This window comes from Longibaculum muris (assembly GCF_004343035.1).
GTDB lineage: Bacteria > Bacillota_I > Bacilli_A > Erysipelotrichales > Coprobacillaceae > Longibaculum > Longibaculum muris.
The window spans coordinates 115,343-173,013 of record NZ_SMCQ01000002.1 but is presented as its reverse complement, the minus strand read 5'-3'; the positions used below and the strand labels follow the sequence as shown (position 1 = coordinate 173,013).

Annotated in this window: 61 protein-coding genes and 2 pseudogenes (2 of these 63 running past the window's edge); 54 read left to right on the top strand and 9 right to left on the bottom strand. The window is 30.0% G+C overall.

The annotated features are described in order from the left end of the window. From EDD60_RS03020 to EDD60_RS03005, 4 genes are all read left to right on the top strand, one after another. Nucleotides 1-92, top strand: partial view of a class C sortase gene (locus EDD60_RS03020; protein WP_243646619.1) — the 3' portion only. Its footprint begins 727 nt before the window's first position; the window shows 92 of its 819 coding nt (coding positions 728-819); its start codon lies beyond the left edge, outside the window; its stop codon occupies nucleotides 90-92. A 10-nt stretch (nucleotides 93-102) separates the two neighbouring features. Further along, nucleotides 103-768, top strand: coding sequence for a hypothetical protein (locus tag EDD60_RS03015; RefSeq protein ID WP_066446522.1), 666 nt, complete (start codon nucleotides 103-105; stop codon nucleotides 766-768). Between the two features lie 8 nt (nucleotides 769-776). Next, nucleotides 777-1,661: a MurR/RpiR family transcriptional regulator gene (locus EDD60_RS03010; RefSeq protein WP_066446518.1), complete on the top strand. Its 885-nt coding sequence runs from the start codon at nucleotides 777-779 to the stop codon at nucleotides 1,659-1,661. Between the two features lie 126 nt (nucleotides 1,662-1,787). Then, nucleotides 1,788-3,242, top strand: a complete 1,455-nt coding sequence (locus EDD60_RS03005; protein WP_132226205.1) for a glycoside hydrolase family 1 protein — start codon at nucleotides 1,788-1,790, stop codon at nucleotides 3,240-3,242. A gap of 21 nt (nucleotides 3,243-3,263) precedes the next feature. Here EDD60_RS03005 and EDD60_RS03000 read toward each other — a convergent pair whose 3' ends face one another. After that, nucleotides 3,264-3,539: a hypothetical protein gene (locus EDD60_RS03000; protein WP_243646618.1), complete on the bottom strand. Its 276-nt coding sequence runs from the start codon at nucleotides 3,537-3,539 to the stop codon at nucleotides 3,264-3,266. 172 nt (nucleotides 3,540-3,711) lie between these two features. On the opposite strand from EDD60_RS03000, the gene EDD60_RS02995 reads away from it, so the two are divergent. After that, nucleotides 3,712-4,455, top strand: a complete 744-nt coding sequence (locus EDD60_RS02995) for an alpha/beta hydrolase (protein ID WP_066446514.1) — start codon at nucleotides 3,712-3,714, stop codon at nucleotides 4,453-4,455. Nucleotides 4,456-4,470: 15 nt separating this feature from the next. Here EDD60_RS02995 and EDD60_RS02990 read toward each other — a convergent pair whose 3' ends face one another. Together EDD60_RS02990 and EDD60_RS02985 are read right to left on the bottom strand one after the other, a co-directional pair. Then, nucleotides 4,471-4,881 carry a pyridoxamine 5'-phosphate oxidase family protein gene (locus EDD60_RS02990; RefSeq protein ID WP_449560093.1) on the bottom strand — a complete coding sequence of 137 codons (411 nt, stop codon included), beginning with the start codon at nucleotides 4,879-4,881 and terminating at the stop codon, nucleotides 4,471-4,473. Nucleotides 4,882-4,924: 43 nt separating this feature from the next. Continuing rightward, a complete protein-coding gene (locus EDD60_RS02985; RefSeq protein WP_066446507.1) occupies nucleotides 4,925-5,587 on the bottom strand; it encodes a DUF5680 domain-containing protein in 663 nt (220 codons plus the stop codon). A 175-nt stretch (nucleotides 5,588-5,762) separates the two neighbouring features. On the opposite strand from EDD60_RS02985, the gene EDD60_RS02980 reads away from it, so the two are divergent. The 10 genes and pseudogenes from EDD60_RS02980 to EDD60_RS02945 all read left to right on the top strand — a co-directional run bounded on the left by EDD60_RS02980 (nucleotide 5,763) and on the right by EDD60_RS02945 (nucleotide 16,505). Continuing rightward, a complete protein-coding gene (locus EDD60_RS02980) occupies nucleotides 5,763-7,376 on the top strand; it encodes a glycoside hydrolase family 13 protein (protein WP_318026096.1) in 1,614 nt (537 codons plus the stop codon). Nucleotides 7,377-7,782: 406 nt separating this feature from the next. Then, nucleotides 7,783-10,767, top strand: coding sequence for a glycoside hydrolase family 3 protein (locus EDD60_RS02975; protein WP_243646616.1), 2,985 nt, complete (start codon nucleotides 7,783-7,785; stop codon nucleotides 10,765-10,767). 15 nt (nucleotides 10,768-10,782) lie between these two features. Next, nucleotides 10,783-10,893, top strand: a pseudogene (locus EDD60_RS16540) (hypothetical protein); the annotation flags it as partial. Further along, a complete protein-coding gene (locus EDD60_RS16300; RefSeq protein WP_243646615.1) occupies nucleotides 10,894-11,031 on the top strand; it encodes an LPXTG cell wall anchor domain-containing protein in 138 nt (45 codons plus the stop codon). A 97-nt stretch (nucleotides 11,032-11,128) separates the two neighbouring features. Next, nucleotides 11,129-11,953 (top strand): hypothetical protein, encoded by an 825-nt coding sequence (locus EDD60_RS02970; RefSeq protein WP_066446501.1) that lies wholly within the window; start codon nucleotides 11,129-11,131, stop codon nucleotides 11,951-11,953. 382 nt (nucleotides 11,954-12,335) lie between these two features. Next, nucleotides 12,336-13,214 carry a MurR/RpiR family transcriptional regulator gene (locus EDD60_RS02965; RefSeq protein ID WP_066446498.1) on the top strand — a complete coding sequence of 293 codons (879 nt, stop codon included), beginning with the start codon at nucleotides 12,336-12,338 and terminating at the stop codon, nucleotides 13,212-13,214. Between the two features lie 122 nt (nucleotides 13,215-13,336). Next, the gene (locus EDD60_RS02960) at nucleotides 13,337-14,743 is read left to right on the top strand and encodes a family 1 glycosylhydrolase (protein WP_066446495.1); all 1,407 of its coding nucleotides are present in this window, start codon (nucleotides 13,337-13,339) and stop codon (nucleotides 14,741-14,743) included. 16 nt (nucleotides 14,744-14,759) lie between these two features. Beyond that, the gene (locus EDD60_RS02955; protein WP_066446491.1) at nucleotides 14,760-15,434 is read left to right on the top strand and encodes a hypothetical protein; all 675 of its coding nucleotides are present in this window, start codon (nucleotides 14,760-14,762) and stop codon (nucleotides 15,432-15,434) included. 157 nt (nucleotides 15,435-15,591) lie between these two features. Beyond that, on the top strand, nucleotides 15,592-16,080 hold the full coding sequence (locus tag EDD60_RS02950) for a cyclophilin-like fold protein (RefSeq protein ID WP_207905283.1): 489 nt from the start codon (nucleotides 15,592-15,594) through the stop codon (nucleotides 16,078-16,080). 26 nt (nucleotides 16,081-16,106) lie between these two features. Continuing rightward, nucleotides 16,107-16,505 carry an aldo/keto reductase gene (locus EDD60_RS02945; protein WP_066446489.1) on the top strand — a complete coding sequence of 133 codons (399 nt, stop codon included), beginning with the start codon at nucleotides 16,107-16,109 and terminating at the stop codon, nucleotides 16,503-16,505. Between the two features lie 86 nt (nucleotides 16,506-16,591). Here the strand turns inward: EDD60_RS02945 and EDD60_RS02940 are convergent, their stop codons facing one another. Then, the gene (locus EDD60_RS02940) at nucleotides 16,592-17,467 is read right to left on the bottom strand and encodes a LysR family transcriptional regulator (protein WP_082787370.1); all 876 of its coding nucleotides are present in this window, start codon (nucleotides 17,465-17,467) and stop codon (nucleotides 16,592-16,594) included. A gap of 136 nt (nucleotides 17,468-17,603) precedes the next feature. Between EDD60_RS02940 and EDD60_RS02935 the strand changes: the two genes are divergently transcribed. The 18 genes from EDD60_RS02935 to EDD60_RS02855 all read left to right on the top strand — a co-directional run bounded on the left by EDD60_RS02935 (nucleotide 17,604) and on the right by EDD60_RS02855 (nucleotide 32,987). Further along, entirely contained in the window at nucleotides 17,604-17,834 is a 231-nt protein-coding gene (locus EDD60_RS02935; protein WP_066446487.1) for a hypothetical protein, read from the top strand. After that, nucleotides 17,831-18,301, top strand: a complete 471-nt coding sequence (locus EDD60_RS02930) for a cyclophilin-like fold protein (RefSeq protein ID WP_066446485.1) — start codon at nucleotides 17,831-17,833, stop codon at nucleotides 18,299-18,301. Before EDD60_RS02935 ends, EDD60_RS02930 begins: the two co-directional genes overlap by 4 nt. A 14-nt stretch (nucleotides 18,302-18,315) precedes the next feature. Beyond that, nucleotides 18,316-19,158, top strand: coding sequence for an aldo/keto reductase (locus EDD60_RS02925; RefSeq protein ID WP_066446483.1), 843 nt, complete (start codon nucleotides 18,316-18,318; stop codon nucleotides 19,156-19,158). A 13-nt stretch (nucleotides 19,159-19,171) separates the two neighbouring features. After that, complete coding sequence (locus tag EDD60_RS02920; protein WP_066446481.1) at nucleotides 19,172-20,113, top strand: alpha/beta hydrolase; 942 nt, start codon at nucleotides 19,172-19,174, stop codon at nucleotides 20,111-20,113. A gap of 207 nt (nucleotides 20,114-20,320) precedes the next feature. After that, nucleotides 20,321-21,424 (top strand): linear amide C-N hydrolase, encoded by a 1,104-nt coding sequence (locus tag EDD60_RS02915; protein ID WP_066446479.1) that lies wholly within the window; start codon nucleotides 20,321-20,323, stop codon nucleotides 21,422-21,424. Nucleotides 21,425-21,438: 14 nt separating this feature from the next. After that, nucleotides 21,439-22,794, top strand: a complete 1,356-nt coding sequence (locus EDD60_RS02910; RefSeq protein WP_066446476.1) for a phenylacetate--CoA ligase family protein — start codon at nucleotides 21,439-21,441, stop codon at nucleotides 22,792-22,794. Next, nucleotides 22,787-23,557 carry an ABC transporter ATP-binding protein gene (locus EDD60_RS02905; RefSeq protein ID WP_243646614.1) on the top strand — a complete coding sequence of 257 codons (771 nt, stop codon included), beginning with the start codon at nucleotides 22,787-22,789 and terminating at the stop codon, nucleotides 23,555-23,557. Before EDD60_RS02910 ends, EDD60_RS02905 begins: the two co-directional genes overlap by 8 nt. A 9-nt stretch (nucleotides 23,558-23,566) precedes the next feature. Further along, entirely contained in the window at nucleotides 23,567-24,031 is a 465-nt protein-coding gene (locus tag EDD60_RS02900; RefSeq protein ID WP_132226203.1) for a hypothetical protein, read from the top strand. A gap of 6 nt (nucleotides 24,032-24,037) precedes the next feature. Then, entirely contained in the window at nucleotides 24,038-25,921 is a 1,884-nt protein-coding gene (locus EDD60_RS02895) for an ABC transporter permease (protein ID WP_132226202.1), read from the top strand. 4 nt (nucleotides 25,922-25,925) lie between these two features. Then, nucleotides 25,926-26,495: a cyclophilin-like fold protein gene (locus EDD60_RS02890; RefSeq protein WP_102135700.1), complete on the top strand. Its 570-nt coding sequence runs from the start codon at nucleotides 25,926-25,928 to the stop codon at nucleotides 26,493-26,495. A 17-nt stretch (nucleotides 26,496-26,512) separates the two neighbouring features. Continuing rightward, on the top strand, nucleotides 26,513-27,616 hold the full coding sequence (locus EDD60_RS02885; RefSeq protein WP_066446468.1) for an MBL fold metallo-hydrolase: 1,104 nt from the start codon (nucleotides 26,513-26,515) through the stop codon (nucleotides 27,614-27,616). Nucleotides 27,617-27,713: 97 nt separating this feature from the next. Continuing rightward, nucleotides 27,714-28,880, top strand: a complete 1,167-nt coding sequence (locus EDD60_RS02880) for an iron-containing alcohol dehydrogenase (RefSeq protein ID WP_066446466.1) — start codon at nucleotides 27,714-27,716, stop codon at nucleotides 28,878-28,880. A 59-nt stretch (nucleotides 28,881-28,939) separates the two neighbouring features. Next, on the top strand, nucleotides 28,940-29,545 hold the full coding sequence (locus EDD60_RS02875) for a LysE family translocator (RefSeq protein ID WP_066446458.1): 606 nt from the start codon (nucleotides 28,940-28,942) through the stop codon (nucleotides 29,543-29,545). Nucleotides 29,546-29,621: 76 nt separating this feature from the next. Further along, nucleotides 29,622-30,167 (top strand): flavodoxin family protein, encoded by a 546-nt coding sequence (locus tag EDD60_RS02870; RefSeq protein ID WP_066446456.1) that lies wholly within the window; start codon nucleotides 29,622-29,624, stop codon nucleotides 30,165-30,167. 109 nt (nucleotides 30,168-30,276) lie between these two features. Beyond that, complete coding sequence (locus EDD60_RS02865; RefSeq protein WP_066446454.1) at nucleotides 30,277-31,206, top strand: AEC family transporter; 930 nt, start codon at nucleotides 30,277-30,279, stop codon at nucleotides 31,204-31,206. 801 nt (nucleotides 31,207-32,007) lie between these two features. Beyond that, nucleotides 32,008-32,193 (top strand): hypothetical protein, encoded by a 186-nt coding sequence (locus EDD60_RS16170; RefSeq protein ID WP_066446452.1) that lies wholly within the window; start codon nucleotides 32,008-32,010, stop codon nucleotides 32,191-32,193. Then, nucleotides 32,194-32,343, top strand: coding sequence for a RhuM family protein (gene rhuM, locus EDD60_RS16165; protein WP_207905282.1), 150 nt, complete (start codon nucleotides 32,194-32,196; stop codon nucleotides 32,341-32,343). 65 nt (nucleotides 32,344-32,408) lie between these two features. After that, nucleotides 32,409-32,987 (top strand): Fic family protein, encoded by a 579-nt coding sequence (locus EDD60_RS02855; RefSeq protein WP_082787367.1) that lies wholly within the window; start codon nucleotides 32,409-32,411, stop codon nucleotides 32,985-32,987. Between the two features lie 127 nt (nucleotides 32,988-33,114). Here EDD60_RS02855 and EDD60_RS02850 read toward each other — a convergent pair whose 3' ends face one another. Together EDD60_RS02850 and EDD60_RS02845 are read right to left on the bottom strand one after the other, a co-directional pair. After that, nucleotides 33,115-34,113, bottom strand: coding sequence for a GGGtGRT protein (locus tag EDD60_RS02850; protein ID WP_066446445.1), 999 nt, complete (start codon nucleotides 34,111-34,113; stop codon nucleotides 33,115-33,117). Nucleotides 34,114-34,127: 14 nt separating this feature from the next. Then, entirely contained in the window at nucleotides 34,128-34,820 is a 693-nt protein-coding gene (locus tag EDD60_RS02845; RefSeq protein WP_066446442.1) for an iron-sulfur cluster assembly scaffold protein, read from the bottom strand. Nucleotides 34,821-35,089: 269 nt separating this feature from the next. Here EDD60_RS02845 and EDD60_RS02840 point away from each other — a divergent pair, with 269 nt between their 5' ends. Together EDD60_RS02840 and EDD60_RS02835 are read left to right on the top strand one after the other, a co-directional pair. Then, nucleotides 35,090-35,521, top strand: coding sequence for a MarR family transcriptional regulator (locus EDD60_RS02840; protein WP_066446439.1), 432 nt, complete (start codon nucleotides 35,090-35,092; stop codon nucleotides 35,519-35,521). Next, nucleotides 35,521-36,288, top strand: coding sequence for a sulfite exporter TauE/SafE family protein (locus EDD60_RS02835; RefSeq protein WP_066446432.1), 768 nt, complete (start codon nucleotides 35,521-35,523; stop codon nucleotides 36,286-36,288). The genes EDD60_RS02840 and EDD60_RS02835 overlap by 1 nt, the downstream gene beginning before the upstream one ends. An 80-nt stretch (nucleotides 36,289-36,368) precedes the next feature. Here the strand turns inward: EDD60_RS02835 and EDD60_RS02830 are convergent, their stop codons facing one another. Beyond that, nucleotides 36,369-36,719, bottom strand: a complete 351-nt coding sequence (locus tag EDD60_RS02830; RefSeq protein ID WP_066446429.1) for a helix-turn-helix domain-containing protein — start codon at nucleotides 36,717-36,719, stop codon at nucleotides 36,369-36,371. A gap of 148 nt (nucleotides 36,720-36,867) precedes the next feature. Here EDD60_RS02830 and EDD60_RS02825 point away from each other — a divergent pair, with 148 nt between their 5' ends. From EDD60_RS02825 to EDD60_RS02815, 3 genes are all read left to right on the top strand, one after another. Then, nucleotides 36,868-37,608, top strand: a complete 741-nt coding sequence (locus tag EDD60_RS02825; protein ID WP_066446426.1) for a hypothetical protein — start codon at nucleotides 36,868-36,870, stop codon at nucleotides 37,606-37,608. Nucleotides 37,609-37,705: 97 nt separating this feature from the next. Then, the gene (locus EDD60_RS02820; RefSeq protein ID WP_165973122.1) at nucleotides 37,706-38,230 is read left to right on the top strand and encodes an RNA polymerase sigma factor; all 525 of its coding nucleotides are present in this window, start codon (nucleotides 37,706-37,708) and stop codon (nucleotides 38,228-38,230) included. Then, a complete protein-coding gene (locus tag EDD60_RS02815) occupies nucleotides 38,214-39,575 on the top strand; it encodes a PepSY domain-containing protein (RefSeq protein ID WP_066446422.1) in 1,362 nt (453 codons plus the stop codon). The genes EDD60_RS02820 and EDD60_RS02815 overlap by 17 nt, the downstream gene beginning before the upstream one ends. Nucleotides 39,576-39,611: 36 nt before the next feature. Here the strand turns inward: EDD60_RS02815 and EDD60_RS02810 are convergent, their stop codons facing one another. Further along, nucleotides 39,612-40,019, bottom strand: a complete 408-nt coding sequence (locus EDD60_RS02810) for an Hsp20/alpha crystallin family protein (RefSeq protein WP_066446419.1) — start codon at nucleotides 40,017-40,019, stop codon at nucleotides 39,612-39,614. A gap of 212 nt (nucleotides 40,020-40,231) precedes the next feature. Here EDD60_RS02810 and EDD60_RS02805 point away from each other — a divergent pair, with 212 nt between their 5' ends. From EDD60_RS02805 to EDD60_RS02750, 13 genes and pseudogenes are all read left to right on the top strand, one after another. Continuing rightward, nucleotides 40,232-41,095 carry a Cof-type HAD-IIB family hydrolase gene (locus tag EDD60_RS02805; RefSeq protein WP_066446414.1) on the top strand — a complete coding sequence of 288 codons (864 nt, stop codon included), beginning with the start codon at nucleotides 40,232-40,234 and terminating at the stop codon, nucleotides 41,093-41,095. 183 nt (nucleotides 41,096-41,278) lie between these two features. Beyond that, nucleotides 41,279-41,959, top strand: a complete 681-nt coding sequence (vanR, locus tag EDD60_RS02800) for a VanR-ABDEGLN family response regulator transcription factor (RefSeq protein ID WP_132226201.1) — start codon at nucleotides 41,279-41,281, stop codon at nucleotides 41,957-41,959. Further along, on the top strand, nucleotides 41,952-43,049 hold the full coding sequence (locus EDD60_RS02795; RefSeq protein WP_066446401.1) for a sensor histidine kinase: 1,098 nt from the start codon (nucleotides 41,952-41,954) through the stop codon (nucleotides 43,047-43,049). The genes vanR and EDD60_RS02795 overlap by 8 nt, the downstream gene beginning before the upstream one ends. Nucleotides 43,050-43,122: 73 nt before the next feature. Beyond that, nucleotides 43,123-43,887 (top strand): C39 family peptidase, encoded by a 765-nt coding sequence (locus EDD60_RS02790; protein WP_066446400.1) that lies wholly within the window; start codon nucleotides 43,123-43,125, stop codon nucleotides 43,885-43,887. Nucleotides 43,888-43,927: 40 nt separating this feature from the next. Next, entirely contained in the window at nucleotides 43,928-44,596 is a 669-nt protein-coding gene (locus EDD60_RS02785) for a response regulator transcription factor (protein ID WP_243646613.1), read from the top strand. Continuing rightward, nucleotides 44,581-45,609: a sensor histidine kinase gene (locus EDD60_RS02780; RefSeq protein WP_066446399.1), complete on the top strand. Its 1,029-nt coding sequence runs from the start codon at nucleotides 44,581-44,583 to the stop codon at nucleotides 45,607-45,609. Before EDD60_RS02785 ends, EDD60_RS02780 begins: the two co-directional genes overlap by 16 nt. Before the next feature lie 39 nt (nucleotides 45,610-45,648). Beyond that, nucleotides 45,649-46,329, top strand: a complete 681-nt coding sequence (locus tag EDD60_RS02775; protein ID WP_066446398.1) for an ABC transporter ATP-binding protein — start codon at nucleotides 45,649-45,651, stop codon at nucleotides 46,327-46,329. After that, entirely contained in the window at nucleotides 46,319-48,556 is a 2,238-nt protein-coding gene (locus EDD60_RS02770) for an ABC transporter permease (RefSeq protein ID WP_165973121.1), read from the top strand. The genes EDD60_RS02775 and EDD60_RS02770 overlap by 11 nt, the downstream gene beginning before the upstream one ends. Nucleotides 48,557-48,624: 68 nt before the next feature. Further along, nucleotides 48,625-49,529, top strand: a pseudogene (metF, locus tag EDD60_RS16705) (methylenetetrahydrofolate reductase [NAD(P)H]). Continuing rightward, the gene (locus EDD60_RS02760) at nucleotides 49,522-50,151 is read left to right on the top strand and encodes an ABC transporter substrate-binding protein (protein ID WP_066446387.1); all 630 of its coding nucleotides are present in this window, start codon (nucleotides 49,522-49,524) and stop codon (nucleotides 50,149-50,151) included. Before metF ends, EDD60_RS02760 begins: the two are co-directional and overlap by 8 nt. Beyond that, nucleotides 50,133-52,490, top strand: coding sequence for a homocysteine S-methyltransferase family protein (locus EDD60_RS02755; protein ID WP_132226199.1), 2,358 nt, complete (start codon nucleotides 50,133-50,135; stop codon nucleotides 52,488-52,490). Before EDD60_RS02760 ends, EDD60_RS02755 begins: the two co-directional genes overlap by 19 nt. Nucleotides 52,491-52,493: 3 nt before the next feature. Further along, the gene (locus EDD60_RS16040; RefSeq protein ID WP_165973120.1) at nucleotides 52,494-52,658 is read left to right on the top strand and encodes a hypothetical protein; all 165 of its coding nucleotides are present in this window, start codon (nucleotides 52,494-52,496) and stop codon (nucleotides 52,656-52,658) included. Continuing rightward, on the top strand, nucleotides 52,642-53,205 hold the full coding sequence (locus EDD60_RS02750) for a GNAT family N-acetyltransferase (RefSeq protein ID WP_066446381.1): 564 nt from the start codon (nucleotides 52,642-52,644) through the stop codon (nucleotides 53,203-53,205). Before EDD60_RS16040 ends, EDD60_RS02750 begins: the two co-directional genes overlap by 17 nt. Here EDD60_RS02750 and EDD60_RS02745 read toward each other — a convergent pair. Further along, nucleotides 53,202-54,953 (bottom strand): ABC-F family ATP-binding cassette domain-containing protein, encoded by a 1,752-nt coding sequence (locus tag EDD60_RS02745; protein WP_066446378.1) that lies wholly within the window; start codon nucleotides 54,951-54,953, stop codon nucleotides 53,202-53,204. The genes EDD60_RS02750 and EDD60_RS02745 overlap by 4 nt on opposite strands. Nucleotides 54,954-55,060: 107 nt before the next feature. Here EDD60_RS02745 and EDD60_RS02740 point away from each other — a divergent pair, with 107 nt between their 5' ends. The 3 genes from EDD60_RS02740 to EDD60_RS02730 all read left to right on the top strand — a co-directional run. Then, entirely contained in the window at nucleotides 55,061-55,762 is a 702-nt protein-coding gene (locus tag EDD60_RS02740) for a TIM44-like domain-containing protein (RefSeq protein WP_066446376.1), read from the top strand. Nucleotides 55,763-55,774: 12 nt separating this feature from the next. Then, a complete protein-coding gene (locus tag EDD60_RS02735; RefSeq protein WP_066446374.1) occupies nucleotides 55,775-56,494 on the top strand; it encodes a restriction endonuclease in 720 nt (239 codons plus the stop codon). Nucleotides 56,495-56,624: 130 nt separating this feature from the next. Beyond that, on the top strand, nucleotides 56,625-57,671 hold the beginning of the coding sequence (locus EDD60_RS02730; protein WP_082787365.1) for a family 16 glycosylhydrolase. It continues 1,317 nt past the right edge of the window; the window shows 1,047 of its 2,364 coding nt (coding positions 1-1,047); its start codon is at nucleotides 56,625-56,627; the stop codon falls past the right edge of the window.

The following is a 57,671-nucleotide window of genomic DNA, read 5'->3' as shown; positions in this document are numbered from 1 at the left end:
GTTATCAAATTCCTTTTGAATATATTATTGTTTGTGGGATTGTTATTGGGATGTGTGGAATTATTTTTATGATAAGAAGAATAAAAAGATAGGAGTGTAAGCATGAAAAGACTATTGAAGATAGAAATGATTGTTATATTAGGATTTATGTTAATGTTAGTCTCTTTTCATGCTGAAGATAGAAAAGGGTCTATTGATTTGTATTTCCATGGAAATAATAAAAATGATGAAACATTGATTTTAGATAATGTTCCTTTTATGATATATAAGATAGCTTGTTATGATGGTCAAAGATATATTGTTGATGATATGTATAAGGATTTACATTTGTCTTTTGATGATGTTTTTAGTTCTTCACAGACACAAATGGCAATGAAATTAGATAATTATATTCAAAAGAATCATATTCAAGGTCATGTTTATTATACAAATCATGCTGGACATATTTATTTTAATGATTTAGAGTTAGGTATATACTTTATTGTTCAAAAAGATAATTATTCTTATCAAGATGGTATCTTTATTTCTTCACCATTTTTAGTAAAAATACCAATGTCTGATCATCAACAAACAATTTATCATTTATCTATAGAACCAAAGAGTGAATGGATTATTAATCAACCTATAACTGATCATGAAACATCAACAAATTCTCAACAAAATATTCAAACAAGTGATGATGAATCATTGATTCAATATACTCTTTTAGCTGGTCTTTCATTCTTTGTATTTATTTTAGAATATCGTGTATTAAAGAAGGAATCATAGGAGGTTATATGTTAGTTAGTGAATCAATGAAAAATATAAAAGATTTATCAGTATCACAAAAAGCAGTCATTGATTTTATGTTAGTAGAAAAAGAGAATTTGAAAGACATGACAATTCAAGATATTGCAATGAAAACTTATACTTCACCATCTACACTTATACGTGTTGCTAAAAAGTTAGGTTACAATGGTTTTGTTGAATTAAAAGAAGCTTATTTAAAAGAAATAGAATATCTTCATTGTCATATTAATCAAATTGATGCTAATATTCCTTTTCAAAGTCAGGATAATATTATGGATATTTCTTATAAAATAGCAACATTACAGAAAGAAACAATTGATGATACTTTGTCTCTTATTGATCATGATACATTACGTCGTGCTTTAAATCTTATAAAGACAACAGATATGATTCATTTTTGTGGAGTTAGTTTTTCTCATTTGTTAGGTGAAAATTTTGCTTTAAAGATGTCTAGAATTGGTAAGAAGGTTTTTATCTCTCATTTAGAACAGGAGTATTTATATTCTACATCATTGGTTTCAAAGAATGATATGGCACTTATTGTTTCTTATAGTGGAGCTTTACCAATTATTAAGAATATGGTTGATATGTATAAAGCTAAGAATATTCCTATTTTAGCAATAACTTCATATGGTCAATCTTATTTAAGAAGTCAAGCTGATGTGACTTTAACAATTACGACAAAAGAAAAGATGTATAGTAAGATAGCTGGTTATAGTAATGAAACATCGATTAAATTATTATTAGATATTTTATATTCTTGTTTCTTTGCTTTAGATTATGATAAATATCTTAAAGAAAAAACAGAGCTTTCTAAGATTGTTGAAGCTAATAAAATTGCACCAACTGAAATATTAAGAGAAGATGATTAACAAAATCATTTTTCGTGATTTGAATAAAAAATAAAGAAAATATCGAAAAGTCATTTCTATTGTATTCTATATTCTTTTTTATAAAATGAATACGTTTTATAATAAGAATATAGGAGGAATAATAAAATGACTTTTTCTAATGATTTTTTATGGGGTGGAGCAATTGCTGCTAATCAATGTGAAGGTGCTTGGAATGTAGATGGAAAAGGACCTAGTATTGCTGATACGGCTCCTTATTTTAAAAATAAACAAGATTATGAGGATTATGTTTGTTTTCATATGATGAGTAAAGATGATGTTTTTGATTGTTTAAATGATCAAGAGGGATGTTATCCAAAGCGAACAGGAATTGATTTTTATCATCATTATCAAGAAGATATTCGTTTGTTTGCTGGTATGGGATTTAAGGTGTTACGTATGTCGATTGCTTGGTCACGTATCTTTCCTCATGGGGATGAAGAAGAACCTAATGAATTAGGTTTACAGTTTTATGATAAGGTTTTTGATGAATGTTTAAAATATGGGATTCAACCTTTAGTTACATTATCTCATTATGAAACACCATTAGGGTTAGCTCTTGATTATGGTGGATGGTTAAATAGAAAAACGATTTCTTTTTATGAGAAATATGTTAAAACAGTCTTTGAAAGATATAAAGATAAAGTTAAATATTGGATTACTTTTAATGAGATTAATGTGATTTTACATAGTTTATATGTTGGAGGGGCTATTTTAAAAGAATATACATCTAATAATTTAGATCAAGATTGTTTTCAAGCCATTCATCATTTATTCTTAGCCAGTTCTTTAGCTGTCAAATGGGGTCATGAGATTATTCAAGATTCTCATATTGGTTGTATGATAGCAAGACGTGAAGCTTATCCAGCAACATGTCATCCTGAAGATGTTTTACAATGTTTAGATGAAGATCAAATGAATTTATTCTTTACTGATGTTCAATTAAGAGGATATTATCCTCGTTATATGAATCGTTATTTTAAAGAACATCAAATAGTTATTCATAAAGAAGCTGGTGATGATGAATTATTACGTCAATATACTTGTGATTTCTTATCTATTAGTTATTATATGAGTGTTTTATCTAAGAAACATATTGATGAAAATACAGAAATAGCAGTAGGGAATCTTGTTAATGGGGTAAAAAATCCATATTTAGAATCATCTACCTGGGGTTGGCAAAAGGATCCTATTGGTTTAACGATTGCTTTAAGAGAATTGTATGATCGTTATCAGATCCCTTTATTTATTGCTGAACTTGGGTTAGGTGAAAAAGATGTTTTAACTAAAGATCATAAAGTTCATGATGATTATCGTATTGATTTTTTAAGAGATTATATCCAAGGAGCTAAAGATGCTGTGGAAGCTGGGGTTGATTTATTCGGTTTAACTGTATGGGGTTGTATTGATATTGTTAGTATGTCAACTTCTGAGATGTCAAAAAGATATGGTTTTATTTATGTAGATGTGGATGATTTAGGTAAAGGAAGTTATCAAAGATATAAGAAGGATTCTTATGATTGGTATAAGAAAGTTATTGAAAGTAATGGTGAAGAATTATAAAAAGTTAGCTTAAAGCTAACTTTATTTTTCATAGATTTTATATTTAGCTTGTAGATGATTTTTAACTAATGATTGGCCTTGATAGATATAACCAGTATATTCATAAAGTTTCTTAGGTGAAATGTAATAAGAAAATTCTTGCGTATCATTCATTTGATAGGCAATACCGATTGGTAACCATTTTTCTTGTAAACCAAGCTTGATGAATTGCTGATCTTTTTTCATAATTTTGGCTACTTCATCAATAGGTACATTTGCGCCTGAAAATGATAATAATGATTCTTTCATACTGTTCATAATTTTTTCCTCCATATATTTCTTTTTTAATCTACTATATGTTGGAATCATTTCTTTTATGACACGTTTCTAAACAAAATTTAAGATATATGTTTAAAAATTATTATAAATAGGTATTAGACATAAGATATGAGATATTATATAATTTTGTTGTTGAAAAGGAGACATAATGATGATAGAAAAATTTGATGTTGATACACCATTTGGTAAAAAGAGAAGATTACATATTTATTTACCAAATGATTATTATGAAAGTAATGAAGAATATCCTGTGATGTATATGTATGATGGTCATAATCTTTATGATGATAGAGATGCTACATATGGGAAATCATGGGGATTGGCTGATTTTCTTAATAATTATGACAAAAAATTTATTGTTGTAGGGATTGAATGTAGTCATGATGGATATGAAAGATTGGATGAGTATTGTCCTTATACATTAAAAAATACTTTTTTAGGTCCTAGAAATGGGTATGGCAATAAATATATGGAATGGGTCGTATATCAGTTAAAACCAATGATTGATCAAAAGTATAGAACTATTCCTTTTAGAGAATGTACAGGCATAGCTGGGAGTTCTATGGGTGGATTAATGGCCTATTATACAATTATGAAATTTAATCAATATTTCTCAAAGGCTGCATGTTTATCTCCATCTCTTGCATTATGTCATAATGAATTGTTCAATGATTTTCAAAATATCAAAATCAGTCCTGATACAAGAGTTTATTTTAGTTTTGGTACAAAAGAAACAAAATCAGTGGATTCAATAATAAAAAATCTTCAAGAATTTCATGAAGATTTACTGAAAAGACAAGCAAGTAGTTATATCAATATTGTTTTAGATGGAGAACATAATGAAGCAACTTGGGAAAAACAAAATCAAATCTATTTTGATTATTTATGGAAATAGCCAGTATTTAGCTGGCTATTTTAAATATTGTTTTTCATAATATTTTTCTTCATTTATATATAATTGTTCAATAATGGGTCTTTCATCAATATAATTCCATCTTTGAATGAAGGTTGGCTTAATAACAAACAGTCTTTCATTTTTTAAATGTGAATAGTTTTCATAAGATGATAAGAAGTGTGTTTTAAAATCACGGCAAAAATCTTGGTGATCAAGAGGATGACCAATTTCTTTACAGATTCCTTCAATTTGAATATTATCTATGCATAAAGCAACATTTTTATTTGCTTGTATATCTTGACATTTATGAAAGGTTATATCTGTTTGAAAATAAAAAAGACCTTCTTTTATAATAAAACTCATTTTTCTTGCAGAAACTCTATCATTATGAGAAGTTGCTAAAACAATTTTGGCATGATCTCCTATTTGTTGAAATATTTCATTATACTTGATTCATAGTTATTTTTCATTATTGAATTATTCCCCCATGATATACGCCTTCATAGATTTTATGATTTTGATAGTATATTTCTTCACTACCTTGAAAACTATCAATATGACCAGTGACTTTAGAAATATATGTATATTCACCTCGACTATATATTTCAGGTCCACGAAAAGGTCTTTGTTCATCTACCAACATTAAAGCTTCTTTTAAAAAGTCTCCATTAAAATCAGAACTTAAGACTTTTCCATAATAATTCATGCTCCAACAAACTTGGTCATTTTGATAAACAATCTCTTGACCAGAAAAGTATGAACGCCCATAAAAAGTATCATAGTATTGATATTCATTATCTTGATAGTGATACTCATGAGCATCTTTTTTTACTGATTGAACTTTATTCTTTTTCGCTGCATATGTCATTTTTTTAGCTTTTATTAGAAAAGTTATAAGCGTATTTGTATTCATTGTTTGAGCATCTTCACTTATACAATCATCATCTTTAATCAAAAAATCAATCGTCACATTAAAGATTTGAGAAAGATCAATTAAATATTCTAAGCTGGGCGAAATTAATCCATTTTCCCATTTTGTAATAGTTTGTCTTGATACACAAAGTTTTTCAGCTAATTCTTCTTGCGTCAGCATATTCTTTTTTCTAAAGTATGTTATTTTTTCATTAAGCATCTTTTTGTCCTCCTTGAATCTATCTTATCATGATAAATAAGCATACACCAGCAATCATTGTTTACAATTTTGCTACTTTATGATTTTATTTTTCATGTATTGATGTCTTTTTTATGAGCCAAGTGTATAATAAAACAAAGAGGTGATTTTAGTGGAAGATTGGTGAAAGAAGGAAATTGCTTATCAAATTTATCCTAAGAGTTTTTATGATAGTAATCATGATGGAATTGGAGATATAAGAGGAATTGTTGAAAAATTAGATTATTTACAAGATTTAGGGGTTACTTTGTTATGGATTTGTCCTTTATATAAGTCCCCAATGGATGATAATGGATATGATATATCTGATTATTATGATGTGAATCCTGAGTTTGGAACAATGGCTGATTTAGATGAATTGATTATCAAGGCTAAGGAAAAAGGTATCAAGATTATTATGGATTTAGTCATTAATCATACTTCTAGTGAACATCCATGGTTTCAAGAAGCAATCAACCATCCTGATAGTCCTTATCATGATTATTATATTTTTAAACAAGGTAGTCAGGAACCGAATAATTGGCGCAGTGTTTTTGGTGGTTCTGTATGGGAAAAAGTAGCGGGTAGAGATGAATATTATTTTCATTCTTTTTCTAAGAAACAACCTGATTTAAATTGGGAAAATCCCCAAGTTAGAAAAGAATTATATCAGATGATTAATTGGTGGTTAGATAAAGGAATTGCTGGTTTTAGAGTTGATGCGATTAATTTTATTAAGAAAGATCAAAGTTATCAAAATGGTATCGTTGATGGGAAAGATGGATTGTCTGCTTGTTTTGCTTATACAAGAAATCAACCTGGCATTGAAGTCTTTTTTGAAGAACTCAAAAAAGAAACATTTGATAAATATTCGTGTATGACAGTTGCTGAAGCAGTTGGTGTACAGTATCCTGATTTAGGTATTTTTATTGGCGAAAAAGGTTGTTTTTCTATGATGTTTGATTTTAATTATTCAAACTTTGATATTAATCAAGATGAAGAATGGTTTAGACGTCAAGATTGGCAAGTTAAAGATTTTAAAGAATTATTATTTAAGAGTCAAAGAGAAGTTCAAAAGCTAGGTTGGATAGCAAGCTTCTTAGAAAATCATGATCAGCCTCGTTCTATTGATAAACTAATCAAAGATAAAAAATATCATCATTATTATTCAAAAACAATGATTGCTGGAATGTATTTCTTTTTAAGAGGGACTCCATTTATCTATCAAGGACAAGAAATAGGTATGTGTAATTTCACTAGAGAAAGTATTAATGATTTTGATGATATTGGAAGTATCAATCAGTATAAACGAGCGATTGAAGAAGGATTTACTCAAGATGAAGCTTTACACTTTTTAAATTTAAGAAGCCGTGATAATGCACGAACACCAATGCAATGGAATCAAAATCAATATGCTGGCTTTAGTGATGTAAAACCTTGGATAAAGATGGGGGATCATCAAGAAATTAATGTTGAAAATCAAATCCATGATATTCATTCTGTTTATCATTTTTATCAAAAGATGATAAATATAAGAAAACATGAAGATATTTTAATTTATGGAGATTTTGTGGAGTTAAAAACAAATGATAATGTGATTGGATATCAAAGAGTTTATCATGATCAAGTGATTTGTTGTTTATGTAATTTTAGTGAATTAAAACAGAGTATAGATCATATTGAAGGTGATGTTTTATTAAATAATTATGATGATTATATCATAGGTGTGTTAAAACCTTTTCAATTTGTGATGATTAAGTTAAAATTCTGACAGGGATAACCTGTCTTTTTTTATTTAATGAGTTATTTGAAGTCATTCTATAGATGAAAGAATATATTCAAAAAAGTAAATATTTTATATGTTTTATGAATGGACTATCCATTCTTTTTTGGCTTTATTGATATGGATAATAGAGTAGATATAATAAATTTAGGTATATTTGATAAATAAAACTTTCTAATAATGAGATATCATAAATATGTTTGATGACAATATAAAAATAGAATAATTCTTAAGTGATAATAGATAATATTAAGTATTTTTCATAGGATGATTAAAATCAGGTTAAAACAAAATAAGGGAAAAGGAGGTTAGAAAGGGAAATTGGATATTGTTTATACTTGAGTTTAATTGATAGGCAAATCGTTTATTAGAATTAAAGATAAAGGAGAATAAAATGAAAAGATCAAGGATAAAGAAATTTTTTGCACTGATAATGGTTTTATCATTAGCAAGCGCAACTGTATTTGGTGCAAATGTTTCTCATGTTAGTGCATTATCCAATGGAGAAAAAGCCAAAGAGCTTGTTAGCAAGATGACATTGGAAGAAAAAATTGGTCAAAAACTTATGTTGTCATTTCGTAGTGGTTGGACAATGAAAGATGGTAAAAAAATTGCTTCTGTTCAAAATATTAATGATGAGATTTATCAATTGATTGGACAGTATGATATTGGTAGTGTGATTTTGTTTGCCGTGAACTTTGATACAGATGCAACAGTTAATGTTGAATTGACAAATGGTTTACAACAAGCTGCAATGGACAAAAGTTTAGGTAAAAATAATATTCCACTTCTTATAGGAACAGATCAAGAAGGAGGAATTGTCTATCGTTTAACAGGGGGAACAGCTTTGCCAGGAAATATGGCTTTAGGGGCAACAAATAATTTAGATGATGCTAAAAAAGCTGGAACAATTATTGGTAGTGAATTACATGCAGTAGGAATTAATACAAACTTTGCTCCTGTTGCAGATGTGAATAATAATGCCAATAATCCAGTTATTGGTTTACGTTCTTTTAGTAGTAATCCTCAATTAGCTGCCAAGTTTACAACTGCTTATATTGATGGTGTTCATAGTCAAAAAGTTGCAACTACAGCAAAGCATTTCCCAGGACATGGAAATGTCTCAACGGATTCTCACACAGGATTACCATCAGTTCCTGCAACTAAGGAAGAATTGTATAAAACAGAATTGGTACCATTTCAAGCTGCTATAAAAGATGGTACTGATTTAATTATGACAGCACATATACAATTTCCTAATTTTGTTAAGGAAAAGATTTATTCTGAAAAAAAACAAGAAAGTATAACCCCTCCAGCAACATTATCAAGAGAAATTTTAACTGATTTGTTAAGAGGAGAATTGAATTTTAATGGTGTTGTTGTTACGGATTCTATGACAATGGGTGGTATTGCTAATTATTTTGATGTTAATGAAAGAAATTTATTAGCTATTAAAGCTGGTGTAGATATATTGGATATTCCATTTACTGATATTTCTTCTTGGAAAGATATGGAAGAAAAATTAGTTCCATTAATCAATGCTTTTGTTGATGCTTATACTAAAGAAGATGGTTACAATGGCATTAAATTATCTATGGATGAATTAGATAAATCTGTTGAAAGGATTTTAACTTTAAAATATAACAGAGGAATCATGGATTTAGCAAATGATAAGACAACTTTAGCCCAAAAGAAAGCTATTGCTTCAAAAGTTGTTGGTTCTGTTGAAAATCGTGAAACAGAAAGATTAATTTCTGCTCATGCAGTGACAGTTGTTAAGAATGAAAATGATCTCTTACCTCTTAAATTAACAAAAGATTCAAGAGTCTTATTTGCGCATACTTATTCAAGAAATAATAACAGAGTTGTGATGGCATGGAATCGTGCTAAAGCAGCTGGTATTATTCCAGAAGGAGCAGATTATAAAATTTTACAGCATTATAATTGGACAGGTTTGAATGATAATGTGAATAGTGCATTAAATTCAGATGGTACAAGTTTTGAAGGAACAAATAAAGATTTATTAGATTGGTGTAATATTTTAATTCATGCTTCTGAGGTATCTAGTTCTACGCAAATGGAATATGATAGTTATTTGACTGCATGTCCAAAATTATTTACTGATTATTGTAAAGAAAATGGGAAACAGACTGTTATTATTTCATTAAATCAACCATATGATACACAATTATATCCAAGTGCTGATGCTATTTTAGCAGTCTTTGGAACAAATGGATTAGGATTAGATATTACTGAATCATATGGTGGCGGAACAGTCTCTGCAACTGCTGCTTTTAGCCCTAATTTAACAGCTGGAGTAGAAGTCGCTTTAGGTACATTTGGTGCTTCTGGGAAATTACCTGTTGATATTCCTAAGTTTATTAATTGGCAGGATGGAAAACATGTTAATACATATTCAACAACTGAAAATGTTTATAAACTAGGTTATGGTATAACATATGATTCAATTGTAAAAGATCCAAATAAGAATGCTTTAAAAGATACAATTGAACTAGTTAAGAATTTAAATACTGCTGTATTTACAAATGAATCAGTAACAGCCGCTGCAAAGCCATTGAAAGAATTACAGACTTTACTGAAAAGTGCAGAAAATACATATATAACTCATAAATTAGCACAATCTGTTGTTGATAAAAGTGAAACAGATTTACGTAATAAATATAATGAAGTACTAGCATTATTAATTTATAATACGAATAAATCTGCATTAACAGATTTAGTAGAAAAAGTTGAAAAATTAGATCAAGAATATTATACAACACAATCATGGGAGGTATTAGTAAAAGCATTAGATAATGCTAAGACTATTCTTAAAGCTAATGTAAAACAAGAAGATATTGATAAGGCTTATAAACAATTAGAAGAAGCTCAAAGTCAACTTGTTGAAAAAGTTAATAGACAAGAATTAGGGATTGCTATTGATACAGCACATAAAATCACTCAGGAACAATTAGATAAAGTTATTCCTGCAGTTGTAACTGAATTTAAAACTACTTTAGATAATGCTCAAAAAGTATATGATAATAAGAAAGCAACACAAGTTGAAGTTAATGATGCTTTTGATAAATTATCTCATGCAATGAGTCAATTAGATTTTTATAAAGGAAACAAAACAGCATTAAAAGAATTAGTCAATAAAATTGATAAACTTAATAGAGATGATTATTTTGCTGTAATGTGGAAAGTATTAGATCCAACTCTAACAAAAGCAAAAACAGTTTTAGCTAATGAAAATGCATTAGAAAAAGATGTCAATGATGCTTATGATGGATTAGTCAAAGCATTCTTACAATTACAGATGAAACCAAGTAAAGATTTATTGAATAAATATATTGCTAAAGCTGAAAAATTAGATTAAAAAGCTTATACAAATGCTTCATGGAAAACTTTTGAAGCTGCTTTAACACAAGCAAAAGCAGTTGTTGCTAATAGTGAAGCAACCCAAAAAGAAGTCACTGAAGCACAAACCAACTTATCAACAGCAATGAATCATCTAGTAAGTGTTGCTCATACTTCATCAACACAAACTGAGGATACGAATCAAATTGCATTCTTTGTATTTATTGGTTTAGTTGCGGTAGCTGGTGGGATTGTATTAAAAAAGAAAAAATTCTTTAAATAATAAATTTAAAAATGAGTCGTTATCAAGGAAAAGATGACGACTCTTTTCATATCTTTTACACATGATTGTGATATGGTGTAGATAAGAGGTGAGATAGATGAAAAAACATAAAGTTATAGTTACAGTTGTTTTATTGGTAAGCATTATTGTCGGTTCAAGTTTGGTATTTGATTCTATGAAAAAGAATAGTTTTCCATACAAATATCAAGATATTTTAACAAGTTATTTAGGCGATTATACGATTGAAAAGAAAGCTAAAAATAAAGCTGATAAAACTGAACGTTCAATGTCTGATAGTTGGTATATGAATTATGGAAAACAATTGAAGGATAATATGCTTATTTATGATGAAAAAAGCTTCTTTACCCAGCTACAAGATACATATGTGAGTCATCATTTTTTACAGCTATCAGAAAAAATAAATGCTAAAGATTCTATCTTATATTTAAGAAATGCTTTTATGGCTATTCCTTATGCATATACTTCAGATAATTGTGAAAAACTAGATGATCAAATTGCTAAAAACTATTCTCAGTATTATCCTCAATCATTTTGTATTAATGAAGGTTATAATATTGATCATTTGTTTACCGAGAAAAAATCACCATTGTTTTTCGTTTTTGTATGTAATAACAAGGAAACAGCAAATAGATTCATTTCGGAAATAAAAAATGTTAATGCTATTATAATCATAACTTCAGATGTAATGAATGAAGATAGTCTTACAATTGAAGCTAATAAAATTGAAAATGATTCAGATAAGTACATGTTTGTTTACCATGGAAAAATCATTGAAGATGGTCAAAAGATTATGGGATTAAATAAGGACTATGGTGATAATGAAAATGGTTATGAACAAGGAACAATTATTTATAATTTTAATCATTTTATAAAAGATATGTATAATCAAAATGAATATTAAAGATAATTCTTTCTTTATAGCAATGAGATATAGTTGTTAATAAATAAATTCATTATATAGCTGATAACAGGTGCAGAAATATTTCATCAATACAACGATTCTATCAAAGATATATATTTATTCTCATGGTTAAATGAAGATACAGGTAATACAAGTGAAGCTAATATTATTATTGATAAAGTTAAATATAATATTTTAGCATTTAACAGCAATATATTATGTTTTATGGTGAGAATATAGACAGGAAGGTCTTTAATAGTAATATGATGGGTTAATTATAAGGATGAAAGTTTAATAAATGGATGATTTCTTTTTATTGATATTGATTAAGGATTGATGTTTTGAAACATAAAATATGATATGATTGTTAAGAGGTGATCCTATGTTGATTGAACAAATTGTGGAATCAGTAAAACTATCTGATGCACAACAAAGTGTTATTGATTATATATTAAAAGAAAGAGGAAATATAAAAAATCAAACAATCAAAGAAATTGCTAAGGTGACTTATACATCTACAGGGACAATTATACGTTTGGCAAAGAAATTAGGATATCATGGATTTGAAGATTTTAAAGAAGATTTTCTTAAAGAAGTTCATTATATGGATACACATTTTCAAAATATTGATCCAAATTATCCTTTTACAAGTCAAGATAATATGCAAAAGATATCTAGTAAAGTGACAGCTTTGGCTCAAGAAACTTTATCTGATACACTTTCTTTAATTGAACATGATAGTCTCCAAAAGGCTATTCGCTTATTAAGAAATGCCAAGCATATTCATTTGGCGGCTATTTCTTATAGTTTGTTGTTAGGGCAAATGTTTCAACTTGATATGATGAGAATAGGGGTACCTGTTCATATTTGTTCTATACAAGGAGAAGAATTATTTGTACTAGCTATTATTGGCAAGGATGATTGTATGATTTTTATTTCTTATTCTGGAGAAATTGATCAGTTATGTGAACTTGCGAAAATAGTGAAGAATAAAGGAACATCAATTATTGTAATAAGTAGTTTAGGAGATAATCGTTTAAAGAAATATGCAGATGTTGTCTTACATATTTCAACAAGAGAAAAGTTATATTCTAAAATTGGTGGGTTTTCTAATGAATATAGTATAAAATTGATTCTTGATATTTTGTATTCACAATATTTTGCTTTAGATTATGAAACGCATTTAAAGAAAAGAATTGATATTTCTCAAAAAGCCGAAGTGACAAGAGTGTCATCAATAGATATATTAAAAGAAAAGTGATAATGGGTTACGCTATTTGAAGGTTTTTTTCAAAAAAAGCGTAACTCGTTTTCTTTTTCTCTGTTGTATCTTTATCTTTTTTTGTTGTTTTGTATAATCAGTATCAAAAGGAGGAAACAATCATGAATAAGAATTTTTTATGGGGTGGAGCAAGTGCAGCGAATCAATATGAAGGTGGTTATCATGAAGGAGGTAGAGGTTTAAGCATTAATGATGTTGAAATGGGAGCAAGTCATGGAAAGAAAAGAGAAATCCATGAATATGTTCATGAGGATATTTATTATCCAAGTCATAAAGCAGTGGATTTTTATCACCATTATCAAGAAGATATTGCTTTGATGGCAGAAATGGGATTTCGTTGTTATAGAATGTCTATTGCATGGTCTAGAATTTATCCGCATGGAGATGATGAATATCCTAATGAAGAAGGATTAAAGTTTTATGATAAAGTCTTTGATGAGTTATTGAAATATAACATTGAACCTATAGTGACATTACATCATTTTGAAATGCCATTAGCATTGGTTCAAAAATATGGTGGTTGGAGAAATCGTCAATTGATTGATTTATCTGTGAGATATGCCAAAACGGTTATGCAAAGATATAAAAATAAGGTGAAATATTGGATAACATTTAATGAAATTAATTCTTTGTTTATTGCCGGTACACCATGGCATCAAGCAGGAATTATATATAAGGAAGATGAAAATAAAGTTGATGTTATGTTTCAAGCAGCTCATTATCAGTTAGTTGCTAGTGCACTGACAGTTATAGAAGGAAAAAAGATTAATCCTGATTTTCAATTTGGGAATATGATTTTATATAATTGTTGTTATGCAATGAGTTGTCGCCCAGAGGATCAAATCTTGGTTCATGATAAATTATTGCCTATCTATTATTTTTCTGATGTACAAGTAAGAGGACGTTATACCAATACATGTTTAGCTTATCAAAAGAAGATGAATGCTCATTTTGACAAAGAACCGGGTGATGAAGATATTTTAAAACAAGGAACTGTTGATTTTTATAGTTTTAGTTATTATGCTTCTTTAGTTGAAGGAATTGGCGTTGAACATTCGGCTAATGGAAATTTATTGGATGGTGGTAAAAATCCTTATTTAGAATCAACGTCATGGGGTTGGCAAATTGATCCATTAGGTTTAAGAATATCTTTAAATCGTATTTATGATCGTTATCAAATACCTTTATTCATTTCTGAAAATGGAATAGGTGCTATAGACCAACAAGAGACAGATGGATCTATTATTGATGATTATCGAATTGATTATTTAAAAAATCATATCAAAGCATTAAAAGATGCAATTGAGATCGATTATGTAGATTGCTTTGGTTATGCTATGTGGGGTCCTATTGATATGATAAGTGCTGGAACAGGAGAAATGAAGAAACGTTATGGTTTTGTCTATGTTGATTTAAATGATCGAGGAGAAGGAACTTTTCAAAGAAAGAAAAAGAAATCATTTTATTGGTATCAAAATCTTATCAAAACAAATGCAAATGAATTATAAAAAAAGAAGGGAATGAATGAACATGTTACATTATTTACCAGGATGTGATGTTAAGAAGAATCATCCACAAGCACTATTAGCTATTCAAAAATATATGCAAGAAAAAGGAGCTATTATTGATCAATGTTGCCGTAACAAAGATAAATTTTTAGAAGATCATGATATTATTATTCATAATTGTACTTTATGTCATCTTGTTTTAGAAGAAACATATCCTCATACACAAATCATGAGTTTATATGAATATATTTTAAAAGATGAACATTTTCCATGGGTTGACCATCATGGCGAATCCATAACAATCCAAGATTGTTGGCGAACAAGAAAAAACATTGCTTTACAAACGGCTATAAGACAATGTTTAAAGAAAATGAATTATACAATTGTTGAAATGGAAGACAATTATGACAAGACAAAATATTGTGGTGTCTGGTTAAATAACCCACCAGCTAAAGATTGTATTGAAATTGCTCCAAAGACTTTTCATGATATTATTGAAAACCATCTTCATTTGTTATCTCAAGAAGAACAAGTTCAACAAATGCAGCAATGGTGTCAACACTATACAACGCAACAGATTGCTGTTTATTGTAATGGTTGTGAAAAAGGCATAAAACTTGGTGGGAAACAACCTTTGCATATGGTTGAACTTTTAGCGGAAGGATTGAAACCCTATATCCATTCTTTCTAGGAACAGAATTATAATGATTATATTTTAATAGCCCTTAAAAAGGCTATTTTTATTATCGAAGCATATGCTTATTAAGCATAATAAAGCATCCAATATAGGTATTTGATATCGATATAAGATTGTCATAAAATAAAAATGAAGAGAGGAGAATCGAATAATGAAAAAGATGTGTTTAGGATTATGTCTACTCATGATCATATCTGGTTGTCAAAAACAATCACAAAATGATTTATCAGATACATACCAAGAAGATTATTCTCATGAAACAACAAACAAACAAAATAAAGGAGACAATGATATGCAACAATTAACACTTACAATTCACCATCAAGATTTTTCAGTAACACTTGAAGATAATGCAACAGTCACAGAATTTATGAAATATTTACCTATGACAATAACAATGGACGAGTTACATGGAAATGAAAAATATTATTATATGAATCAAAAACTACCAACAAATGCTCAATCTGTTGATTTTATTGAGGCAGGTGATCTGATGTTATTTGGAGATAATTGCCTTGTTTTATTTTACAAGAGTTTTCAAACATCATATACATATACACGTTTAGGACATGTTGATGATGTCAATGGATTCATCAAACAAATAGATAGTAACAGCCTGCAAGTCAATATCTATCAATAAATAAAATATAAGAAAGAGATGATATTATGAACTTATTCAATCAAAAAGAGTCAATTTATCAAAAAATCATCCATCACCAAAAGATAAACAGCTTTATCATTCATAAAAATCACCATTACTATGATGTGATTCATGAGTGTGAAGAAAAACTCCAATCTCTCCAACATGATTATTTTGATATGATTTTGCTTCACTTTGATCAAAAGAATATAATCAAACAATGGTATGCTTTAGAACAATTATGGATTGGTGGTTATACAAAATCATTAGGTGTGATTGATATTTCATCACAATCCTTATTAAAGATTGTTGATGAAAGTTATTTAAAACCAATGTTTTATTATAAGAAGAAAAACCATAACGATTTAAATTTAATCAAACAAATATGTTATCAATATGGAATTATATTTGTCAATCAATCATAACAGCAGACTTAAAGTCAATTCACAATAAAATTGCTGGAGATTTGATGGTTATATCATAGATTATTGATAAAACAAACTGTAGATAATCATTGAATTTTCAGTTTTTCATAAAATAAACGAGCAGCAGCTGAAAATGTCTGATATTTTTTGGTAACTATATAGGGATGTACAGAGATAATAGGTTCTATGCATCGAAATGTAAGATTTCTGCTTCCTTCAGTATCAACAAGATGATTAAGACAAAAAGCATAGCCCATTCCTCTTTCTACCATAAAAGTCGCATTGTAAACAAGATTATAAGTCGCAACAATATGAAAATCATCAAAAGAAGAATGAAACCAACTCAAATGTTGTTGTCCATTCAATGTCTGTTGTGGGAAAATGAGTGGTAATTCTTTCAAATCCGACAGTGACAAAATGTCTTTATTTGCAAGTTCACTGTCTTTTGGCATGAGCAGTCCAAACTGATCATCCTGATTGATAGACAGATAATTGTATTTCTCCTGTTCTATGGGTCCCAGTAGTAATCCCATATCCAATAATCCCTTATCCAATCTATCTAACACATCTTGAGCATCAGCACTGTAGATATGAAACTTTATATCTGGATAATCTAACTGTATTTCTTTTAAAATATCAGTTATGTATCCCATCACATGTGTTTCTCCACAGCCTATGTGTATATCACCACTGATATAATTTTGTTCACTTTGAAAAGCAGATTCAGTTTTATTCATCAGTTCCATCATTTCTTGTGCTCTTGCACGTAGAAACATACCATCTTCTGTTAAAGTCACTTTTCTTTTTCCACGAATAAAAAGTTGTTTGCCAAGTTGTTCTTCCAAATCCATCATTTGTTTAGAAAGTGTTGGCTGTGATATATGCAGTGTATCAGCAGCTTTTGTGATATTTTGTTCTCTTGCAATCGCAAGGAAATAATACAATAATCTTGTTTCAATCATTTTCTTCTCTCCTCAATTCTATTTCATTATGAATATATCTCTATTTATCATAACTGTCAACTATGATTAATCATTTATAATAAGTATTTCCTATTTAAATATTTGAGGTGTATGATATCTTCGAGGTGGGACTATGATGGATGACAATGATGAGATAAAAATGATATCTTGCTTAGAAGATTGTGGATGTCCTGAAAAATCAATTGAACAATTTTTGTTATATAGGAAAGAAAATGAAATAAAAAAACAAATGAGTCTATTACATAGACATCGTTATGATCTTTTAGATATACTTCATGATGATCAAAGAAAGATAGATTGTCTGGAGTATATTATCTATAGAATTGAAAAAGGTGAGAAAATATGAAAAAGATAATTATTTTATTATGTTTGGTTTTACTCATGACAGGTTGCACCAAGACATCTGATGAACCTACTAATGAATCAAATGAGAACGCAACAGAAAATATCAATACGGAGGATAAGAAAATGCAAATTGAAGTGAAAGGAAATGGAAAGATGATTGTCTATGAATTAAATGATTCACAGGCTGCTAAGGACTTATATGCTCAACTTCCATTATCAATGGAGGTAGAAAATTTTAGTACCAATGAAAAAGTATTTTATCCACCTCAAAAGCTAAATACTCAAAATACACCACTTGCAAATGCTGACATAGGAACATTAGCTTATTATTCACCATGGGGTGATGTTGTTATGTTTTATGATTATTTTGGCAAGGGTGGTCAATTATATGAACTAGGTCTTGCTATTTCAGGTCAGGAGTCTATTGAATTACTTTCAGGAACAATTGTAATAACAATAAAAGAATAGGAAGGATGGGAAAAATGGAAAAATTAAAATTGAATAATGGGATAGAAATGCCACAATTAGGATTTGGTGTATTTCAGATAACGGATTATGACTTATGTAAACAAAGTGTGAAAAATGCTTTCAAAATAGGCTATCGTCTCATTGATACTGCTGCTTGTTATGGTAATGAAAAAGCAGTAGGAGATGCGATTAGGGAAAGCCAACTGACTAGAGAAGAACTCTTTATCTCATCTAAGGTTTGGATTCAAAAAGATGGGTATGAAGGCACAAAACAGACTTTTATGAAATCTTTAGATAATTTACAAACAGATTATATTGATTTGTATCTCATTCATATGCCTTATGGAGATTATCATGGCAGTTGGAGAGCTTTAGAAGAATTATACAAAGAAGGAAAAATCAAGGCTATTGGTGTATGTAATTTCTTAGCAGATCGTCTTGTTGACTTGATTTTAACCCATGATATTGTGCCAGCTATCAATCAAATGGAATTGCATCCCTTTTATCAGCAGAAAGAATTAAAACAAGTCATGCTAAAATATGATATCCAAATGATGGCATGGGCACCTTTTGCTGAGGGAAATCGAGGAATCTTTACTGATGAACAATTACAGAGAATTGGTTCTCTATATCAAAAGACACCAGCTCAGGTTATTTTAAGATGGCTAAGACAAAACCATATTATTGCAATTCCAAAGTCAATACATGAGGATCGTATGATTCAAAATTATAGTATTGATGATTTTGAATTATCTCAAGAGGACATGTTGATCATTGAAAAAATGGATGAGAATAAACCTCTTATATTAGAAATAACAGCATTAAATGAAGTTTATAGACTTCATGGGATTCAATAGAAGGAGAAAAAAGATGAGTGAAATTTATACATTTGAATTAAATGAAAATGTTAAAAGAGAACATGTATTCTATAACAATCGTTATGGAATTCAACTTGCAGCAGATTTATATACAGCAAAAGATTTAGATAAAAATAAGAAACATCCAGCCATAGTGGTTGGCCCTCCCTATGCGGGAACAAAAGAACAGGGACCAGGAGTTTATGCCAATGAGTTAGCACAACGTGGATTTGTTGTGATTGCCTTTGATCCTTGTTTTATGGGGGAAAGCGGTGGAGCACCTCGCCATGTTTCATCACCAGATATTTTTAGTGAAAACTTTAGTGCAGGAGTAGATTTTTTAGGAATGCTTCCCTATGTAGATAGAGAAAGAATTGGAACAATAGGAATCTGTGGTAGTGGAGGATTTTCATTATCAGCTGCTCAAGTTGATACCCGAATTAAAGCTGCAGTAACTTGTAGTCTTGTTGATATGAGTGCGGCCAGTAAAATGGCATCTCCAACAGAACTTTTAGCAGAAAAGAAAAGATTAAATGAACAGCGATGGGTAGATTTTGAGAATGGGTATCCAGAATATATTCCCGCTTTCCCAAAAGTTCCCGCTGATTCTATTCCAGAAGAATTAGAAGGGGCAAAAGCAGAATATTTTAGCTATTATGGAATGAAGCGTGGACACCACCCTCATGCTTTAGGAAACTTCACAACAACTTCTAAGCTAAGTTTAATAAATTATGATTTATTAGCTCATATTGATGAAATATCACCTCGTCCTATCTTATTAATAGCAGGAGAAAATGCCCATTCTATGGCCTTTAGTGAAACAGTCTATGCCAATGCTAAAGAACCAAAAGAATTATATATTGTTCCAGATGCAATTCATATTGATTTATATGATGATGTTCATAAAATTCCATTTGATAAAATTGAGAATTTCTTTAAAGAAAATTTAAAATAAATAAACATAAAGGTTTAAAACTATTGATGATTGAATAGTTTTAAACCTTATCTTATTATAGAGGACATTTTTAAATCATATAAACTTAGAAGTTATCATTTTAATAATTGTATGCTTAAAAGGTATATGTTTATATTTGGTATAGGTATTTGATATGTGATGATGCGAAATATATAATATAATTACCTAGATAAGGAGGATGAACAAATGTCTAAACAAAATAAATTATTTATCATTATTCTTCTGATAATTATGATGATAGGAGTTCTGATTTTTCATCATTTTTATGGACAAGGAAATAGAAATGATATTGTTGCGGATTCTCGAAAAGAAGGAAATGATAACTTAACAGTTATAGAACCAACAGTAAAGATGACTGAACTAGAAAATGGATTATCAATAGTACGTTATGATGATGATTATGGATTTTATCAATTTTTAAGTCAGGGAGGAGCCTCATCTGATCAAGAATTAGTTTCATTTCTATCTGATCAGATTCTTTTGGGAAAAGTCAGTTTAGCTACAAATCAAAATATTTTTGGATGCAGTACTTTGTCAGTCAAAGGAAAAGATGGATATTTGTTTGGTAGGAATTTTGATTGGCAAGAATGTGATGCCATGATTGTCTTAAGTCATTCTCCAGGTGTTTATGCATCGCTTTCTACAGTTAATATGGATTTTATTTCTACAGGAACTTCTTTTGATATCAACACACTTCCTCCCCAGCTTCAATCTACTATATCATTGTATGTACCATTAGATGGAATGAATGAAAAAGGATTGTGTGTATCAGTCAATATGATTCAAGATTCTGACTCAATTGAACAAAACACATCCAAACCTGATTTAACAACAACATCAGCTGTTCGTCTACTGTTAAATCAGGCAGCGAATGTTGATGAAGCCATTGCTTTATTAGAACAATATGATTTACATGCCTCAATGAATATGATGGTTCATTTTGCTTTGAGTGATTCAACTGGAAAAAGTAAAGTTGTAGAATATATTGATAATGAAATGGTTGTTACGAATACACCTGTTGTAACAAACTTCTATTTAAGTGAAGGTGAGAAATTTGGAATTGGAACAAGTCAGTCACATGTTCGTTATCAAATTTTGATGGATGCGATTCAAAATTCTTCAATTCAATCAATGAATGATGTGAAAAATGTATTAGATAGTGTGAGTAAAGATAATTTTGGTGAATTTGAATCGACTGAATGGAGTATTGTTTTTAATCAAAGTAATGGAGAGGTTCGATATTATCATCGTGAAAATTATCAACAAGGGTATGTTTTTTATATCAATTAAAAGGAGGAGCCAATATGAATTATTTAAATTTATTATACAAACTCTATCAATATAAGAAAAATACAAAAAGATCTCGGGAAGATATTTTAAAAAGACAAGCAGAGAAATTAAGAGATATTCTCGAATATTCATATCATCATTCTACATATTATCAACGTGTTTTTGAAACAGTCGGTATTACAAAAGAAAATATAAGGCAGATACCCATTTCATCGTTTCCTTCTCTTGATAAAGCAACATTTGTTCAATATTTTGATGAAATTGTGACTGATGTGGTTCTTCATCAAAATGATTTGCAGGTTTTTGATGAAGATATTGCTTTAACACAAATGACATATAAGGGAAAATACCATGTTGTTCACTCCTCAGGAAGTACAGGGAAACCAACTTATTATGTATATGATGAACATGCATGGAATGAAATGCTTATTGGAATATTACGGGCTGCATTATGGGATATGAGTATGCCGGAAATTTTGAAATTACTTTTGAGTGGTCCACGAATTGTTTATATAGCTGCAACTGATGGACGTTATGGAGGAGCGATGGCAGTGGGAGCGGGTATTGAGGGTATTCATGCCAAACAACTGTTTCTTGACATTAATTTACCTGTTAAACAATGGATGAAAGAGGTAGAGGAATTTCAACCGAATATTATTATTGGTTATCCCTCGGCTATCAAAATATTAGCAGAACTTATTGAAAAAAAAGAAATTCAGATTCGGGTTAAACGAGTTATTTCTTGTGGTGAACCATTAAATTCTTCTTTGCGTGATTATCTAGAAAAGGTATTCAATGCCCCTCTTATGAATATTTATGGTGCCAGTGAATCCTTAGCTATTGGTGTAGAAGCATCTTCAAAAGAAGGAATGTATCTTTTTGACGATATGAACTATGTAGAGATAGAGAATGGCAATATGTATTTAACATCGTTATATAATTTTGCTCAGCCTCTCATTCGATATAAAATATCAGATCGTTTAATGATAAAAGAAACAAACGAAAATCGATATCCGTTAACACTGATTGAAAATATTCTTGGTAGAAATGAAGATATGATGTGGTTTGAAGATGAAAATGGTGAAAAAGATTTTTTACATCCACTTGCGATTGAAGGTTTTGTGTTTGAAGGAATGCTTGATTTTCAATTTCATCAAATAGATAAACAAACATTTGAAATGTTAATTCAAATGAATAATCAATCACAAAACAATAACGTTAAAGATTATATGCAAAAACAGATGAATAAAATATTAGATTTAAAGAACTTATCATATGTTCAATTTGTTGTTCAAATTGTCGATGAAATCTATCCTGATAGAAAGACTGGGAAAAAACGTTTAATAACAAAGGAGCGAATTTATGAGTGAGATTAAAGAAGTCATAATGCGAGTCAATGATGTAAGTAAGAATTTTATAAATGGTGTGACTGATAATCAAATTCTTAATCATATCAGTATTGATATTTATGAGGGTGACTTTACAGTTATTATGGGACCATCTGGTGCTGGAAAATCAACTTTACTTTATGCCATAAGTGGTATGGATAAAATATCTGAGGGCGAGGTTTTTTATAAAGATAAAAATATTACCAAGATGAGTGAAAATCAGATGGCAAGTTTAAGATCAAAAGAATTCGGCTTTGTTTTTCAACAAACTCACCTCGTCAGTTATTTAACACTCTATGAAAATATACTGGCAGCAGGCTATACAAACCATCAAAATACAGTTTTGAATATAAAGAATCGAACTCATCAATTACTTGAAGAAATGCATATTTCACATGTTAAGGATCATTTGCCCTCTCAGGTATCTGGAGGGGAAGCACAAAGAGCAGCCATTGCCAGAGCTTTAATTAATCAGCCTGGAATCATCTTTGCTGATGAACCAACAGGTGCATTAAATAAAGCAAACAGTGAACAGGTTCTTGATTTGATGAGTCGTGTTCATCAGTCTGGACAAAGTATTCTGATGGTGACTCATGATATACGTGCAGCTATGCGAGGAACACGTCTTCTTTATATTGAAGATGGTCACATTGTCGGTGAAAAACAATTGATTCCTTATGATGGGGATGATGTGAAACAACGTGAGGCAGATATTCAAAAATGGTTATCTTCAATGGAATGGTAGGTGATAAAGTTGAAATTCATATTATTATTTAAGAAAGGATTTATGAAACATAAAGGAAGTTTCTTAGGAATTTTTATTCTTTTCTTTGTCATATCCTTATCACTAGTCACTACTCTCCATATATCAATTAATTCTTCTCAGTATGTTTCCATGGAAATGGAACGATTAGGATATGGCGATATGACGCTCTGGATGCAGCAAAATAATGAGTTGGATAGGATAACTCAAGATTTAAAAGATATCGAAAATGTTGAAGATGTCAAAATACAACCACTTATTTATGCTGGTTATGCGATTCATAACAGTCATAGTGATAACGAAGGACAAATAATTCCCTATCATCAAAAGGACTATGATTATCGATTTTTAGATAAACAATTTCAATATATTAGTCATCAAGTTCAAATCAATGATGGTGAAATTTATGTCTCACCAGCACTGCTCTCTTCTTATCAATTTCAAATTGGTGATTAAATAGAATTGAGTTTGAAAAGAGCATCACAACCTAAAAAAATGATCATTAAAGGTTATTTTGAAGATCCATTTATGGGCAGCTCAATGATTGATATGAAAAGTTTTTTAGTCAATGATCATGAATTTAATGAGTTGACAAAAGAGATACAAGAGACATCAGATTTTAATAAAATGGCAACAAGTGGAGCGATGATACATATTTTTCAAAAATCGGACCATCAGTTATCATTCAATGATTTGAGTCAAGAGGTCAATCAAAAGGTTACCCTTGGGACAGTGACAGAGTTTGTTTACAGTCAAGAAGCTATTTATGGTTTTATGATGATTCTACAAAATATGCTTTCTGGCTTTTTAGGAGCATTTGTTATGGTTTTATTGATTGTTGCTCTCATTGTTTTAAATTACAATATTTCTCATGCATTACAACTGGAAAGAGAAGATATGGGGATTTTGAAAACAGTTGGTTTTACAAGTCGAGATTTAAGACTTTCTCAAATGATGCAATACGGAGTCAGTGTTATTGGTGGTATGATAGCTGGTTTGTTGATATCTATTGTTTTAACAAAATATTTATCATTAGCTATGGTTACATCTACAGGGTTACTTATTCCTTCTCATATTCCTTTGGGGTTGTGTCTTATTTCATTTTTCATTATATTCCTTATCATTATCACATTTATTATCTTAAAAACAAGACAGATTGCTCATATTGCACCAATTCAAACGATTCAGACAAGTCAACCACAATTATCCCCTTTACAAATGAAAATAACACCAATCGAAAAGAAAAGATTTATTTGGCATTTATCTAAACGCCAGTTAATGGCGGGAGAAAGACGTTATATTGGGACTTTTATGATTGCCATATTATTAGCATTCTTCTTATCACTTGTAGGAAAAATAAATACATGGATAGGTCCTTATGGAGAAGGATTAATGGATGCTTTCAGTGTTGCTAATCACGACTTGGGAGTTCAACCTATGACAAATACAAATATGGATGAAATAGAAGAACTTATTTCTTCATATGCAAGAATAGAAGGAACTTATGAGTTGGCAATGCAAAATGTTCTGGTTAATGGAGTTGACTATACAGCCAATATTATAACGAATCCATCACGATTTCATATCATTCGTGGACAAACTAGTAAAAATGATAACGAGATTGTGATGACAGAATATGTGGCTAGTGATTTGGGTGTTGATATTGGCGATTATGTTCATATCATTCATGAGCAACGAAATGCTGATTATAAGATTGTTGGCATTTATCAATGTGCTAATGAAATGGGGGCCAATATCGGTATGAATGTTCAAGGATATGAAAGGATTGGGCAAACGGATTCTTATATATGGTGTCGACACTACATCTTATCTGAGCATTCTATGAATGAGACAATAATGCAACAACTTCAACAATCTTATCCATTAGATATTGCCGTTCATACAAACAGTTGGAGTGGGCTTGATGGTATAGTGTCAACAATGAATCTTTTGATGGTAGGTATGTATGGAGTTGTGGGAATATTCATCTTGATTGTGATTATCTTGACCGGAAGTAAAATGTTGAGTTTTGAACAAAGGAATATGGCTATATTGAAAAGTATTGGTTTGACTTCACATCAGTTAAGATTATTCTTTACATTACGTTTTACAATGGTTGTTATGGCTGGAAGCATAACTGGAACAATACTGAGCATGATTTTTGCTGATGGTATTATATCTAGCCTTGTTGCAATGTTTGGAATTGGTGAATTTTACTCTTCATTAAGTTTCATGAATACTATTTTGCCAATATTTATGATTACACTGCTATTTAGTGTCTTTGCTTATCTATCATCTTATAAAGTCAAAAAAGTGGCTTTAACTCAATTAATAAAAGGAGATTAATAAAATGTTAAAAAGAATTTTAAAAATAAGTTTTGTTATTATTTTATCATTTGCTATGATGGGATGTTCAAATGATGAACAAGAGCGTTCGCCCATCAATGATAATCAGTCTACATCACAGAATACAACAAGTCCTTTTGGTGAAGATTTTACAACATCTCAAATACCAGACATTACCATTCAGTTTGGTAATGAAGGAAAAACTTTCACTATGCATTTTGAAAAGAATGATACTGCTTTAACAATCGCTAGAAATATTGGTGAAGATGGCCGAAATCTGCCAATTTATAATTATGACAATTTTGAAAATTATGAAGTGATGCAGTATTATGATATTCCAAGTTCATATAGCATCCCCGCTTCTGCTCAAACAGTTGATTATCAAAAGGCTGGAGAAGTTTATTATATGGCTGAAAATAGAGTTGTTCTCTTTTATCAGGATGCTCATATTCCAGGTGAGTATACAAAGATTGGAACGATTGAAGAAACTGAGGGACTCAGATCAGCTGTTGAAAATAATCCGGTCCAGGAAGGTTGGGGAAATAAGCTTGTTCTTATTCGTTTTGCTGAATAAAAAGGAAGGTTGATGTTATGATACTTTTAAAAAAAATCGCTAAGACCATTTTGATTATTATCTTTGTTATAGTTGTTATTGCAGTTTTATTTATGAAATTATGGCAACCATTTGGGCAGGGAATTAATGATAATGATAAAAAGTTATATAGTGAAAAAACAGAACTATTTTATGATGGGACTTTCCATGGTAATCCTGAAATATCAGTCATGAATGAAAGTAAAAGTGAATTTAGTGATCACGAACAAACTGTCCCAAAAGATAAAATACCAATTCATCAATTAGATAGTATTCCTAATACATCAGATGATGATTTAAAATGGGTATGGTTTGGACATTCTTCATCAATGTTGCAAATGCAAGGATTGAATATTTTGATTGATCCCGCATTCAGTGAATATGCATCTCCGATGCAAGGGTTTGGAGCAAAGAGATTCTCTGATTTACCAATATCCAAGGAAAATTTACCAGTCATTGATGTTCTTGTAATCTCTCATGATCATTATGATCATTTAGATTATGGGACTATTAAAGATATAGATGACAAGGTGAAATCATATTGTGTTCCTCTAGGAGTTGAAAAACACTTAATCCGCTTTGGTGTTGATGAGAATAAAATACATAGTATGGCATGGTGGGATGAAGTTAAAATTGGTGGTTTAACAATCACATCAACACCAGGACGTCATTATACTGGACGTTTGCCATGGCAAACGAACACAACATTATGGAGTGGTTATGTTTTTCAAAATGAAAAATATAAAGCCTATTATACTGGTGATACAGGATATGGTGAACATTTTAAGGAAATATATGAAAAATTTGGTGCTATGGACTTTGTGATATTAGAAGATGGCCAATATGATAAGTCATGGGAAGCAATTCATCTTTTACCAGAACAAGGTATTCAAGCCATGAAAGATTTACAGGCAAAATGGATTGTTCCTGTTCACTGGGGTACATTTTCACTCTCATATCATGCGTGGGATGATCCTATCAGACAAATGACAGCATTGGCTCAAAAAGAAAATATGAATGTTGCAACACCACGTATTGGTGAAATCGTTGATTATGACAATATCCAACAATTCCAAGAAAAATGGTGGGAGGATATAGAATAATCATATGCCTAATAGCTATGCCTTTGTATTTGATATAGATATTTGTTATTTTATGTGTTGAGTATTAAAATAGAAGTATAGAAATGGAGGAATATATATGTTAGGAAATTTTGAATATTGTAATCCAACAAAATTATATTTTGGGGATGAATCATTAAAATATTTAAGGGATGAATTAAAGAACTATGGATCAAGAGTTTTATTGGTTTATGGTGGAGGTTCTATTAAGAAAAATGGAATCTATGATGAAGTGATTCAAATCTTAAATGAAAGTCATAAAGAAATTGCAGAAGTATCTGGTGTTATGCCTAATCCTACTCTTGAAAAATTATATGAAGGAGTTAACATTGCCAGAGATAATGAAATTGATTTTATTTTAGCTGTAGGTGGTGGATCAGTTTGTGATTATGCGAAAGCTGTTTCAGTTTCTGTTCATTGTGATGAAGATCCATGGCAAAAGTATTATCTTCAGGGTGAAGAACCAACATGCAAAATTGTTCCTGTTGGTTGTATCTTAACAATGGTAGGTACGGGTTCTGAAATGAATGGTGGAGCGGTTATTACAAATCATGAAACAAAATTAAAAATTGGACATGTTTTTGGTGAAGAAGTGATGCCTAAGTTCTCTATCTTAAATCCTCAATATACATTGACTTTACCTCATTATCAAATGGTGGCAGGGTTCTATGATATTATGAATCACATTTGTGAACAATATTTTTCAGGAACTGATGACAATACAAGTGATTATATCAGTGAAGGATTGATGAAATCTTTGATTCATTCTAGTCGTATTGCCATGAAGAATCCAAATGATTATGAAGCGAGAAGCAATATTATGTGGACTGCTACATGGGCATTAAATACGTTGGTTGCTAAAGGAAAAACAACGGATTGGATGGTTCATATGTTAGGGCAGGCTGTAGGGGCTTATACAGATGCAACACATGGCATGACATTATCAGCTGTTTCGTTGGCTTATTATAGATATATTATGCCTTATGGCTTAGACAAATTTGTTCGCTTTGCGACTCATGTCTGGGATATTAATCCAAACGGAAAAACAAAAGAGGACATTGCTTTAGAAGGTTTATCAGCAATGGAAAACTGGATGAAAGAATTAGGATTGGTCATGAATATAACAGATCTTGGTGTCAATGAAAATATGATTGAAGGACTTGCTGATTCAACACTTATTATGAATGGTGGTTATAAAGTTCTTGAACGTGATGAAATTATCCAAATCTTTAAAGACAGTCTTTAAGACTTAAAATGCACTCCGTTGTTGAGTGCGTTTTTCATTCAATAGGAGGTTTGATAAGATTGAACTATTTATTAAAAGGGATTTTTATAGGAATTATGTTTGGAATTCCAGTAGGTGTTGTTGGTGTATTAACACTTCAAAGAACTTTAACAAAAGGTTTTTGGGCGGGTGTTATTTCAGGGTTAGGCTCTTCATTTGCCGATGTTGTTTATGCCTCATTGAGTGTCTTTGGAATTACACTTGTTTCTGATTTTCTTTTACAGTATCAGCAGATTATTTGTATTTTAGGTTGCATGATGATTGTATGTATTGGCATAGGAATCATGAAAAAAGATAATCAGAGTTTATCTTTCAATACGAGAATATCAATGACATCTTCATTCTTATCATCATTTATGATGACTCTTACGAATCCAGCAACCATTCTTTCTTATATGGTTATATTTTCAACCCTTGGAGTTAGTGGAAATGCTCACGTTATTCATAAAGTTTTGTTAGTGATTGGGATTTTTGTAGGAACATCTTTTTGGTGGATTGCCTTGTCAGCGTTTGTGAAATGGAGTGGAAAATTGTTGTCGTATTCATTATATAAACGTATCAATACATTTTTTGGTATTTTAATTATTGTACTAGGTGTCACTATTGCTGGCTATTCATTGTCATAATGAATAGCAGCTAGTTATTTGTAAATGATATGTTTGAAGTAAATTAAATAGATAAATCGAAAGGAGAAGAAAATATATGAAAAATATATTGGTTGTTGTTGGTAGTGGGAATAGAAATGGAAATACGGATACATTGGTTGAGTCTTTTATCAAAGGGGCAACTGAATCAGGACATCATGTTAAAAAAGTCAATTTAAATGGTCATATCCAGGGATGTAGAGGATGCGGGGCGTGTCAAAAGAATGGACATCATTGTATTATTCAAGATCAAATGCAGGATATATATGAATTATTTGAAGCAGTTGATACTCTTGTCTTGGCTTCTCCATTATATTTCTGGAGTATTTCAGCAAGACTGAAAAGTTTTATTAATCGTTTATATGCGATTTCGACAAATGATGAATATCCACAAAAAGATACATTTTTATTCATGACTTCTGGGAGTAAAGGTTTTTATGCTTTTGAACAGGCTGTTTCTTTTTATCGTTTTTTTATAAGAGCCCTTGGTTGGCATGACAAAGGTATGGTGCTGGCTGGTGGATGTGATAAGGAAGAAGGGAACTCTATTATTGATGAACACTATTTAAAAGAAGCTTATTTTATGGGTTGTCATTTGAAATAAAAATTGATATGCTTTTTGGCTATAGGAGAGTATGAATTATAAGTATTTGCAATAGTCAAGGGAATCAATATAATGTGAAGTGTAAAAAGAAAATAAAGGAGCGTATCTTATGGTTGCACTTACAACATTATTTCCAGTATTCTTTATGCTGGCATTAGGTTTTATTTCAAGATTAAAAGGATGGATTACACCCACACAAAAAGATGGGGCTAATGCCATTGTGTTTCAGGTTTTATTTCCGATTATGATTTTTAATTTGATGTTAACAGCATCAATTGAAACAGAACATATTTTTATTGTTGGATATGTCTTTATTGCTTTTGTTGTTGCAATGATAGTGGGGAAACTTTTGATTCCTTTTACTGGAAAGAAATATGGGCATTTTTCTCATTATCTTTTAACGACAGTGGAAGGTGGAAATGTAGCTTTACCACTTTATTTATCAATTGTAGGAACTTCTAGCAATACTGTTATTTTTGATATTGCAGGAACAATGATTTGTTTTATTGTTTTACCTGTTTTGATTGCAAAAAGTGCAGCAACAGATACGACACATAAGGAATTATTGAAAAAGATTTTTTCAAACTCTTTTGTGATTGCTGTTATTTTAGGATTAGGATTGAATTTATTAGGTGGGTATCAATATTTACAGACAACATCTTTATTTGAAGTCTATACAGGGACAATTTCACAAGTTACTGCACCAATTATTGGAATGATCCTCTTTATATTAGGATATGATTTAAAGGTTGATAAAGAAACAATTCAACCTATTCTTAAATTAATGAGTGTTCGTATTGTTTATTATATCATTGTCATTATAGGATTCTTTATTTTATTCCCATATTTGATGGCTGATAAAATCTTTATGATTGCAGTTATCTTGTATTTTATGTGTCCAACTGGTTTTGGTCTTGCACCAGTCATTTCACCACTTTATAAAAGTGAGGAAGATGCTTTTTTTTCATCAGCTTTCATATCACTTTATATGATTGTGACATTAATTGTCTATACAGTTTTGGTTTTATTTGTCGCATAAAAAAATTATAAATATTTCTAATGAAGGAAGTATTATTTTATTCTGTAATATCATTTGAAAGTGATTTTATATTAGGTTTAAAGTATTGTGCTATAATAACTGGAATTGTAGATTTAGGAGACTTTATGAAAGAATTTTATTTAACAATAATGAGGAGTTCATTGTATCTGTTTATTTATTAATGAAAGATGTTAGAAAATAAATTTACTCAATAAACTATGGTATATTTTAATTGTAAAAGAAATGACTATTATAGATATGGGGCTCTAGCCACTTGAGGTTGGATGTGGCTCCATATCTTTTTATTATTAATAATATTAATTTTCAATGGTTATCATTTTCTTATTAAACATTGCCTAAATGAAACTAGGGGCAAAAATAGATGAATGTAGGTAGAAAAATAGCTGATCAAGTAAGGGTTATATTTCAAAAAATAGCAGTTGTTGCAATTTGCATTCAAAGTATAACTAAGTAAGTCTATACACATAGAATTATTGAAGAGTTAAAACAGGAAATGGACAAAATCAAATATTAGATTTTGGCTTTCTTTATATATTTTTAACCTTCTTTGTATGTAATTTGTGCTCAATAAATTTAGAAAGAACATGAAATAATAAATACTATATATATCAATATGTTTGAAGTGTGAAACATCTGTGTAATCCTCTAAGTCTATTGTCGACTCAGGACGTTTAATATAAAAATATAATTATATTTTAATTATGTTCAATGAATTGATTAAGAGCTTATGTTATAATAAGTCATGTATAAAATATATTTTGAATAAAGGAGAATATCATAATGGATAATAGATTACAGGAAACAAATTTTATTATATATAAAACTAAAGATGGTAATGTCAGTGTTGATGTTATACTAAAGGATGAAACTATTTGGATTACACAAAAAGGAATGGCCGAGTTATTTGAGTGTTCTACTGATAACATTGGTTTACATCTAAAAAACATTTATTTAGAGAAGGAATGAGTGAAAAAAGCAACTACCGAGAAAATCTCGGTAGTTCGAGATGAAGGAAATAGACAAGTAAAAAGAACATTGGAGTTTTATAATTTAGATGCAATTATAGCTGTTGGATATCGTGTGAACTCAAAAAAAGCAACACAGTTTAGAATATGAGCAACAAATATTTTAAAAGAGTATATGATAAAAGGTTTTGTTATTGATAAAGAAAAAATGAACAGATTGTTAATGATATTTCGATAGAACATCTTAATGAACTTCATCGTTTTTTATTTGGCAATCTCTATGAATGGGCTGGACAATATAGAGTGGTTGATTTATATAAATCTGAGAGAGTATTATCTGGACTTTCTGTTGAATATGCAAAACATAATGAAATAGAGGAAAGATTAGAACTATTTCTCAATAAAGTAAGTCAATTTGATTGGAAAGATAAAGATACTGCATTAAAATCAACATTTGATTTATTAGTAGGTATATGGGAAATACATGCATATCGAGAAGGGAATACAAGGACATGTACAACATTCATTAAAAGAATCTTATTGAGTCATGGTATAGATTTTAATGCTGGACTTCTAAAAGAACATCCTGCTTATGTAAGAGATAGTTTGGTCATGGCAACTTATGATGAACCACAATATCTTATGAGAATTTTGAAAGATGCTTTTGAAACGGAATTAAATTTTCAATATTTTAATGAAGGTAGTATTAAAGAAGAATATAAGGTTGCTAAAGAAAAGTATTATACAACTAAACAAGCAGAAAAATTAATTGCAAAGAAAAGATTGATGAAATAAAAAAGAGGGCAATTTCTTGAAAAAGAGATTGTCTTTTTTGAATTATAAAATATTGACAATAAAAAAACAAAATCAAAAAAGTTCTGACATAAATCAGAACTTTTCGCATTTTAGTATAAAACTGTAATTATTTACAAGCTTCTTCGATAGCTACAGCAACAGCAACAGTTGCACCAACCATTGGGTTGTTACCCATACCGATTAATCCCATCATTTCTACGTGAGCAGGAACTGATGAAGAACCAGCGAATTGTGCATCACTGTGCATACGTCCCATAGTATCAGTCATACCATAAGAAGCAGGTCCAGCTGCCATGTTGTCAGGATGTAATGTACGTCCTGTTCCTCCACCTGAAGCAACAGAGAAATATTTCTTACCTTGTTCTACACATTCTTTTTTATAAGTACCAGCTACTGGATGTTGGAAACGAGTTGGGTTAGTAGAGTTACCAGTGATAGAAACGTCTACACCTTCTTTATGCATGATTGCAACACCTTCACGAACATCATCAGAACCATAGCAGTTAACTTTAGCTCTTGGCCCATCAGAGTAAGCTGTTCTAGAGATTTCTTTAACTTCTCCAGTGAAATAATCGAATTCAGTTTCTACATAAGTGAATCCATTAATTCTTGAGATGATTTTAGCAGCATCTTTTCCTAAACCGTTTAAGATAACTCTTAATGGTTTAGTTCTAACTTTGTTAGCTTTTTCAGCAATTTTAATTGCACCTTCAGCTGCAGCGAATGATTCATGTCCAGCTAAGAAACAGAAACATTCAGTTTTTTCGTCTAATAACATAGAACCTAAGTTACCATGTCCTAAACCTACTTTACGATCATCAGCAACTGATCCAGGAATACAGAATGATTGTAAACCTACACCAATAGTTTTAGCAGCATCTACTGCTTTTGTATCTCCGTTTTTGATTGCCATTGCAGCACCTACAGTGTAAGCCCAGCAAGCATTTTCAAAACAGATAGGTTGAGTTGATTTTACGATTTCGTAAACATCAATACCTTTTTCATCACAAATTGCTTTAGCTTCTTCGATTGATTTAATATCGTATTTAGCTAATGCAGCGTTGATTTGATCAATTCTACGTTCATAATTTTCAAATAATGCCATCTTCGTACCCTCCATTATTCCTTTCTTGGATCGATGTATTTAGCAGCACTATCAAATCTACCATAAGTTCCAGTAGCTTCTTTTAATGCTTCATTTGCATCTTTTCCAGCTTTAATCATATCCATCATTCTTCCAAGGCTAATGAATTCATAACCGATGATTTCATTATTATCATCTAATGCAATTCTATTGATATATCCTTCAGTTAATTCAAGATATCTAGGACCTTTTAATTTAGTAGAATAAGCAGTACCAACCATACTTCTTAATCCTTTACCTAAATCTTCAAGACCAGCACCAACAGATAATCCACCTTCAGAGAATGCAGATTGGCTACGTCCATAAACGATTTGTAAGAATAATTCTCTCATTGCAGTATTAATAGCATCACAAACTAAGTCAGTATTTAAACCTTCTAATAAAGTTTTACCAACTAAAGCTTCACTTGCCATAGCAGCTGAGTGAGTCATACCAGAGCATCCAATTGTTTCAATTAATGCTTCTTCGATAATTCCTTCTTTTACGTTTAATGATAATTTACATGCACCTTGTTGAGGAGCACACCATCCAATACCATGTGTAAAACCAGAAATATCTTTGATTTCTTTTGAATATACCCATTTTCCTTCTTCAGGAATTGGAGCACATCCATGATTTCCACCGCGTGCAACAGTGCACATTTCTTCGACTTCTTTTGTATAAATCATTTTTTTACTCCTTTCACTTTCTTAAAATGATTACAGCATGGACAAGAAAAATATTCATATTTTTCTATATTCCAGGTGAAGGAACTCACCTACTGTGATTATAAGGCAAAAGTCCTTTAAAGTCAATGAACTGGCGACTTCCTATGATAAAAAATTGTCAAAAAAAACAAGACAGTAAAAAAGAACAATTCTAAAATAAGAGTCACAATTATTGACCGATATCATAATTTATACTATAATAGTTCAAAATAGAACTAATTGGAGGTATTATGACAGAATTATTAAAGATGATTAATAGTATGAAGAAACTTTATGATCACTTATGTTTAGAAGTCTGCAACAAATATCAACTTACCAAAGTTGAATTGGATATATTATTATTTTTACATAATAATCCAAGTTATGATAGTGCCAAAGATATTGTAGAAAAAAGAGGAATTATTAAATCACATGCTTCTTTAGGAATCGAAAAACTGGTTAAAAAGAATTGTTTAGAAGTTAGTCAAGATGAAAGAGATAAACGTCGTTATCATCTTCATTTGACAGCACGTACAGTTCCAATGATTAAAGATGGATTAGTCGCTCAAAAGAAGTTTCATGAAATTTTATATCATGATTTTAATGAAGAAGAAAGAATGATGGTAAAAACATTATTTAAACGCATGTATATAAATATTATCAATGAGGAGGAGAAAAAATAATGTTTGCTTATTTTATTTATATTGTAGCTGGAATGGGTGCAGGGATAGGAACAGGATTAGCTGGACTATCTGCAGCAGCAGTCATTTCACCAATGTTAATTACTTATTTGGGATTTGATCCTTACGCTGCAGTTGGAATTTCTCTTGCTTCCGATGTCTTAGCTTCAGCTATATCAGCTTATACGTATGGAAAACATAAGAATCTAGATATTAAAAATGGTTTGGTGATGTTAATTACTGTTTTAATTTTTACATTGATTGGAAGTTATATTGCTTCGCTTGTTCCAAGTGGAACGATGGGAGGCTTCTCAGTTGTTATGACATTATTATTAGGGATTAAATTTATTGTACGTCCTGTTATGACAACCAAAGAAGCCCAAGCAGCTAAAACGCAAAAACAAAAAACTATTCAATCATTAATTTGTGGATGTTTAATTGGATTTATTTGTGGATTTATTGGAGCTGGTGGAGGGATGATGTTATTGTTGATTTTAACATCTGTACTTCAATATGAATTAAAAACAGCTGTTGGAACAAGTGTCTTTATTATGGCATTCACTGCTTTTACAGGAGCATGTTCACATTTTGCATTAGGTGGTATGCCAGATATGGAAGCTTTAATCGTTTGTGTAGTTGCAACTTTAGTTGGCGCAAGAGTGGCTGCATTATTTGCTAATAAAGCTGAGCCTCAAACATTAAATCGGGCAACAGGGGTTGTTTTAACAATCTTAGGAGCAGCAATGGTATTAACGAAATACGTATTTTAAAAAGTCATCTGGAAAGATGACTTATTTTCTTATTGCAAATAAAATGTATAAATGTTATAATGAAATTGCTAAAAGTTAACTTATTTGTTATGATTCTTTGTATTGATCAAATCAACAATATAATTAAAATTCTTCATAAATAATTTGGCATCACTTTTATTAAGACTTCTAAAAAAGTAAATTATCTTTGCTTCATCTTTTCCTTGAATCAACAAATCTATATTATTATTCTTTTCTAATCCTAATAAGTGATCTATATCTATGTCTAAGAGACGACAAATATCACTAAGAACATCTAGTGGAGGAAAATAGGTATCATTCACATATGTTGAAAATGTTTTAGGATTAATATTTAATTGTGCAGCAGCTTCTTTTTGAGATAAATCTTTTTCTTCTAGTTTTGCTGCTAAAATAGCTCCAATTTTTAACATATGATATTCACCTCACTTATTATGATTATAACGAAAATCAAAGTTAACAAGTTTATTATCTAGTTTAAATAGAATTTTATTTGATAACTAGTTTAACTACTGATATAATAGGAATGAATACAAATGTAAGTATAAAAGGAGACAAATAATGTATATTTATGATTTTTTAACTTCTCTAGATTTATTGAAAAAAGAAAGAATTCCTTTGATGGATGAATTTCCAAAGAATGCAATATATTATGGTAAATGTTCAAAAGAAGAACTTCAAAAAAGGAATCCAACAATTATAGGAGAAGGAGACAAGTATATATTGTATACAGTGGAGCATATTGATAAGTTATATGCCAAATGTATTGATGAACAATTAGCTTATATTCATGAATTAAATCAGTTTGATTTAATGATACCACGCTCAATGATGATTTATACTGATGTCGCAATTCTTGAGGCTATTCGTCTTTATGATGAACTGAGTAAACATACGGATAATCCTAATCCTTTCTTTGATATGGATATGAATATTAAAATGCCTGTTATATCAAGTATCTATCTTAATAATTATGTCAACAATCATCCGTCATTATACTATTTTCAAAATAATCCAATAAAAAAAGAATTAGTAAGCGCTCAATTTATATATTTTGTCAAAAAATATTGTGAATATCGTTTGACAGTCAAAGATCATAAAGTTTATAAAGTAAGAAATATAGAAAATACTTTACATAATGCAATGGTTCAATATCAAACAGTTGATCATGATGCTTATCATATATTAGAAATAACGGGTTTAGAAAATAAAGAATTTGATGATTTTATTCAACAAATCATGCATGTCTATGAACAAAATCAAAATAATGAATCAATGAAATCTCTTAAGCATAATTGCTGATTTTAAGAGATTTTTTTGTTATGATGAAAAAAATAAAATAAATGCAATAATAAGTAATGTTTTTGCATTAATAAGGTGAAAGGGGAGACATATGCATATGGATAATAAAGAATTAGATCAATTGATTTTAACAATCCCCCAAAGTGATAATGCTTTTGATAAGTTATATGAAAAAACAAAAACCATTGTTTTTGCCTATATTATGAGTATTATCAAAAACTACGATGATAGTCGTGATATTTTACAAGAGGTATATATTAAGATATATCTTGCTAGTCAACAATATGTTTCTATGAAAAAACCAATGGCTTGGATTTATACAATTGCAAGAAATGAATGTTATTTGTATTTAAGAAGAAAGACATGTGATCAACAATATGATGATAATATCGCTTTACCAGAAAATATTAATATTCATACAAAGATGATTTTAGAACAACTGTTTGAACAATTAAATGATCGTGAAAGAGAAATCATTATTATGTATTCATTATGGGGTTTAAAACATATTGAAATAGCAAAACTATTAGAAATACCTTTATCTACATCATTATCATGTTATCGTAGAGGAATGAAAAAAATGAGAAAAGTCTGGAGGGAAGAAGATGAAAGAGTTATATAAAACATTTCAAGAGATTACACCAGATTGTTTAGAGAGTATTCATGAGGAATTAAAACAACGAAAGGATGAACAGTTTATGGTAGAAATGACAAAGAAAAAAAGACAAAGATATTATATGATTCCTGTAGTTATTGTAAGTATGGTTATTTGTTTATTTATTTTATGGCCAACAAGTTCAAAGATATATGCAACAGTTGCTTTAGATGTTAATCCAAGTGTTGAATTAGATATTGATGATCAACATATGATTCAAAAAGTAAAAGCTAACAATGATGATGGTCAAAAGATTATTGGTGATATGAAATTAAAAGGAGTTGATCTAGAAGTTGGAATGAATGCTTTGATTGGATCAATGTTAAAGGAAGGATATATTAGTGAATTAAAGAATTCTTTATTGATTTCAGTTACGGGTGATCATCAAAAAGAAAATGAAGTCTTAAGAAAAGAATTATCTGATGAAATTGATCAATTATTAAAAAATCATCATATAGATGGATCAGTTGTTTCTTTAGCGCTTGAAGATGATGAAAATATTGATGCTTTAGCAAGCAAATATCATATTTCAACAGGAAAGGCACAATTAATTAAAAGCTTGATTGCTAAAAATACACAATATACTTTTGAAGAATTAAAAGATTTATCAGTCAATGAATTAAACATTTTATTAAGTCGCTATGATGTTGATACAAATAAGACTGGTGAAGCAAGCCAAAAAGGATATATTGGCAAAGATAAAGCAACTCAAATCGCTTATCAGGATGCGAAAGTCAGTCAACCAACATTAAAAGAAATTGAGTTAGACTATGAAAAGGGTGTCATGGTTTATGAAATAGAATTTATCAAAGATGGAATTGAATATGAATATGATATTGACGCTCAAAGTGGACAAATTCTAAAACGTGATAAAAAAGAAAAACATCATCAAACTACAACTTCATCATCAAATATTAGTGAAGCTCAAGCTAAAGAATTGGTCTTAAATCATGCTCAAGTTAAAAATGTTCAAAACTATCAATTGAAAAAAGATAAAGATGATGGGATTTTAGAATATGAAATTGAGTTTGTAAGTGGAAAATATTTATATGAGTATAAAGTTGATGCAAGTCATGGTAAGATTTTAGAGAGTGAAAAGAAGTATGTTGGTGAAGTGAAATTAAGTGAAAGTGAAGCAAAACAAATTGCTTTGAATCATGCAAAAGTATCTTCTCATGATACGAAGGATATGGATATTGAGTTAAAGAAAAGTTATTATGAAGTTTCTTTTGAAGTCAGAAATGATGAATATGAATATCATATTGATGCATCAACTGGAAATATTCTTTCTCATCATAAAGAAAGAGATTAAAAAAATCAGCTAGAATTATTCTAGCTGATCATTTTTTTATTCAATAGGAATAAATTTCTTTTCTTCAACTTGTGGTGTCACATCTTTTGGAATTGTGATTTTTAATTCACCATTATCAAATGAAGCTTTAATATCTTCATGTTTCACTGCATCTCCAACATAGAAATTACGAGAGCAGCTACCACTATAACGTTCACGTCTAATCACATGACCTTCCTCATCTTTTTCTTCATTATTAACGTTCTTTGTTGCATTAATAATTAAATATCCATCTTTTAATTCCATTTGGATATCTTCTTTTTTATATCCAGGAAGTTCCATGTTCAATAAATAATTTCCATCTTTTTCAACGATGTCAGTACGCATACTGTCAACAGAAGAATAATTAAATGGATCTTGGAATAAATCATCAAACATATCATTAAATGCAGGTAGGAATTTCATATATATCGCCTCTTTCTTTAAAAATCAACCCTTGAATACTCAATCTATTGAGTAACGAAATAACTACCCTGTTAGGCCTTCCCTAACTACACTTATATTATATCACTAATTTTAGCACTGTCAACATTTGAGTGCTAAATATTTTACAAATTAAGAAAGCTCCTGTTTTTTAGCATGGATTATGATATGGTATAGGATATGGAGGAGAGAAGATGAAATTAGTTGTTAGTGATATGGATGGAACGCTTATTAATCATCAAAGTGGAATTTCACCAGCTAATTTAAAAGCAATTCAGCAATTACAAGAAAATGGAATTGAATTTGCTATTGCATCAGGTCGTGATTTTTATGGTGTTCGTTCTATCTTAGATCAATATGACATAAGATGTCATGCTATTTTAGGAAATGGTGCTCAATATTGCGATGAAGATGGTCAAGTGATTATGAGTTGCTATTTAAATAAAAGTGTATTTGCTGATATTATTCAAATCTTTGAGAATGCTCATGTTCCTTATATGGTTTTTACAACCAAAGGTTTTTATACAAGATATCAACCAAGTTATGTACAAGAACAGTTTATTGAAAGAGGAATTAAAAGATTTGGAAATCGTAAAGAAGATTATGATAAAAATGGTTCATTTGTAAATTGTCCTTGTAATCTTCTTGAACAATTTAGTGATATTCAAGAGTTTCTACAGAGAGATTTAGATATTATTAAGGTTGAAGCTTTTTCATTGAATGCTAGTGATATTACACCGACTAAAGAGTTATTAGCGCGTATTCCAACAATTTCATATTTATCATCATTTGAGGATAATGTGGAAGTCACAAATGAAAATGCCCAAAAAGGTTTGATTTTACAACAAGTAGCACAGCTTAAAAAGATTGATAAGAAAGATATTGCTGTTTTAGGAGATGGTATGAATGATTTCACTTTATTTCAATTGTTTCCTTATTCATTTGCTCCTAAAAATGCTGATGATACAATTAAATTATTAGCATATCGAGTTGTTGATGAATGTGAAAATGACGGTTTTGCCAAAGCTATTGATATAATTTTAAAAGAGAAAATATAAGGGTAAAAAGTTAAAAAAGGATTAAGAAGGAAACTTAATGAACAAAGAAAAACAATTGATTTTCTATAAATGGTAAGATAAATGAATGATATAGTGTTCATTTATCTTTTTTGACAATTTGTTAATAAATTCTTAAGATATTCACATTATTTATGTAATATAATAGGGAAAAGGGGTGGGAATATGAATGTTTTAGTTGTTGATGATGAAAAAGAAATTGCTGATTTAGTAGAACTCTATTTAAAAAATGAAGGATATCAAGTTTTTAAGTTTTATAATGGAACAGATGCTTTACATTGTGCTTTTCATGAAAATATAGATTTGGCTATCTTAGATATTATGTTGCCAGATATTGATGGTTTAGTAATCTGTCAAAAAATGCGAGAAGCATATACATTTCCTATTATAATGTTAACTGCTAAAGAAACTGAGATTGATAAAATCACTGGTCTAACTATTGGCGCTGATGATTATGTGACAAAACCATTTCGACCATTAGAATTAATGGCTCGTGTGAAAGCTCAATTACGTCGTTATAAGATGATGACACCACAACAAAATGAAAACATCATTACCATAGGAGCTTTAACGATTGATCAAGATAATCATCAATGTTTGTTAAATAACGAAAACTTATCCTTGACCCCAACTGAATTTTCTATTCTCTGGTTACTTTGTGAAAACAAAGGAAAAGTTGTTACTGTTGATCAGATCTTTCAAGATTTATGGGGTGAAAAATATTATACAAATTCAAGTAGTTCAATTATGGTGCATATTCGTCATTTAAGAGAAAAAATGAATGATAGTGCTGAGAATCCAAAATATATTCAAACAGTATGGGGAGTAGGTTATAAAATTGGCTAAGGATTATACACGAAGATTTCAAAAAGAAATATTAAAAAGACATGTTATGATTGCTGTGATATCGATTGTTATTTTATTGTTGATGTATTTTTTTGTAGATCATTTTTATAATGGCGCAGTGATTAATTTTATACAAGAAATATTTGGCTGGGATTTTGCTAATTTTATTTTGAAAAATCAAACTGCTTTTGTTTTTATGACTTTATTAGCTGCACTATTATTAAATTCATTGATTGTAGAAATATATGCAATTCAAAAAATATCACAAGTCTTTTCACAAATGAAAATCTTATTTCAAAAAAATGATCAAAGAATTATTTTGGATGAATCTTTATTTGAATTAGAAAATGATTTAAATGAATTAAAGAAAGAAAGTTTAGAAAATGAGAAAAAAGCTATTCAAGAGGAACAACATAAAGTTGATATGATTGCTTATCTTGCTCATGATATTAAAACTCCATTGGCTTCAGTTATTGGTTATTTATGTTTATTAGATGAAACGAATGATTTACCTGATGAATTACGTCAAAAGTATACCCATATGACATTAGAAAAAGCGTATCGATTAGAAAAATTAATTAATGAATTTTTTGATATTGCAAAATTAAATCAAGCCTACAATCAATTACATCAAGAAGATGTTTGTTTATCTTATTTATTAGAACAGATGAAAGAAGAATTTTATCCTATTCTTTCAGAAAAAAAACAAACAGTTTCTATTGATGTTGAAAATGATTTTATGATATATGCTGATCCTAATAAAATTGCTAGAGTCTTTAATAATATTTTTAAAAATGCTTTTTATTATGGTGATGCTTCTTCAACTATACAAGTTAAAGCATATCATGAGGGGATTTATAGCCATATTTTATTTTCTAATGTAGGGAACACGATTCCAAAAGATAAGCTGAATCGTATTTTTGAACAATTCTATCGTTTAGATGAATCACGTTCTTCAACAACTGGAGGATCAGGCTTAGGGCTTTCAATTGCAAAAATGATTGTTGATTTACATCATGGACATATTAAAGTGACAAGTGAAAATCGTCAAACTGTTTTTGAAGTTATTTTACCACGTCAACCATTTTAAGAAAATCTTAAGAATTTGTTAAACAATTTCCTTACTTTATTGATTATACTAGTGTCTGTAAGGAGATGTGAGTATGAAACGTAAAATCATTGTATTTATCGCAATTATCATTATTCCATTCATTATTTTACTTTTAGACCACTATGTCTTAAAAGAAGATGTACATATGGATGCTGCTTATGACCAATCTGCAGATTGGTCATATATTATGCAACATCAGGATGATATTCCACCTTCATTATTAAAATTAGCAATGCATAATAAAGAAACAATTCCATTTGTTTCACACTATTTACGTCAACCCCAAAACCTTTCTTTAGATTTAAAAACAGATTTAAAATCTCAAGAAATTCCTTTACTTTTACAATGGGATACAAGATGGGGATATCGCAAATATGGGGATGATTTTATAGCTGTGAATGGATGTGGTCCAACATGTTTATCAATGGTTTTAAGTTATTTACAAAACAATGCTTCTTTAAATCCTTATGTGATTGCAAAATATGCTTATCAAAAAGGTTATTATACTCAAGCTGGAACATCGTGGCGATTAATGGATGAAGGAGCAAGATGTTTTGGGGTTAATGCGGGTCAGATGTCCTTAAATGAAGATATGATTAAGCAAGAATTAGAGCAGCATCATCCCATTATTTGTAGTGTGGGACCAGGAATATTTACAACTGAAGGACATTTTATTGTTCTTAGAGAATATAAAAATGGATTGATTTATGTTAATGATCCAAATAGTCGTCAACATAGTCAAAAAGGTTATCGTTTTGATGAAATTAAAAATCAAATTAAGAATTTATGGGTTTATAGTAAGGAAAAGAATAGATGACTATTCTTTTTTTTGATAGAATGGAATGTAGGGGGATGTGATGAGAATGATATTAATTGTAGAAGATGATTTGGGAATCCAAGAAACATTATATGATTTATTAACAATGAAAAATTATGAAGTGAAACAAGCCTATACAATCAAAGAGACACTGAATATAGATATTCATGATATTGAATTAATTATTATGGATATTCAATTACCAGATGGTAATGGTGTGACATTATGTCAACAAATTCGTCAAGTCAGCCAAGTTCCAATTTTGTTTTTAACTGCTAGAACTGATGAAGAAACACTGGTAGAGGCTTTAAATGCTGGTGGCGATGATTACATTAGCAAACCATTTCGTGTCAATGAATTATTAGCGAGAATGCATAGTATTTCACGACGAATTCTTAAAAACAAGGATGTTATTGAAACAAATGATTTATATATTGATATAAAAAAATATCATGTTTTCAAACAACAACAAGAGATTCTCTTAAGTGCTATTGGGTATGAAATCTTATTTTTAATGGTTCAAAATCAAGGCGTGGTTGTGACAAGAGAAAGATTAATCGAATTTATTGAAGAACGTACAGGAAATTATATTGAAGATAATACGGTGAGTGTACATATGAAAAGGTTAAGAGAAAAGTTAGGAACTTATAAAGGAATGGACTATATTGAAACAGTGAGGGGGATTGGGTATCGATGGAGAAGCATTTAAGAAAAAGTCAATCGCTCTATTCAATAGGTTGTATTGTGTTTTTATTAATGATTATGATGATTTCAATAGTGGCTCTTATCACAAAAAATATCTTTTTTTATTATATTATTCTTTGTCTTTCTTTTGTTATAATCATCATCCATTTTAGATATATTCAACATTTAAAAAAATCACTTCTAACTTTAATAGAGATGTGTCAAATGATTATTGAAGAAAAAGCAGAAACCTTTCCGCTTATTGATGGAGAAAGCTATATTGCTGTTTTATCATCTCATCTTCATATCTTAAATATCAGAATGCAGGGGATGTTAGAACGTTTACATCATGAACAAAATCAATTAAAAAACTATATTGAAAATATATCTCATCAAATCAAAACCCCATTAACAGCCATGTTTTTAAAAGAAGATCTTTTATTAGAAATGACTCAAGGGAAACAACATCGAATTGTTGAACAAATTGTTTTTCAAACTCAAAGAATACAAGATTGTATTGAAGATTTATTACAACTTGCTCAACTTGATTCTCATTCTATTGAATATCATAAAAAAGATTATCTTTTTAGTGAGATTATAGATTCTATTCAAGAACAATTATTTCCATTGATGGAAGATAATGATGTTCATTTGAAAATACAAGGAGAAAATCAAATGATTTATTGTGATTTTCAATGGATGAAAGAAGCCATTGAAAATATTTTAAAGAATTGTATTGAACAAAAATCTCATTCATCAATTGATATCACTTGTTTAGAAAAATCATCTTATATGAAAATCATAATTCATGATCATGGAGATGGTTTTATAGAGGAAGATATCCCTCATTTGTTTGAACGTTTTTATCGAAGTGAATATCAATCTCATCAAGGAATAGGAATTGGATTATCGATTTCTCAAGAAATTATTCAAGATCATCATGGAAGTATTTATATCTATAATGATCAAGGTGCTGTTTTTGAAATCCTCTTGCCTCAAAAAGAAACAAAAAATAAATACACAGTCACTATCGAGTAAGAAAAGAAGTTTATATTAGATAGTGAGGAGGGAAAGTGTATGGCACTATTAGAATTAAAAGATGTAAGAAAGAGTTATGGATATGATGAAAATAAGGTTGATGCGATTTCACATATTAATCTTACAATTGAAGAAGGAAGTTTTGTTGCTATTGTGGGAAAGAGTGGGAGTGGAAAATCAACACTTCTTCATGTGATGGGAGGATTAACAAAACCTCAACATGGAGTGGTTTTATTAGAAGGAAATTCTTTATATGATATGAGTGATGATCAACTTTCACGTTATCGTCGTCGCCGTATGGGATTTGTTTTTCAATTCTATAATTTGATTTCAAGTTTAAATGTTATTGAAAATATTGTTTTACCTATTCATTTAGATCATTTAAAAGAAGATCATGAATTTATTGATGAACTTTTGGATTTATTAGGTTTAAAAGAAAAGAAAACGGCTTTTGTCAAAGAACTTTCTGGTGGTCAACAACAACGTGTTGCCATTGCAAGAGCTTTGGCTATGAAACCAGCTATTATTTTGGCCGATGAACCAACAGGAAATCTAGATGCCAAAAGTTCTTTGGAAGTTGTTGAACTGTTAAAATTGTCACAACGTCAATATAAGCAAACTCTCATTTTGGTCACACATGATGATATGATAGCTTCTCAAGCCGATCGTATTATTACGATTAGTGATGGTCAGATTGTGGGTGATACAGATGAAAAATAATTTACTACATCATTTTGCAATTCAAGATTTAAAAACCCATCGTAACGATAGCAAAGTGACTTTGGTCACATTGATTGCTCTTTCATTTGTTATTATGATGATTACCTTTTTAACACCGCTTTTACTCAATTCATATATTTTAAATTCACAAGCAAAACATGGTTATTATGATTATATAAGTTATACACCTTATGATAAAGATGAAATCTTAAAAACACCTATAACTTATCAAAATAAAGAGACTATGTTTAAGGATGCTGATTTTGAGTATGCCCTTGTGGCTGATATCGGATACTCATATGGAGATGATTCCATTCATTATATTGAAGGAAATAAGGATATTTTATCAATTCAATTAAAAGATGGTCATTTTCCTAAAAAAGAAAACGAAGTTGCCATTAAGGAAAGTACCCTAAAGCGTATGGGTTATGATATAAAACTTGACCAAAATATTGAGGTAGCATATCGATATTATCAACCTACATCAGATGGAAACGATGAGTGTTATAATGCAGTGGGACAATGGAAAGTTGTTGGTATCTTACAAGAAAGTGGGGATACAGATATTCTTTTAGGAAAACAAACAACACCACAAAAATATGCTGTTTATATTGATACTTATAAACAAGAAAATATAAGTGTTCATGGAGATATAAGATTAGATAGAGTCTTTGATTTGAATCAAGATATTGGTTCAAAATCTCAACTTAATTTCTTAATTGTGATTGTGGAATTTGTTTTATTTATTGTTGGATGTATTATTGTTTCAGGATTGACAATTGCCTCGTTTGAAAATCGTAAGAATGATTACACTTTATTACGAGGAATTGGTGCAACAAAACGGCAGGTCTATTATATTGTTTTTATCCAAGCCATGTTATTAGCACTTTTATCTATTATAGTTGCAAGTATTGCTTATGTGATTGTTGGAAATATTTTCATTCTTATTGTGGATACAATCATACCATTGCAGTTCAATTGGAATTATTATCTAGGTTGTATTTTTATTATTGTCTTGATGTCTTTGATCAGCTATTTTATGCCAGCTCGTGGAGCAACACGACGTGCATTAAGTGGATCTTTTGAATCAGCGGAATTTCAATATTTCTATTATCGTTATAAAAAACTACATCAAATGCGTCCAATGTATTTAGGGTGGCGTCAATTGGTTAATAATAAGAAACAAATGATATTTAAGATTTTCTTTGTCTTTATAGCATCTTTAATGATGATGTCAATTATTGGAGATTATATTTATGGTATACATTTAACAAAGCAAAGAAATGAATATGTTGAAACATCACAAAATGCAACTTTAATTTATTCACCGATTGTTGATAATACCAATATTCATCCTGATGATTTTAAAACAATGTCTTCTTATGCTAAAGAAGTTATATATACACATAACTTTTTATATTCACCAGAAAATGGTTATCCCCATAAAATCTATTGTCTTGATGAAAATGTAAAAAAACAATTTTCATTACCACAAGATCAAGTATTAAAAACTGGTGAAATTATTGTTAGTCTAGGATTTGATAGAGATAACAATTTACAAACTTATTCTTTGGTTGATGGAAATGTTTTTCAAATTGCATACGTATTAAGTAACTATGAAGAAAAATTTATAATTATGTCTAAAGATGATTTTATCAAATATGCAGATGTAAAGCATTATCAAGAAGTTTATCTATCTTTTGATAGTATTGCCCAAAAGAATCAGGCAATCCTTGCTTTTGCAAAAGCTAATCCAAAGATGAGATATAATGTTATTGATAGTTCTTTACAACCACAAAGAGATTATGAATATCAAATGTCAAAAGAATCAGTATTTGATTTTCCAACTTTACGTTTAGCATTGATTGTTGCAACAAGTGTTATTTATATTTATCAATTGTCTTTTGAATTATTAAAACAAAGAGAAACAATCGCAACTTATCAATTATTAGGTTTTAGAAAAATAGAAATATGGAAAATATATATGTATAAGTCTTTGTTCATTGCAAGTCTTGGATTTGTTTTTGCGCTTTATTATCATTTTGCAGATATGTTTATTGAACATGGAGGCAATGGTGGATGGCATATTTTTATGGATCCTATTCCATTGATGGGACAAGTGTTACCAACATTGATACTGATTATAATTTTGATTTCTTTTTCCTTACTTCCGATTTATTCAATTCTCAAAAAAGATGGTTTAGAGAATAAAACAATAAGAGAATAATGAAATTTCTATGTATTTTAAAGAATAGTTTTTGACTATTCTTTTTATATGCTTTAAAATATAGCAAAATGAGGTGTAAATATATGAAAATTTCTGAAATTCTAAAAAATAAAGCAACAATTTCTTTTGAGGTCTTTCCTCCTAAGAATAAAACCGGAGATATTTCTTCGATTTATTATACAATTGATGAACTCGCTAAACTACAACCAGATTTTATCAGTGTGACTTATGGAGCTGGAGGTTCAACCAAAGGAAAAACTGTAGAAATTGCTTCTAAGATAAAAAATGATTATCATATTGAAGCAGTTGCTCACTTAACTTGTATATCATCAACTTCTCAAGAAGTTTTAGATATCTGTCAACAATTAAAAGAACATAACATAGAAAATATTTATCATTAAGAGGTGATTATCCAAAAGATCCAACATTTGATAAAGAAAATCTTGAGTTTCATTATGCTAAGGATTTAAATGAATTGATTAGCCAAGAATTTCCAAATGATTTCTGTCTTTCTGGGGCATGTTATCCAGAGGTGCATAATGAAGCAGCTTGCTTTGAAGATGATTTAAAAGCATTAAAAGAAAAGGTAGATGCCGGAGCTGAATATTTAATTACTCAAATCTTCTTTGATAACAACTATTATTATAGATTGGTCAAGGAAGCTAGAAAAAGAGGGATTACTGTTCCTATTTTAGCTGGAATCATGCCAATTACCAATTCTAAATCATTACTTCACACAGCTAAGATGTGTGGATGTTCTATTCCATATCAATTATCAACAATGATTGAATCTTATTATGATTATCCTGAAGCAATGAAAGAAATTGGCATTAATTATGCAACCCATCAAATTATTGATTTAATAACAAATGGGGTTGATGGTATTCATATTTATACAATGAATAAACCAGATATTGCAAAAGCCATTTTCAATAACATTCCAACAGTTTTAAAAGAGTTAAATCATGAATAAGAAAACAATATTAAATTATTTAAATTATCAGGGTAATGTTGATGAGAAAACGAATCAATTAATTGATGAATGTATTTTAGAAGTCCAAGAAAAAGCTTATTTTAAAGTAACTCAACAAATCTTCCATTTAACCCATTCACCATTAAAGATTGAAGAGTTAGATCTCATCATCCCGTCATCAGATCTTACTCATTATTTTCAAGATTGTCATAAATGTATGGTCATTGCCTGTACACTGGGTATTGAGATAGATCGTCAAATGAAATATTATGAACATATTGATATGGCAAAAGCTGTTGTGTTTGATGCTGTGAGTAATACGTATTTAGAAGAATGTTGCGATGAGTATGAAAAGACTTTAGATTTAGGTATGCATACTTTTCGTTTTGCTCCAGGATATGGAGATTTACCTTTGGCTTTGAATAAACCATTATCAAGAGTTTTACAAATTGATAAAAAGATAGGTGTGACATTGAGTGCAGGGGGATTGTTTATTCCTATGAAATCAATGCTTGGAATGATTGGACTAGGAAGTCAAAGGGCCAAATCATGTCATTCGTGTATACGAAAAGAGAGTTGTGCATTAAGAAAAGGGGGACAAAGATGTTACGTGATCGATTAAAGAAAGATTTGCTGATTTTTGATGGAGCAATGGGGACACAATTACAAAATGCGGGGTTAAAAGCAGGTGAAATTCCAGAGGTTTATAATATTGAATATCCGGAAATTATTATCGATATTCATGAACGTTATTTGAAAGCGGGAGCTGATTTTATTACAGCGAATACTTTTGGGTGTAATCCTTTAAAAATGAATGATAGTGGATATTGTTATTGTGATTTATTAAAGGCAGCAATCAAAAATGCTAAAATTGCAAGAGAGCGTGTGAATAAAGAGGCTTATATTGTTTTGGATATTGGACCAATTGGACAGTTATTAGAACCACTTGGAACATTATCTCTTGATGAAGCATATGAGATCATTGCTTCACAAGTTTTAATGGTTAAAGATGATGTTGATGTTGTTTTATTGGAGACAATGACGGATTTATATGAAGTCAAAGCAGGGATTTTAGCAGTTAAAGAAAATAGTGATTTACCAGTTTTTGTTACAATGACATTTGAGCAGAATAAAAGAACTTTGACAGGTAGTGATTCCATAACTTTTGTGAATGTTGTTGAAGGTTTGGGTGCAGATGCACTTGGAGTCAATTGTTCATTAGGACCAACTGAATTAAAACCGATTATAGATGAACTTTTAGAAAATACATCACTTCCTATCTTAGTTCAACCAAATGCCGGACTTCCTTGTTTAGAAGATGGACAAACCAAATATCAAATGACAAGTTCAGCATTTGTTGAAGGTATGATGGATTATATGCATCAAGGTGTAAGCATGGTGGGAGGATGTTGTGGAACAACTCCAGAATTTATTGCTGCAATCAAAAAAGTAGCTCCTTGTCATGTTACACCAAGACAAGTTAAGAAATATACCCGTGTGTCAAGTCAAAACCAAACAGTAACTTTTAACGGTCAGGTTGTTGTTTGTGGAGAACGTTTAAATCCAACTGGGAAAAAGAAATTAAAAGCAGCTTTAAAAGAAGAACGCTATGATGAATGTGTTGTTGAAGGCATTAAACAACAACAAGCAGGAGCAGATATTTTAGATGTCAATGTAGGATTACCTGGAATTGATGAGCCTTCAACAATGGTTAAGGTGATTCGTTTATTACAAGAAGTTATCAATTTACCTTTACAAATTGATTCATCTTCACCAGCCGCAATTGAAAAGGCTTGTCGTTATTATAATGGAAAACCATTGATTAATTCAGTGAATGGGAAAGATGAAGTCATGGAAGCTATTTTCCCGATTGTTAAAAAATATGGTGGAGTCGTTATTGGTTTAACTTTAGAAGATGGGATTCCGTTATTGGCTGAAGAACGATTAAAGATTGCAAGAAAAATAATAAACAAGGCAGCTGAATATGGAATAGGTAAAGAAAATATTATCATTGATTGTTTAACATTAACTGCATCAGCTCAACAAAAAGAAGTTCAAGAAACTCTCAAAGCTTTAACTTTAGTTAAACAAGAATTAGGAGTTCATACCGTCTTAGGTGTTTCTAATGTTTCTTTTGGTTTACCTAACCGTCCATTATTAAATCGTACATTCTTAACATTAGCTTTACATTCAGGTTTAGATCTACCGATTATCAATCCTTTAGATCAACAATTAATGGATAGTATTGCCGCTTATAATGTTTTATATAACTTTGATCAGGATAGTTCTCACTATATTGTGATGCAATCCAATGTACAATTAGAAACAGTCAAAAATCCATCAACTTTTACCTTAGAAGATATGATTATTCATGGTTTAAAAGATGAAGTTCAAACAAAGACAAAAGAAGTTCTGCAAGCTCATGAGGCAATGGATGTTATTAATCAGATGATTATTCCAGCCTTAAATCAAGTTGGTCAAGACTACGAAACAAATAAAATCTTTTTACCTCAATTAATGCAATCAGCTCAAACAACAAAACTTGCTTTTGAAATAGTTAAATCAACCTTTGCGATAGATAGTCAAACCAAAGGACCTATTATGATGTGTACAGTTGAAGGAGATGTTCATGATATTGGAAAAAATATTGTGAAAGTTGTTTTAGAAAGCTATGGTTATCAAGTTATTGATTTAGGAAAAGATGTCAAAGTTGAAAAGGTTGTTGAAGCATATCATCGTTGTCATCCTAAGATGATTGGATTAAGTGCTTTAATGACAACAACTGTTGTCAATATGAAACGTACTATTGAAGCTTTAAAAGCAATTCCCGTTGATTGTCCAATTTGGGTTGGAGGAGCTGTTTTAACCCAAGAAATTGCTGATGAAATTGGTGCTGATTATTATAGTGAAGATGCCATGGCATCAGTAACATTATTAAATGAGATTTTAAAGGAGGAATAAAAAATGGCATTAAAGACAAGATTAGATACTCAAGATACAGATACTGCAAAGGTAGATATCCCTTTGTTTGCAACTGCACAGGATGCTGTTAAAGATATCAAGGTTGAACAAGCAACAATTAAGGTGCAAGTTCAATCTGAGGAACAAAAAGATGAACGCGAAGATTGATACCAGTGATGTTCAATTAGAAACCAAACGTCTATTGCTGCGTCCTTGGCAAATTACTGATTTAAAAGATTTTAATGAGTATGCTTCACAACCAGGAGTAGGAGAGATGGCTGGTTGGTTAGCTCATCAATCAATGGAAGAATCAAAGCATATTCTTCAAATGTTTATTCAAGAAAAAAAGACTTTTGCGATTGAACTTAAATCAAATCATAAAGTTATTGGTAGCATTGGGATTGAAGAAGATCGTTTAGCTAATGATCCAGCTTTTCAAGATGTTTATGGTCGTGAAATTGGCTATGTCTTAAATCGTGATTATTGGGGTCAAGGAATCATGTGTGAAGCCGTTTTACGTGTGATTGAATATTGTTTTAAAGATTTAGGTTATGATTATCTTTTATGTGGATATTTTTTAAAGAATCATCAATCAGCAAGAGTGAATCAAAAATGTGGTTTTCAATTTCTTCGAAATCAAGATTTTCATACCCGTTTTGATACAATAGAGCCAGGACATTTAAATATTATGTGGAACCAAAAACAACGCATTTAACGTGCGTTGTTTTGAGTTTGTTCTTCTTTTTCTAAGAGTTCCATCCAGCGTTCACTCTTTTCATCAATTTGTTGTTCTAAAGATGATCTTTCTTCAGTTAGTTTTTGAATGGTTTCAAAATCTGAGATTGTATTCATTTGTTCATCAATATCTTTGATTTGTTTTTCTAAGTTTGGGATCAATTCTTCTAAAACTTGTAATTCTTGTTTTTCTTTATAAGAAAGCTTTATCTTATTTTTCTTTTGTTCTTTATAAGTATTTGGATTTGGTGTTTTGGTTTTCTTGGATGAACTTTCTAATTCAATAAATTGACTATAACCACCAATATGATAAGTAATCTGTTGTTGATTAAAGACAAATAATTCATCACAAATACGATCTAAGAAATAACGATCATGAGAAACAGTAATGATAATACCATTAAAGCTATCTAAATAATCTTCTAAAATCTGTAAAGTCATAATATCTAAATCATTCGTTGGTTCATCTAATAATAAGACATTAGGCGCACTCATTAAAATCTTTAATAAATAAAGTCTACGTTTTTCTCCACCAGATAATCTTTCAATTGGGGTATATTGCATTTGTGAATCAAATAAAAATCTTTCACACATTTGTTTAGCACTCAATTGACCATCACTTGTATTTAAAATCTGAGCAGTTTCTTTAATATAATCAATTACTCTCATCTTAGGATCCATATCTTCATGCCCTTGTTTAAAATATCCCATCTTAATTGTATCACCAATAATCACTTGACCACTTGTTGGGGTAATTAAACCAGCAATAATATTTAAAAGCGTTGATTTTCCACAACCATTTCTTCCTAAAATACCAACTCTATCATGTCTTTTAAAATGATAAGAAAAAGGAGCAAACAAAAGTTCTTGATAAGCCATTGATACCTGCTCTAATTCAATTGTCTTTTTTCCTAAACGTGAAGATACACTTAACATTTCTACATTTTGAATCTTTTGGGTATCATTTTGTTGACTTAATTCTTCAAAACGTTTTAAACGATCTTTGCTTTTGGTAGAACGTGCTTGAACCCCAGCACGAACCCACTCTAATTCTTTCTTTAAGAAAAGTTTTCGTTTTCTTTCACTGGCTAGAGTGATTTCTTCACGTTGTTGTTTTAATTCTAAATAATTTGAATAATTTGCTTCATATTCATAGATTTTGCTACAATCTAATTCAAAAATCTTATTTGTTATTCGTTCTAAGAAATAACGATCATGAGTCACCATAAAAATTGCTTTATTAAATTTCATTAAATATTTTTCTAAATATTCAATCATTTCATTATCTAAATGATTGGTTGGTTCATCAAGTAATAATAAATCACAAGGTTTTAACAAAGTAATGGCTAAAGCAACACGTTTTTGTTGACCACCTGATAATTCAGCAATTTTTTGTTCATGATTAATAATTCCAAATTTATTTAAAATCGCTTTTACTTCATATTCTTCAACATCATGACCAACATATTCATAAACTTGTTTAAGAACAGTCAGTTCATTTTGAAAATCTGGATTTTGGGGTAAATAGCTAATACGGATATCTTTTTTTCTTAATATTTCACCTTGATAATCATCAATTTGAGCAATCATTTTTAATAAAGTAGATTTTCCAGTTCCGTTAATACCAATCAATGCAACTTTATCTTGTTCATTGATAGTAAAAGAAACATCATCTACAATACATTTTAAATTATTATATTTTGTTAAATGAGTCGCAGTTATTAACATAGTCGTCCTCCTTTTCCTATTTATTTTATCATGACTTTTATTTTTGTAAACATAAGTTTGTGTTATAATGAGGAAAAGATGTGGATTGAAAGAATAAGGAGAGGTATATGAAAAAATTATTTCTTAAAATTTTACTTGTTTATAGCATCGGTTGGTTTGTTATTTTACCTGTTTATGCAAGAGCAGGTGGAGGTAATGGTGGAGATAGTGGAAGTAGTAGTGGAAATGGTTATAGCTATTATGAATATCATGATTATTCTAATGGTTCATCATCTTCACATATTGATTCGATTATTCTTGTTGGAGTTGGGGGCTTTTTACTATTTGGGGGAATTATGAATGCCTTCAATAAAAATAAGCAAAATGTTGTAAAAAGCCATATGTGGGAAAAAGCTCAGCAGGTTGATGCATTTTGGGATGAACATATTTTAAGTGATAAGATTTCAAAAAGTTATTTTACAATTCAGCAAGCTTGGAGTGATCAAAATATACAATTGTTGAAATTGTATTTAACCCCATCATTATGGAAAGAATGGGAATTAAAGATTCAAAATCAGATTGATAAAGGTGAAAGAAATCTTTTAACAGATGTTGCTTTGCTTGATTTTTCTATTACTGATATTTTGTTAGAAGAAGAAAGTTTTTATGTTTATATAAGAGGCAAGATGAATGATAGAACGATTGATAAAAATAATCAGGTGATTGAATTTCATGATCAAGAATTTATAGAATATTGGAAGTTTAAACGCGTAGATGAAAATATTCTGTTAGATGAGATACGACAAAAAGATGAGTATATTGCCTTATAATAAAGGAGCGTTATGAAGATTATTGTTTTTATATTAAAGATTCCATTTTATTTTATGAAAGGAATTGTTAAGATTATTGGCTTTGTATTAAAACATGTATTTGGGTTTCTATTTGGCTGGATTCCGGATTTTGATGAAAGAATGAGCGGTGAGGAATTTGAAGAATATGTACAAGCCATTTTACAAAGAAATGGTTATAAGCATGTTACTTTAACGAAAAAAAGTGGTGATTATGGGGTTGATATTATTGCTGAGTATAAGGGTGAAAGTTATGCGATTCAGTGTAAGAAATATGCAAAACCAGTAGGTGTTTCTGCTGTTCAGCAAGCTTATTCTGGATGTCAATATTATGAATGTGATCATGCTGTTGTAGTTACAAATCATCGTTTTACTCATCAAGCAGTGACACTTGCAAGTAATAATGAAGTTGAATTGTGGGATGGAGATGATTTGAAAAAATTGAAAAAGAAAGCGAATCGTCATTCGTTATTTCATCGTCATACAATTGATGAACAAGAGGAGCATCTTTATCAAAATGTTTTAGAAGTTTTATTAGATGCAAGTTATGCTTCTATTCCTTTATTAGTTGAAAAACTTCATTATAGTGAAGAAAAAGCAAAATATATATTAGAAGATTTAGAATATTATGATTTGATTTCTCAGGCAGATGATTTTGGTGTAAGAGATTTATATTTTTTAACTTTAGAAGAAGCTTATGGACAACTTGAATGATAGTTGTCCTGTTTTATTAATAACAACTGTTGCATATTTGATAAAACGATATATAATATGTCTTATGAAAGCGATAACAAATTTGGGCGGGGTGTTTGAGTTTTCTTAAAAAGGAAAGGAAAAGACAATTATGAAAAAACAAAGAAAGTTAAAAGTTTCTTTAGCTTTACTTATGGCCCTTGCCCTTATTGGTGGAAATATTGTAAGTGGTCGTGCACTAGGTGTAACAACAGAGCATGATTTAGTAAAGTTAAAAAACAATGATCAACAAAACCTCATTGTTGATGGTTCATTTGAAGATGGACATAAACAATGGAAAACAACTGGAACAGGTACATTTACTAATTATGATGGAGCAGCTGCTAGTGGTGCATGGTGTGGATTATTACCATCTGATTCTAATAATGCTTGTGTTTACCAAGTTGTTAATGTTAAAAAGAACACAGATTATATTGCTAAGGCAAAAATTCTTCTCGCATCTGAAGATGCATCAATGTTTTTTAATGTAAAGACACCGGATGTTTCAAAGTTAATTAATCAAGAGGCTGAAAAAACTGTAACATGTCCTACAGGTCAAGCCTGGAAATATCAAGATGTTGAATTAACATTTAATACTGGTGATTATTCTCAAATATCACTTTGTGCAATGAAATGGACTGAAAGTACAGATGATGCAATTTATCATGGTCAAGTTTATGTTGATGATGTTTCATTAGTTGAGAAAAATCCAACACCAATTGATGATAATTATAATATTATCTGGGCTGATGATTTTAATTCAAATCAGTTAGATCATAGCAAATGGGGTTATGAATTAGGTTGTGTACGTGGTAATGAACAAGAACATTATGTTAATGATAAAGAAAATGTCTATTTAAAAGATGGTCATTTGGTATTAAAAGCAACTGATCGTGCTAAAGAAGATCAATACATAAATCCTCGTGGTGGACGTAAAGTTATTTATAATTCAGGAAGTGTAAGAACCCATGGGAAACAGGAGTTCTTATATGGAAGAATTGAAATGCGTGCTAAATTACCTAAGGGACAAGGCGTATTCCCTGCATTTTGGACTTTAGGATCAGATTTCGTATTAGATGGTGATATCAATTCTAAGCAAGGTTACGGTTGGGCCCGTTGTGGAGAAATTGATATCATGGAATTAATTGGACAAGCCAAA

What these genes read in the sequence shown, in the direction of transcription:
- EDD60_RS03015 (WP_066446522.1), top strand. Translation starts at nt 103, where the DNA reads ATGAAAAGACTATTGAAGATAGAAATGATTGTTATATTAGGATTTATG.
- EDD60_RS03010 (WP_066446518.1), top strand. Translation starts at nt 777, where the DNA reads ATGTTAGTTAGTGAATCAATGAAAAATATAAAAGATTTATCAGTATCA.
- EDD60_RS03005 (WP_132226205.1), top strand. Translation starts at nt 1,788, where the DNA reads ATGACTTTTTCTAATGATTTTTTATGGGGTGGAGCAATTGCTGCTAAT.
- EDD60_RS03000 (WP_243646618.1), bottom strand. Translation starts at nt 3,539, where the DNA reads ATGAACAGTATGAAAGAATCATTATTATCATTTTCAGGCGCAAATGTA.
- EDD60_RS02995 (WP_066446514.1), top strand. Translation starts at nt 3,712, where the DNA reads ATGATAGAAAAATTTGATGTTGATACACCATTTGGTAAAAAGAGAAGA.
- EDD60_RS02985 (WP_066446507.1), bottom strand. Translation starts at nt 5,587, where the DNA reads ATGCTTAATGAAAAAATAACATACTTTAGAAAAAAGAATATGCTGACG.
- EDD60_RS02975 (WP_243646616.1), top strand. Translation starts at nt 7,783, where the DNA reads ATGAAAAGATCAAGGATAAAGAAATTTTTTGCACTGATAATGGTTTTA.
- EDD60_RS16300 (WP_243646615.1), top strand. Translation starts at nt 10,894, where the DNA reads ATGAATCATCTAGTAAGTGTTGCTCATACTTCATCAACACAAACTGAG.
- EDD60_RS02970 (WP_066446501.1), top strand. Translation starts at nt 11,129, where the DNA reads ATGAAAAAACATAAAGTTATAGTTACAGTTGTTTTATTGGTAAGCATT.
- EDD60_RS02965 (WP_066446498.1), top strand. Translation starts at nt 12,336, where the DNA reads ATGTTGATTGAACAAATTGTGGAATCAGTAAAACTATCTGATGCACAA.
- EDD60_RS02960 (WP_066446495.1), top strand. Translation starts at nt 13,337, where the DNA reads ATGAATAAGAATTTTTTATGGGGTGGAGCAAGTGCAGCGAATCAATAT.
- EDD60_RS02955 (WP_066446491.1), top strand. Translation starts at nt 14,760, where the DNA reads ATGAACATGTTACATTATTTACCAGGATGTGATGTTAAGAAGAATCAT.
- EDD60_RS02950 (WP_207905283.1), top strand. Translation starts at nt 15,592, where the DNA reads ATGAAAAAGATGTGTTTAGGATTATGTCTACTCATGATCATATCTGGT.
- EDD60_RS02945 (WP_066446489.1), top strand. Translation starts at nt 16,107, where the DNA reads ATGAACTTATTCAATCAAAAAGAGTCAATTTATCAAAAAATCATCCAT.
- EDD60_RS02940 (WP_082787370.1), bottom strand. Translation starts at nt 17,467, where the DNA reads ATGATTGAAACAAGATTATTGTATTATTTCCTTGCGATTGCAAGAGAA.
- EDD60_RS02935 (WP_066446487.1), top strand. Translation starts at nt 17,604, where the DNA reads ATGGATGACAATGATGAGATAAAAATGATATCTTGCTTAGAAGATTGT.
- EDD60_RS02930 (WP_066446485.1), top strand. Translation starts at nt 17,831, where the DNA reads ATGAAAAAGATAATTATTTTATTATGTTTGGTTTTACTCATGACAGGT.
- EDD60_RS02925 (WP_066446483.1), top strand. Translation starts at nt 18,316, where the DNA reads ATGGAAAAATTAAAATTGAATAATGGGATAGAAATGCCACAATTAGGA.
- EDD60_RS02920 (WP_066446481.1), top strand. Translation starts at nt 19,172, where the DNA reads ATGAGTGAAATTTATACATTTGAATTAAATGAAAATGTTAAAAGAGAA.
- EDD60_RS02915 (WP_066446479.1), top strand. Translation starts at nt 20,321, where the DNA reads ATGTCTAAACAAAATAAATTATTTATCATTATTCTTCTGATAATTATG.
- EDD60_RS02910 (WP_066446476.1), top strand. Translation starts at nt 21,439, where the DNA reads ATGAATTATTTAAATTTATTATACAAACTCTATCAATATAAGAAAAAT.
- EDD60_RS02905 (WP_243646614.1), top strand. Translation starts at nt 22,787, where the DNA reads ATGAGTGAGATTAAAGAAGTCATAATGCGAGTCAATGATGTAAGTAAG.
- EDD60_RS02890 (WP_102135700.1), top strand. Translation starts at nt 25,926, where the DNA reads ATGTTAAAAAGAATTTTAAAAATAAGTTTTGTTATTATTTTATCATTT.
- EDD60_RS02885 (WP_066446468.1), top strand. Translation starts at nt 26,513, where the DNA reads ATGATACTTTTAAAAAAAATCGCTAAGACCATTTTGATTATTATCTTT.
- EDD60_RS02880 (WP_066446466.1), top strand. Translation starts at nt 27,714, where the DNA reads ATGTTAGGAAATTTTGAATATTGTAATCCAACAAAATTATATTTTGGG.
- EDD60_RS02870 (WP_066446456.1), top strand. Translation starts at nt 29,622, where the DNA reads ATGAAAAATATATTGGTTGTTGTTGGTAGTGGGAATAGAAATGGAAAT.
- EDD60_RS02865 (WP_066446454.1), top strand. Translation starts at nt 30,277, where the DNA reads ATGGTTGCACTTACAACATTATTTCCAGTATTCTTTATGCTGGCATTA.
- EDD60_RS16170 (WP_066446452.1), top strand. Translation starts at nt 32,008, where the DNA reads ATGGATAATAGATTACAGGAAACAAATTTTATTATATATAAAACTAAA.
- EDD60_RS02850 (WP_066446445.1), bottom strand. Translation starts at nt 34,113, where the DNA reads ATGGCATTATTTGAAAATTATGAACGTAGAATTGATCAAATCAACGCT.
- EDD60_RS02845 (WP_066446442.1), bottom strand. Translation starts at nt 34,820, where the DNA reads ATGATTTATACAAAAGAAGTCGAAGAAATGTGCACTGTTGCACGCGGT.
- EDD60_RS02840 (WP_066446439.1), top strand. Translation starts at nt 35,090, where the DNA reads ATGACAGAATTATTAAAGATGATTAATAGTATGAAGAAACTTTATGAT.
- EDD60_RS02835 (WP_066446432.1), top strand. Translation starts at nt 35,521, where the DNA reads ATGTTTGCTTATTTTATTTATATTGTAGCTGGAATGGGTGCAGGGATA.
- EDD60_RS02830 (WP_066446429.1), bottom strand. Translation starts at nt 36,719, where the DNA reads ATGTTAAAAATTGGAGCTATTTTAGCAGCAAAACTAGAAGAAAAAGAT.
- EDD60_RS02825 (WP_066446426.1), top strand. Translation starts at nt 36,868, where the DNA reads ATGTATATTTATGATTTTTTAACTTCTCTAGATTTATTGAAAAAAGAA.
- EDD60_RS02820 (WP_165973122.1), top strand. Translation starts at nt 37,706, where the DNA reads ATGGATAATAAAGAATTAGATCAATTGATTTTAACAATCCCCCAAAGT.
- EDD60_RS02815 (WP_066446422.1), top strand. Translation starts at nt 38,214, where the DNA reads ATGAAAGAGTTATATAAAACATTTCAAGAGATTACACCAGATTGTTTA.
- EDD60_RS02810 (WP_066446419.1), bottom strand. Translation starts at nt 40,019, where the DNA reads ATGAAATTCCTACCTGCATTTAATGATATGTTTGATGATTTATTCCAA.
- EDD60_RS02805 (WP_066446414.1), top strand. Translation starts at nt 40,232, where the DNA reads ATGAAATTAGTTGTTAGTGATATGGATGGAACGCTTATTAATCATCAA.
- vanR (WP_132226201.1), top strand. Translation starts at nt 41,279, where the DNA reads ATGAATGTTTTAGTTGTTGATGATGAAAAAGAAATTGCTGATTTAGTA.
- EDD60_RS02790 (WP_066446400.1), top strand. Translation starts at nt 43,123, where the DNA reads ATGAAACGTAAAATCATTGTATTTATCGCAATTATCATTATTCCATTC.
- EDD60_RS02785 (WP_243646613.1), top strand. Translation starts at nt 43,928, where the DNA reads ATGAGAATGATATTAATTGTAGAAGATGATTTGGGAATCCAAGAAACA.
- EDD60_RS02780 (WP_066446399.1), top strand. Translation starts at nt 44,581, where the DNA reads ATGGAGAAGCATTTAAGAAAAAGTCAATCGCTCTATTCAATAGGTTGT.
- EDD60_RS02775 (WP_066446398.1), top strand. Translation starts at nt 45,649, where the DNA reads ATGGCACTATTAGAATTAAAAGATGTAAGAAAGAGTTATGGATATGAT.
- EDD60_RS02770 (WP_165973121.1), top strand. Translation starts at nt 46,319, where the DNA reads ATGAAAAATAATTTACTACATCATTTTGCAATTCAAGATTTAAAAACC.
- EDD60_RS02760 (WP_066446387.1), top strand. Translation starts at nt 49,522, where the DNA reads ATGAATAAGAAAACAATATTAAATTATTTAAATTATCAGGGTAATGTT.
- EDD60_RS02755 (WP_132226199.1), top strand. Translation starts at nt 50,133, where the DNA reads ATGTTACGTGATCGATTAAAGAAAGATTTGCTGATTTTTGATGGAGCA.
- EDD60_RS16040 (WP_165973120.1), top strand. Translation starts at nt 52,494, where the DNA reads ATGGCATTAAAGACAAGATTAGATACTCAAGATACAGATACTGCAAAG.
- EDD60_RS02750 (WP_066446381.1), top strand. Translation starts at nt 52,642, where the DNA reads ATGAACGCGAAGATTGATACCAGTGATGTTCAATTAGAAACCAAACGT.
- EDD60_RS02745 (WP_066446378.1), bottom strand. Translation starts at nt 54,953, where the DNA reads ATGTTAATAACTGCGACTCATTTAACAAAATATAATAATTTAAAATGT.
- EDD60_RS02740 (WP_066446376.1), top strand. Translation starts at nt 55,061, where the DNA reads ATGAAAAAATTATTTCTTAAAATTTTACTTGTTTATAGCATCGGTTGG.
- EDD60_RS02735 (WP_066446374.1), top strand. Translation starts at nt 55,775, where the DNA reads ATGAAGATTATTGTTTTTATATTAAAGATTCCATTTTATTTTATGAAA.